Raw genomic sequence first — 57,246 nt, forward strand, 5'->3', positions numbered from 1 at the left:
GCTGTCGTCCGGCGACGGCAACGCCCACGTCGTGCGCCTGAACCGCCCGGCCTACGACTGCCCCAACCTGAAGCGGCTGCTGGCCGATCCGAAGGTGCTCAAGCTGTTCCACTTCGGCCGCTTCGACATCGCCATGTTCCAGCTGCACCTCGGGGTCGAGGTCGCGCCGGTCTATTGCACCAAGATCGCCTCCAAGCTGGCGCGCACCTACACCGACCGTCACGGGCTGAAGGACGTGGCCAAGGAGTTGGCCGGGGTCGACATGTCCAAGGCGCAGCAGAGCTCGGACTGGGGCTCGGCCGAGCTGAGCCAGGCCCAGCTGGACTACGCCGCTTCGGACGTCCTCTATCTGCACGCCATCAAGGAGCGGCTGAACGAAATGCTGGTCCGCGAGGGCCGCATGGAGTTGGCTCAGGCCTGCTTCGACTTCCTGCCCGTGCGTTCGCGTCTCGACCTGGCCGGTTGGGACGAGATCGACATCTTCGCCCACGCCTGAGGAGGACCATGGCCGACCGCGACGCCCAGGACGCGCAAAAACGCGCCGACGAGGCCCGGGTCGCCCAGGCCGGGGCGCGCTGGCGCGCGCGGTCCCAGCGGGTCCGGCTGTATCGGCGCGTCCTGCCCATCGTCATCCTGATGCTGGCGGGCGGGGCCCTGACCTGGACCGTGTTCCGCACCGTCATGTCGGGGGTCGAACGCAAGGCCAGCGAGAGCCGCGAGATCCGCCTCGACAACCCCATGTTCCACGGCCAGGACGCCCAAGGCCGCTCCTTCGTCATCGGGGCGAAGGGGGCGGTGCGCGATCCGCAGACCGGCTATTTCCGCCTGGTGGGGCCCTTGCTGCGGCTGAACCTGGGCGGGCGCAAGACGACCGAACTGAGCGCCGACGGCGGCACCTATGTCGAGACCGAGCGCAAGGTGGTCATCGGTCCGAACGTGAAGATCTCCGACGGCGGCTCGGGCTGGCAGCTGACCACGCCCGAGGCCGTGGTCGACACCGAGACGGGCGTCGTGACCGGCGACAAGGGGGTCCAGGGCCACGGCCCCCTTGGAAGCATCGATGCTTCGTCTTATGCGATCTATGATCAGGGCCAGAGGGTCGTCTTCCACGGCCAGGGCGAAAACAAGGTGCGCGGGACCATCAATCCCGCCGGATCCGGCAGGTGAACATGTCCAAGTCCAAGCTGATGATCGCGGGGGCCGCCCTGCTGGCGGCCCTGGCCCTCCCGGTCGCCTCGGGGGCCCAGAATCGTCTCGACGCCAGCCGCCAGCCGGTCCAGTACGGCGCCGACGCCGGGGAATACACGCCCGACGGCTTCTCGCTGCGCGGCCGGGCGGAAGTGACGCAAGGCTCCAACCGGCTGCGGGCCGGCGCCATTCGCGGCTTCACCACGAACGGCGACCTGACCCGGATCGAGGCGACCGGCGACGTCTATTTCGTGACCCCGGACCAGAGCATGCGCGGCGACCGCGCCGTCTATACGCTGAACGACGGCAACGTCGTGGTGACCGGGGACGTCATCCTGACCCAGGGCAAGAGCGTCCTGACCGGCAGCCGCCTGGTCTATAACGTCCGCACCGAGACGGCCCGCATCGAGGGCGGCGGCGCCAATGGCCGCGTCCAGGGCGTCTTCTATCCGCAAGGGAACTGAGCCCGCGTGGCGCGCAAGGAACTCTCCGCCCTGAACCGGGACGCCCCGGCCCCCGAGGCCGCGTCGGCGACCGAGGACGCGCATCCCACGGGCCTGCGCGTCGACCACATCGCCCGCAGCTTCGGCCAGCGCCAGGTGGTGCGCGACGTCTCCCTGAACGTCCAGCGCGGCGAGGTCTGCGGCCTTTTGGGCCCCAACGGGGCGGGCAAGACCACCTGCTTCTACATGATCACCGGCCTGATCCCCGCCGACCGGGGCTCGATCTGGCTGGACAACGAGGACATCACCCAGCAGCCCATGTACCAGCGCGCGCGCATGGGCCTGGGCTATCTGGCGCAGGAAGCCTCCATCTTCCGCGGCATGACGGTCGAGCAGAACATCAAGGCCGTGGTCGAACTGCACGAGAAGACCGCCGCCGGGGTGCGCGACGAGACCAGCCGCCTGCTGGAGGAGCTGCGCATCGACCACCTGCGCCATGCCCCGGCCACCGGCCTGTCGGGCGGCGAGCGGCGCCGCGTCGAGATCGCCCGCGCCCTGGCCGCGCGCCCCAGTTTCATGCTGCTGGACGAACCCTTCGCCGGCATCGACCCCCTGGCCATCGCCGACATCCGCCAACTGATCCGCTATCTGTCGGGCCAGGGCATCGGCGTGCTGATCACCGACCACAACGTGCGCGAGACGCTGGACATCATCGACCGCGTCTCGATCATCTCGGCCGGTTCGGTCCTGTTCGAGGGCACGGCCGACGAAGCCGTCGCCGACGCCGAGGTGCGCCGCGTCTATCTGGGCGAGATGTACGGCTGAGGCCCAGTGGCGGGTAAGGGACGCCCCCTTCCCCCTCAATGGGGGAAGGGTCGGGGATGGGGGTGAAGGCGCGTCGTCGGCCGCTAGAGCACGGGAGACGAGCGTCTCAGGCGCTCCATCTTCTCGGTCCTGCCCACACCCCCTCCCAACCCTCCCCCATCGAGGGGGAGGGCCTTGAAGAGCGATGCTCGTCACTGCGGAACGCCCGTTCGCCTCGCGTTAACGGCTGGCGGTCCAAGGTCTCAGCAAGAAGCGGGCCAAACGTCCGCCGTGGGGCTGAAGGACGTGATCGGGCAAAGGCTGGAGGTCAGACAGGGGCAGGGGCTGGTCATCACGCCCCAGCTGCAGCAGGCGATCAAGCTGCTGCAACTGTCGAACCTCGAGCTCGAGGCCTTCGTCGAAGGGGAGCTGGAGCGCAATCCCCTGCTGCAGCGCGACGAGGGCGAGCCGGGGCCTGAGGCCGCCCCCGAGGCCGCCAACGACACCTTCCCCGCTGCCGACATGAGCAACGCCGACGACGGCGAGCTGCGCTTCGTCGAGGGTTCGGACGCCCACGCCCAGAGCCTGGACGCGCGCGCCGACGACCTCTACGGCGACGCCGCCCCCGGCGAGCGCGTCAGCGACCGCCAGGACGAACAGGCGACCGACCAGCCCGGCCTCTCGGACTGGTCCCGCGCGGGATCGGGCGGCCTGGCCGACGGCGAGGAGCGCGAGCGCCCCGATCACCGCGAAGAGACCCTGTGGGAGCATCTTCAGGCCCAGGCCTCCTCGGCCGGGTTCGGGCCCGCCGACCACGCCATCGCCCTGACCCTGATCGACGCCACGGACGAGGGCGGCTATCTGCGCGCCGACCTGGGCGAGATCGCCGAGCGGCTGGGCGTCGACGAGGCGCGCATCGAAGCGGTCCTGGCCGTCTGCCACGGCTTCGAGCCGACCGGCGTCATGGCCCGCTCGGCGCCCGAATGCCTCAAGCTGCAGCTGATCGAGCGCAACCGCTTCGACCCGGCGATGGACGCCCTGCTGGACAATCTGGAGCTGCTGGCGCGGCGCGACCTGGCGGCCCTGCGCAAGGTCTGCGGCGTCGACGCCGAAGACCTGGCCGAGATGATCGCCGAGCTGAAGGCCCTGACGCCCCGACCCGGCGCCGGCTTCGGCGGCGAACCGGCCCAGACGGTCGTGCCCGACGTCCATGTGCGCCCCGACCCGGCCGGCGGCTGGCGGGTCGAGCTGAACGCCGACACCCTGCCCCGCCTGCTGGTCGACAAGCGCTATCACGCCGTGGTGGCCGCCGGCGCCCGCTCGGAGACGGAGAAGACCTTCGTCGCCGACTGCGCCGCCCAGGCCAGCTGGCTGGTCAAGTCGCTGGACCAGCGCGCCCGCACCATCATGAAGGTGGCCTCGGAGATCGTGCGCCAGCAGGACGCCTTCCTGGCCTTCGGGGTCGAGTTCCTGCGGCCCCTGACGCTGAAGACGGTGGCCGAGGCGATCGAGATGCACGAATCGACGGTCAGCCGCGTGACCTCGAACAAATACATCGCCACCCCGCGCGGGGTGTTCGAGCTGAAATTCTTCTTCACCGCCGCCATCCAGTCCAGCGACGGCGGCGCCGCCCACTCGGCCGAGGCCGTGCGCCAGAGGATCAAGACGCTGATCGACGCCGAGGGTGGCGACGGCGACGTGCTGAGCGACGACCGCATCGTCGAGATCCTCAATGAGGCGGGAATCGACATCGCCCGGCGCACCGTGGCGAAATATCGCGAGGCCCTGCGAATTCCCTCGTCTATCCAGCGCCGTCGCCTGCTGCGGGCCGGCTGACGCCGCGGCCAAGCGTCACCACAAATCGGTGATCGCCATTGACACCAAAGCCGGTCGGTCGCGTTCTAGGGGAATGCAGATCCAAGTCAGCGGCAAGCAAGTGGATGTCGGCGAAGCGCTAGGCTCGCGCATCTCCCAGGAACTCGAAGAGGGGGTCGGCAAGTATTTCGCCCGCGGCGCCCAGGACGCCGAAGTCGTGGTGTCCAAGGATCGCCATGGCTTTCGCGTGGATTGCTGGGTGCGCCTGGCCTCGGGACAATCCCTGGTGACGACCGGTTTCGGCGGCGACGCCCACGGGGCCTTCACCGACAGCCTGGCCAAGCTGGAGAAGCGGGTGCGCCGCTACAAACGCCGGCTCAAGGACCATCATATCGGGCCCAAGGGCCTCTCGCCCGAGAAGACCGAGGACGCGGCCCGCGAAGTCGCCGCCCTGACCATCTTCCGCAACCCCGACACGGTCGAGGACGAGGAATTCGGCGAAGCCGGCCTGCCCGGCGAACCGCCGCCGGTCGGCATGGTCATCGCCGAGACCCAGGCCGAAATCCGCACCCTGACCGTGGGTCGGGCCGTGGCCGAACTGGACATGACCGGCTATCCGCTGGTGATGTTCCGCAACGCCGCCCACGGCGGCCTGGCCGTGGTCTATCGCCGCCCGGACGGCAATGTCGGCTGGATCGATCCGCAGCGTACGACCAAGGGCGCGGCGCAAGGCGTCGGCTGAGGCCTTCCTCAGGAAGGGCGAAGGCGCTAAACAGGCCCCGCCCTTCCGCCAATGTCGGGTTCGATCTTCGGGGTAAGCATGGACATCGCTGATTTGCTGTCGTCGGACGGGATCGTCCTGCGGGGCGGGGCGTCATCCAAACGTCAGGCCCTGCACGCCGTGGCCGAGGCCTTCGGGGCCGCCTTCGACATGGACGCCGACAAGGCGTTCGAGGCTCTGCAGGAACGCGAAGCCCTGGGCTCGACCGGCCTGGGCTCGGGCGTCGCCGTGCCGCACGCCCGCATCAAGGGCCTGGACCGGGTGTGCGCCGTCTTCGTGCGCCTGGACACGCCGGTGGCCTATGAGTCGCTGGACGATCGGCCGGTGGACCTGCTGTTCGCCCTCTTCGCGCCCCTGGACGCCGGGGCCGAGCACCTGCGCGCCCTGGCGGCGGTCTCGCGCGCCCTGCGCTCGCCGGAACTGCGCGAACAGCTGCGTCAGGCGCGGACGGTCGACGCCATCCGCGCCCTGTTCGTCAAGGACGTGTCGAAGACGGCCGCCTGAGCGGCTGAAGGCGCGGCCGGGCGCCCGCGGCCTAGTGGACCGACATCGGCTCCAGATCGTGCGCCACGGCGGCGGCGAAGGCGGTTTCCCGATCCAGCATGACGGCCAGGCGCTCGCCGTCGGCGCCGTGCACGGCGTAGAGAATCTGATCCGGGTCGATCTCGACATCGGAGGCCGCCTCGACCCTGGCGTCGGCCAGGACGTCGGAGGCGCGGATGGCGCGGACATAAACCAGGTCCGGGGCGCCGAAATCGGCGAAGTCCTTCGTATTCATAATGGGCGTCATAAGACCGCCTCCTTACGCTTGACTAAACGCCTGGAAACCCAGGCGGTTCGACAGGCCCTCAGCCCGTCGTGATGGGGATGCGTCGCACGCTGCGCTCCTGTTCGGGACGGATCAGATCGACATGCAGCAGGCCGTGCTCCAGCCGCGCGCCCGCGATCTCGAGCCCGTCGGCCAGGACGAAGCTGCGGACGAAGCCGCGCGCCGCGATGCCACGGTGCAGGAAGGCCTGTTCCCCGCGCCCGGCGTCCTCGCGCTTGCCGGTGATGGTCAGCTGCCGCCCTTCGACGGTGACCGCCAGCTCCTCGGGCGTGAAGCCCGCGACGGCCAGGGTGATGCGCACGGCCGCATCGCCGAGCTGTTCGACGTTATAGGGCGGATAGGACTCGGCCGCCGCCTTGGCGGCCCGGTCGATCAGGGCCCGCGTATGGTCGAAGCCGAGCAGGAAGGGGCTGTCGAACGGCATGGGGCGTGCGGTCATGGGTCCTCACTTGCGAAGCGACCTCGGCCGTCTGGCCTCTCCCGGAATCGGCGAAAGGTCCGGCCGCACCATGAAATGGGAAGACGCGGCCCCCCGGTCAACGGCTGACGTCGTTCACGCGTCATACAGGTTGGAACCGCCACCGTAGAGGTCGCGTTTTCGCCAGATCATCAACCCTCGAAAGAATTCTCCATGCGCGCCAAGCTCGCCGTCGTCGGCCTAAGCATCGCCGCCCTGCTGGGGGCCGCAGCCTGCACCACCACCGATCCCTACAGCTCGACGCCCCGCCGCAACAACACCGGCACCGGGGCCATCGCCGGCGCCGTGGGCGGCGCCCTGCTGGGCTATCTGACCAACACCTCCAGCGGCGAGCAGGGCCGCAAGAACGCCCTGATCGGCGCGGGCGTCGGCGCCCTGGCCGGCGCGGGCGTGGGCCAGTACATGGATCGTCAGCAGCGCGCCCTTGAGGCCGAGCTGTCGGGTACCGGCGTCGGCGTGGCGCGTCAGGGCGAGAACCTGATCCTGCGCATGCCCTCCGACGTGACCTTCGCCACCAACCAGTCGTCGATCGACACCCGCTTCCTGCCGGTCCTGGACGACGTGGCCAAGGTCCTGAACGAGTATGACCGCTCGCTGGTCGACGTGATGGGCCACACCGATTCCTCGGGCGGCGACGCCATCAACCAGCCGCTGTCGGAACGCCGCGCCTCCTCGGTCGCCTCCTATCTGATCCAGCGGGGCGTGATGCGCGAGCGCCTCTATGTCGCCGGCATGAGCGCGCGCAACCCGATCGCCTCCAACGACACGGCCGAGGGCAAGGCCCAGAACCGCCGCGTCGAGATCCTGATCCGCCCCTTCAAGGGCTGATCGCGGGTCATGCGAGACGAAGAAGGGGCGGCCCGCTCGGCGCCGCCCCTTTTTTGTGGGCCGGGCCGGGGGCGCTCCCCGCCCCGCCCTTGCTTAAAGGCCCGACAGTCGCCTTCCTGTCCCCAGGGGAGATTCGGATGGACGACGACGGCCTGGGCAGGGCGATGAAACTGGTCGGGATCGCCACGGCGTCGGCGGTGGCGGTCGCCGCTGCGGTGATCACGGCGGGCCGCGCCCTCTTCTTCCAGCTCTAGGCCGCGTTTCCTAGGCGGCGTCCAGGGGGCGGCCGATGGAGAAGTAGCGGAAACCGCGCGCCCGCATGTCCTCCGGACGATAGACGTTGCGCAGGTCGACCATGACCGGCTGCTTCAGCAGCAGCTTGATCCGGTCCAGGTCCAGGGCGCGGAACTGGTTCCACTCGGTCAGGATCACAGCGACGTCGGCGCCGGCCAGGGCCTCGTAGGGCCCCTCCTTGAAGACCACGCCGTCCAGAAGCTTGGCCGCCTCCTCCATCCCCTCGGGATCGAAGGCCTGGACCGTCGCGCCGCGCGCCATCAGGGCCGGGGCCACGTCCAGCGAGGGGGCGTCGCGCATGTCGTCGGTGTTGGGCTTGAACGTCAGGCCCAGCAGGGCGACCGTCTTGCCCTTCAGGTCGCCGCCCAGGGCCTCGGCGACGCGGTCGGCCATGGCCTTCTTGCGCGCGTGGTTGATCGCCACCGTGGTCTCGATCAGCTTCAGCGGGGAGCCGGCGTCGGTCGCCGTGCGCACCAGGGCCAGGGTGTCCTTGGGGAAGCAGGAGCCGCCGTAACCCGGCCCGGCGTGGAGGAATTTCGAGCCGATGCGGTTGTCCAGGCCGATGCCGCGGGCGACCTGCTGCACGTCGGCGCCGACCGCCTCGCACAGATCGGCGACCTCGTTGATGAAGGTGATCTTCATGGCCAGGAAGGCGTTCGCCGCATATTTGATCAGCTCGGACGTGCGCCGTCCGGTGAACATGATCGGCGTCTCATTGAGGTTCAGCGGCCGATAAAGCTCGGCCATGACGGCGCGGGCGCGCTCATTGTCCGTGCCGACGACGACGCGGTCGGGGCGCTTGAAGTCGCCGATGGCGGCGCCTTCGCGCAGGAACTCTGGGTTGGAGACGACGGCGAAATCGGCGTCGGGCCGACGGGCGCGGATGATGCGCTCGATCTCGTCGCCCGTGCCGACGGGGACGGTGGACTTGGTCACCACGACGGTGAAGCCGTCCATCAGGTCGGCGATCTCCTCGGCCGCGGCATAGACGTAGGACAGGTCCGCATGGCCGTCGCCGCGCCGCGACGGCGTGCCCACGGCGATGAAGACGGCGTCGGCCGCGCGGATCGCCTCGGCCCCGTCGACGGCGAAGGCCAGCCGCCCGTCGCGGACGTTGCTGGCCACCAGGTCGTCGAGCCCGGGCTCATAGATGGGCATGACGTTCTGGTGCAGGCGCTCGATCTTGGAGGCGTCCTTGTCGACGCAGGTCACCGTATGGCCGAAGTCGGCGAAACAGGCTCCGGACACCAGGCCGACATAGCCCGTTCCGATCATGGCGACGCGCATGGACTACTCCTCTTTACAACGGTCCCTGCCGCAATAGCCCCGGCGGCGACGGTCCGCCAGCGCGCCGTCCGCCGCAGGCCAGAGAAAACTCAGGGAAAAAGCCAAAGAAAAAGGACGGCCGATCCGCACAGGATCGACCGCCCTTATTGTCTTTCAACCTTTCAGGTCTCGGGGGCCGATCACGACCGGCCCCCTTGATCCTAGAAGTTGATGTCGACGGTGGCGCGACGGTTCAGCGGCTCGCGCACGCCGTCGGCCGTCGGCTTGGCCAGGGCGGTTTCACCCTTGCCGTCCAGCGAGATCACGCCGCCGTTGACGCCTTGGGCGACCAGGGCGTCAGCCACGGTGCGCGCACGGCGGTTCGACAGGCCCAGGTTGTAGGCGGCCGAACCCGAGGTGTCGGTGTAGCCGACGACCAGGACGCGGGTCGGAGCGCCCGACTTGGCGTAGTTGGCGGCCTGCGTCACCACCGAGCGGGCTTCCGCCGTCAGGTCCGAGCGGTCCCAGTCGAAATAGACCACGAACTGACGCGCGGCCGGCTTGGCCGGAGGCGGCGGAGGCGGCGGCGGCGGGGGCGGGGGGGGCGGCGGGGGCGGCGGGGGCGGCGGCGGGGGCGGCGGCGGCGGGGCCACCGGCTCGGCGCCGAACGCATAGCGCAGGCCCAGGGTCACGGTGTGCGACTGGTCATAGTCGCCCGACATGATGCCGAAGGGCACATTGCCCGTGCCCGCGACGCGCGTATCGAACTCCATGTCGCCGGTCAGGTAGCGATAGGTCAGGTCGATGTTGGCGCGGTCCGAGACGGCCCAGGCCAGACCGGCGATCGCCTGGGCGGCGAACTTGGTCGAGGTGTCGTCAGCGGCGAAGCTGACGGCCGGGGTCTGGCGCAGGCGGCCGACGACGTCGGTGTTGACGCGGTTCGCGCCCACGCCCAGGCCCACGAACGGACGGATGGTCCAGTCCGGCGAGCCGAAGTCATAGATGACGTTGGCCATCAGCGTCGTGGACGTGATGTCGCCATCGGGCGAGTGACAAGGGCCGGTGGCCGGCGTCAGGTTGCACAGGCCTTGCGCGCCCGACACGGCGCGCACCGTGCCGATGTCGCCCGAGCGGTAGCCGCCTTCGAGTTCGACGCGCCAGTTCGGATTGAAACGGTAGCCGAGGCGAGCGAAGGCCGCCCAGCCGTCGTTCACTTCCCAGTTCCAGTTGGCGCCGTTGGTGGACGCTTCCGTGTTGATGTCGTCAATGACGTGGTAGCCGGCGTCGATCGCGCCGTACCAGCCATCGGGCTCCGCCGAGGCGGCGCCGGCCGACAGGGCCAGGGCGACCGCCGCGCTCGACGCCAGGATCAAACTCTTGACACGCATGGGATGCGGCCCTCCGAGATCTGTTTCAGATGGACGACGCGGAGCATCGTCTGCCATCTGCATAACAGCGCTGCCGTATCCGGTCGAGCCGGAAACTAAGCCGTTACGGTGCGTTGCAACACCACCGTGTCCTGGCAGCTACAAGGTGTGAATAAAATTTGTATGCCGCCTTCAGTGCAACGCGCCCGATTCCGCGCCCTTTCCAAGAACGCCGCTGCCGACGACCTGACGGAACGCTGACACGATATGGTAAAGCGAACTCGCCGGGGCGGGCTCGTCAATAAACCGGCCCGTCTCCAGTCGCTTGTCCCGCCACAAGCCTTCGGGCGTGAGATAGAACCAGAGCGCGCGCTGAGCCTTCGCGGCGTCGCCCAGAAGCGCCTCCCGCTGCCCTCGGTCCGCCGTCTCGGCCAGCAGCAACGCCGCCTTAAGCCATTCGGTCTGCGGCCACAGCCGAGCGCGACGCGTCCGGAAGCCGCCGTCGTCGTTGAGCGCGTCCACGGCGACGTTGTGGCGGAGGTCGAGGCCTTCGCGCCCGCGCTCATACAGGCGTCGGGCGTCCTTCAGCGCATCGGCGTCGTTCCTTGACGCCCCCTGGCGCGCCAGCAGCCAAGCCCATTCAAACTGATGCCCCGGCTCGATCAGCCGCCCCGCATCGCCCGCCGCAGGACGCCAGGCCGAATCGAAATACTCCCGCAGCCGCCCGCTGTCGGGGTCGATGAACACCTGCCGCGCCAGACACGACAACCGCTGCGCCCAGTCCGCCCAGGCCGGATCATCGCTGACCTCGGCCCAGGCCAGCGCCGCTTCCAGCAGGTGCATATGGGCGTTGGACTGATAGGGATGGTCCCCAGCCTCGATGATCGCGCCGTTGGGCAGCGCCTCGGCCAGCAGCAGGTCGCGCACTCTCGCCGCCGGTGCTTCCAGGTCGGCGTCGGCGACGCCCGCCCGCACCGCCGTGGCCCAGGCCAACAGCAAGAACGCCTGATCGTAAACCGTGGCATCGTCATCCACCGCCTCGCCGTCGTCGGCCAGCAAGGTCCGCATTCGCCCGTCAGGGCGCAGGAAGCGCGCGTCGAGATAGCGGAGGCCATGTTCGACGATGGGCCGCCACGGCCCCTCCCATCCCATCAGGCCGGCCTGGGCGAAGACGTAGATCTGGCGGGCCTGAACCCGCGCCCTGCGCTCGGCCGGAACCCGCCGCCCCTCCAGGCTGAGCAATTCGGCGAACCCCCCGGCGGCGTCCTGGCCGAGCGACGACCAGATCGGCAAGGCCCGAAGCCGCAACCAGTCGCGCAACCGGCCCGCTCCGTCGGCCAGGCTTTCCTCGTCCCGCAGCGGGAAGTCGGCGTGCTGGGGCGAGGACAGTCTGATGCGCTCGACCACCTTCTTCACGTCCTGCGCGCGTTTCAGGTCACAGACGAGGACGGCGTCGCGTTCCGCCACGATCGCCAGATTGCGCACGCCCAGGGCGGCCACGATCATGCCGTCCGGCGCCCGCGCCATGCAGCCTTCGGCGTCTTCGAAGATGTGCCCGCCGATTTCGCCTTCGCCCGTCGCGGCGATCGCGTCCCAGGCGCCGAGATCGGACCACCGAAAGTCGACCGGCAGCACCGAGGCGACCCGCGTCTTTTCCATCAGGGCGTAATCGATGGAAATCTTCGGTGCCTGTCGAAACGCCGCGCCCAGAACGGCGACCGGCGCGGCCTCCGCCTCCGTGATCGCCGCCCGCGCCGCGCCGGCGACGCCGGGCGCATGATGGCTGAGTTCAGAGAGAAAAACCCTGGCCGACGCGATGAAATTGCCGCTGTTCCAGAGATATCCGTTCTGGATGTAGTTTTCGGCGGTCCGGCGACTGGGCTTTTCGACGAACACCGACACCGGCGCCAGCCCCGCGCCGCCGGGGCGAATATAGCCATAGGCTTCGGAAGGCTCGGTCGGCTTGACGCCGAGCGTGACGATCCGGCCGCGGACGGCGCCCTCCGCCCCCGCCATGACCGCGCGCCGAAACTCCTCGCCGTCAGGGATATGGTGGTCGGACGCCACGAAGATGTTCACGCCGCCGGCGTCATGGGCCTCGGTCCAGGCGGCCGCCACGGCCATGGCGGCGGCCGAATCCCGCGCCTCGGGCTCCAGGAGCACCTGGGCCTCCACACCCAGATCATCCAGTTGGTCCAGGATCGCCCTCCGGTGGGAAACGCCCCCGACCACCAGAATCCGCCCGCCGTCCACCGCCAGCGGCGCCACGCGCAGCACCGTTTCCTGAAAGACAGACCGATTTCCCGCGAGAGGAATAAACTGCTTAGGTCGAGATGGACGCGATGCGGGCCAAAGTCGGGTTCCTGCGCCCCCGCACATAATCACCGGATAAAGCCTCATCCCGACTGCTTAGCTCAGTTCACGGGAAAGGGAAGACGCATTACCCCTCGCTTGATTTCAGCCCGGAGACGATGACCCGTGACTCCCGCGCCCTTCGCCGCTATCGAGCGCGCACCATGATAGAGACTGATCGGCAATCCGAGGAACGCGGCTGGGAGACGGCGAAGACGCTCGCCGAGGCCCTGCCCTATATCCAGGTGTATGACCGCGAGACCGTGGTCATCAAATACGGCGGCCACGCCATGGGCGAGAGCGCCGTGGCCCGGCAGTTCGCCGCCGATGTGGTGCTGCTGAAGCTGATGGGGGTGAACCCCGTGGTCGTCCATGGCGGCGGGCCGCAGATCAGCGCCATGCTGGACAAGGCCGGGGTGAAATCGGCCTTCGTCGACGGCCTGCGCGTGACGGACAAGGACACCATGTCGGTGGCCGAAATGGTCCTGTCCGGCGCCGTGAACAAGGAGATCGCCCACTGGATCACTGTCGCCGGCAAGGAAGCCGATGTGCGCGGCGTCGGCCTGTCGGGCAAGGACGCCGGCCTGCTGACGGTCGAGAAGACCAAGCGCACCAAGCGCGACCCTGACAGCATGATCGAACACGAGGTCGATCTGGGCTTCGTCGGCGAACCGACCAAGGTCGATCCCAAGCTGATCAAGGGGCTGATCGCCTCGGAGACCGAGGACTGGGTGCCGGTCATCGCCCCCATCGGGGTGGCGGAAGACGGCCTGACCTACAACGTCAACGCCGACACCGTGGCCGGGGCGGTCGCCGGGGCGCTGCACGCCAAGCGGATGCTGCTGCTGACGGACGTGCCGGGGGTCAAGGGCGCCGACGGCGAGATCATCCGCCAGATGACGCTGGAAGAGGCGCAAGGGCTGATCGACGACGGCGTCGCCACCGGCGGCATGATCCCCAAGCTGGAGACGGCCATGGCCGCCGTCCGCGCCGGGGTCGAGGCCGTGGTCATCCTGGACGGGCGTCGTCCGCACGCCATGCTGGTCGAACTGTTCACCGAGCACGGCGCCGGCACCCTGGTGAAGGCGAAGTGACGGCAGACGCTTCGGGCGGGCCGCTCGCGGCGACCACCGAGATCGGCGCCGACCTGCGCCACGTGCGGTCCTGGGTGTTCGATCTCGACAACACCCTCTACCCGCCGGAAAGCCAGTTCCTTAAGCAGGTCGAGCAGCGCATCAACCAGTATGTGGTGCGCACCTCGGGCCTGCCGTCGGCCGAGGCCTTGAGCGTGCAGAAGGGTTATCTGCACGACTACGGCACCTCCCTGGCCGGGCTGATGCTGCACTATCAGATCGACCCGCACGACTTCCTGGCCGAGGTGCATGACGTGCCGTTGGACGTGCTGACGCCCGATCCCGGCCTGCACGCGGCGCTAGAACGGCTGCAAGGCCCGCGTCTGATCTTCACCAACGGCTCGATCGGCCACGCCCGACGGGTGATGGAGCGGCTGGAGCTGACGCGCTTCTTCGACGGCGTCTTCGCCCTGGAGGACGCCGACCTGATCCCCAAGCCGGACCCGCGCACCTTCGACAAGATGCTGGCGCGCTTCGACGTCGATCCGGCGACCGCCTGCTTCTTCGAGGACACGCCCAAGAACCTCGAACCGGCGCACGCCATCGGCATGACCACCGTGCTGGTCGGGCCCAAGGCCTTCACCGCCGAGGGCGACCACATCCAACACCGGGCCGCCTCCCTGGGCCCCTTCCTGGCTGCCGCCATGCTTGACGGAGATCCGCAATGACCGACCTGACCCATCTGGAATCCGTGATCGAGACCGCCTGGGAAGATCGCGCCGAGGTATCCTCGGCCACGCGCGGCGAGGTGCGCGACGCCGTCGAGACCGCCCTGGCCCTGCTGGATTCCGGCCAGGCGCGCGTGGCCTCGCGCGGCGAAGACGGCGTGTGGACCACGCATCAATGGCTGAAGAAGGCGGTGCTGTTGTCCTTCCGCCTGAACGACAACGTCATCATGCGCGCCGGCCACGCGCCGACCCTGCCGCTGTCGGCCGATCACGCGGCCGCCGTCGGCCCCTTCTGGGACAAGGTGCCCAACAAGTTCGGCGACTGGAGCGCCGCCGACTATCAGGCGGCCGGCTTCCGCTCGGTGCCCGGCGCCATCGTCCGTCGCGGGGCTTATGTCGGGAAGAACGTGGTGCTGATGCCGTCCTTTGTGAACATCGGCGCCTATGTCGATGAAGGCTCGATGGTCGACGCCTGGGCCACGGTCGGGTCGTGCGCCCAGATCGGCAAGAACGTCCACCTGTCGGGCGGCGCCGGCATCGGCGGCGTGCTGGAGCCGCTGCAGGCCAACCCGACCATCATCGAGGACGGCTGCTTCATCGGCGCCCGCGCCGAGGTCGCCGAGGGCGTCATCGTCCGCGAAGGCGCGGTCCTGGCCATGGGCGTCTATCTGTCGGCCTCGACCAAGATCGTCGACCGGGCGACCGGCGAGATCTTCCGCGGCGAGGTGCCGGCCTACTCGGTCGTGGTGCCGGGCGCCCTGCCCGATCCGAACGGCGGCCCCAGCCTGTACTGCGCTGTCATCGTCAAGCGCGTCGACGCCCAGACCCGCGCCAAGACCGGCGTGAACGAACTGCTGCGCGACTGATTTTCCGAAGCGTGACCGCAAAAAGCGGCTGATCCACCCGTAATTGCGGCTCGCCAACCGCGTGCTCCATGGCCTTTAATGGGGGCTGTGAGTTCGGGGAGACGGCGGTGAAGATTTCGCGTCTGCGCAGGGCGGCGGTTTCGATCGGGGCGCTGGGCCTTCTGGCCCTGCCGCTGACGGCTTGTGGAGGCGGCGGAGGCGGGGGCGGAGGCGGGGGCATGGTCACGCCTCTGCCACCGCCGCCGCCGCCTCCTCCGCCCCCGCCCCCGCCTCCGCCTCCGCCTCCGCCGCCGGCGATCCCTTTGGACAGCGCGCGCGAGTATCAACGCAACTGGGGCGTCGGCGACACCCAGGCCATAGCCGCCTGGCGCACCGGCGCCACCGGCCGCGGGATCACCGTCGGCGTGGTCGATTCCGGCGTCCGGATGAACCACCAGGACCTGGCGACGAACATCTCGCCCCTGTCCACCGATATCGTCTCGGGCCGCAACCAGCGCGAGGATCAGGACGGCCACGGCACCCGGGTGGCCAGCGTCATCGCCGCCCCCTTCAACGACTACGGCACCGTCGGCGTGGCCTTCAACTCGACCATCCTGTCGATCCGGGCCGACGTCAGCGACTGCTCCAAGCCGGAAGACAAAATCTGCTTCAAGAGCAGCGACCTGGCCCGCGCCCTGGACTACGCCGTCCAGAACGGCGCCCGCGTCATCAACCTGTCGATCGGCGGCGAAAGCCCGTTGGGCGGCGCGTTTGAAGCCGCCCTGCAGCGCGCGGTCAACGCGGGCGTCGTCTTCGCGATCGCCTCGGGCAATGAGGCTGGGGCCAACCCCGAATGGCCCGGCCGCTACGCCAGCGACTCGCGCTTCGCTGGGGCCATCATCGTCGCCGGAGCGCACAATACGGCCAATGTGATCGCCGACTTCTCCAACCGAGCCGGGGTGTCCCAGAGCGTCTTCCTGTCCGCGCCGGGCGTCGATGTCATCGTCGACTGCGAGGGCGACGGCTGCTGGCGGGTCAACGGCACCTCCTTCGCCTCGCCCGCCGTGGCGGGGGCGCTGGCTCTTTTGCTGGAGGCCTTTCCCAATCTGACGGGACGCGGGGCGGTCGACATCCTGCTGCGCACCGGCCGCGAGGCGGGCGATCCGGGGACCGACGTCGTCTATGGCCGGGGCCTGCTGGACATCAGCCGCGCCTTCCAGCCCGTCGGAACCACCACCGCGCCCATGGCCGTCGGCCAGGCGGTCAACATCGCCCTCGAGCCGGGCGCCCATGTCGGCGGGCCGTTCGGCGACGCCCTGGGCCGGACCAGCGCCCTGTCGACCATCGCCCATGATGAATACGAACGGCTTTTCCGGGTCGACCTGGGCGCCGCCTACCGCCCCGCCCCGCCCCGCAGCCGGCAGCCCGATGCGCCGACGCCGATGCGCCAGTCACAGGTGACGGTGGACGGGCCCGGCGGCGCGCGCCTGGCCATGGCCGCCGCCACCCCGGTCGAACTGCCCGAGCCGGTCGTCGCCCGCTACAGCCCCTATGACGCGCCCTGGCTGGGGGACGAACCGCGCGCCGAGGCCCTGTTCGACATCCAGGCCGGACGGCTGTCCTTGACCGCCTGGCAAGGCCAGGGCGGCGCGCGCTCGCCGTTCCGCAGCCGCGCCGGCGACGGCTTCACGGCCCTGAGCCAAGCGGACCACGCCGTGCGCGGCGCCCTGAACTTCGGCGCCCTGACCGTCAGCGCCGAGCGCGGCGCGGGCGATCGCCGCGCCCCGCTGCGCCCGGTCGAGCGCGACGCCTCGACCTACGCCCGCGCCGGGCTGGACTGGCGGCTGGAAAACGGGGGCCAAGAATGGGGCGGTCTGTCGTTCAGCCTGGGCGCCCTGGACGAGCGGATGGGACCGCTGGGCGCCTATCTGCCGACGCGTTCGGACTTCGCCCTGCCGTCGCGCACCCGCTTCGCGGCGGTCGGCGCGGACGTGGACCTGGGGCGCGGCCTGACCCTGTCGGGCGAGGCGGGCGTCGGCCGCACCGAACTGGCTGGCCGCTTCCTGCACCTGTCGGCCCCGGCGCTCAGCTCGACCTGGCGCGCCTCGTTGCAGTCGGCCTGCCCGTCCTGGTCCGTCGCCAAGGCCCTGGGCTGCCGCAGCCTGACCTGGGAGATTTCCCAGCCGCTTCGGATCGAGAGCGGGACCTTCAGCGCCTGGCTGGCCGATGTCCCGCTGGAGTATTTCGACCCGGTGACCTTCTCGGAGCGGCGCTTTTCGGCCGCGCCGTCGGGACGGCAGGTCGACTTCAGCGTCCGCAGCCTGCACGCCCTGCCCGGCGGCTCCTGGCTGCAGCTGGAGGCCGTGGCCAGCCGCGAGGAGCAGCACCGCGAAGGCGCCCCTACCGGCTACGCCCTGCTGGGCAGCTGGCGGCGAGGGTTCTGAAGCCCGCTCTTCTTGCTCCCCACAGCGTGGGGAGGGGGACCGCGCAAGCGGTGGAGGGGCTGTCCGCGCGCTGACCTGAACAGATGGCGAGACGGCGATCTGATTCTGACATGCTGGCGCCCGTAGCTGGCCCCTCCACCACTTCGTGGTCCCCCTCCCCATTGCATGGGGAGGAAAGCAAAAAGGCCGGCGATCGCTCGCCGGCCTTTTCCTGTTTCAGTCTGCGGGGCTTAACGCTCCACGCACATCGCCACGCCCATGCCGCCGCCGATGCACAGGGTAGCCAGGCCCTTCTTGGCGCCCGAACGCTTCATCTCGTGCAGCAGGGTGGTCAAGACCCGCGCGCCCGAGGCGCCGATCGGGTGGCCGATGGCGATGGCGCCGCCGTTGACGTTGACCTTGGCCGGGTCGAGGCCCAGTTCCTTGACCACGCACAGAGACTGGGCGGCGAAGGCTTCGTTGGATTCGATCAGGTCCAGGTCGGCGACGCTCCAGCCCGCCTTTTCCAGCGCCTTCTTCGAGGCCGGGATCGGGCCCGTGCCCATGATGGCCGGGTCCACGCCCGCCGTGGCCCATGAGGCGATGCGGGCCAGGGGTTCGAGGCCGCGCGCCTTGGCCTCGTCGGCCGGCATCAGCACTAGGGCGGCGGCGCCGTCGTTCAGGCCCGAAGCGTTGGCCGCCGTCACCGTGCCGTCCTTGACGAAGGCCGGACGCAGCTTCTCCATGGCCTCAAGGGTGGCGCCGTAGCGGATGTATTCGTCCTGATCCACGACCACGTCGCCCTTGCGGGTCGAGATGGTGACGGGGGCGATCTCGTCGACGAACTTGCCGGCCTTCTGGGCGGCCTCGGCCTTGTTCTGCGAGGCGACGGCGAAGGCGTCCTGAGCGGCGCGGTCGATCGACCACTTGTTCGCGATGTTCTCGGCCGTCTGGCCCATGTGGTAGCCGTGGAAGGCGTCGGTCAGGCCGTCCTGCAGCATGGTGTCCTTGAAGGCCAGATCGCCCATCTTCTGGCCGTTGCGAAGCTGGGCCGTGTGCGGCGACTGGCTCATGCTTTCCTGCCCGCCGGCGACGACAATCGTCGCGTCGCCTTCGCGGATCTGCTGATAGGCCAGGGCCACGGCCCGCAGGCCCGAGCCGCACAGCTGGTTCAGGCTCCAGGCCGGGGTCTCGTTGGGCAGGCCGGCGCCGATGGCGGCCTGACGCGCCGGGCCCTGCCCTGCGCCCGCCTGCAACACTTGGCCCAGGATGACTTCGTCCACCTCGGCCGGGGCCACGCCCGCCCGCTCCAGCGCCGCCTTGATGGCGACCTCGCCCAGCTTCGACGCCGACAGGGTCGACAGGGCGCCGAGGAAGGAGCCGACCGGCGTGCGGGCGGCGGAGACGATGACGACGTCGGTCATATTTTATTCACTCCCGGGAGAAATTCTTGCGCGAGGTTGTGCCGCATTCGCGGGCGCGCGTCACCTGTTGCGATGCAGCAATCGCCAAATCGTCATCAGGGCGCCGCAGCATGGACGGAACGATGAGCGCGGCCGCGCCTTGAACAGGGAGATGCTGATGTTGCTTAAATCCCTCGCCCGACGAGTCTGCACCCCCGACGACCTGGACCTGATCGAACACTATCAGACCCGGGCCGAGCGGCTGGCCGACCTGTGGGTCCATGCGGTCGGCCTGGCCTTGGCGGCGGTCGGCGGCGTGGTCCTGGCGGTGCTGGCCAGCCTCTATGTGGGCGTCGGCGCGGCGGTGTCGACGGCTATCTACGCCCTGTGCCTGGTGGCCATGCTGACGGCGTCCACCGTCTATAACCTGACCCACCCCTGCGCGGCGCGGCCGGTGCTGCGACGGCTGGACGAGGCAGCCATCTTCCTGATGATCGCGGGCAGCTACACCCCCTTCACGACCCAGAGGTTCGAGGGCGGCTGGGCCATCGGCTTCACCCTGGCCGTGTGGCTGATGGCCTTCGCGGGCGCCGGGGTGAAGATCCTGGCGCCGCGCCTGTCGGACGCTTTCTGGAGCCTGGTCTACGTCCTGTTCGGCTGGGTGGCCGTGGTCGCGCTGAAGCCGATGATCGAGACGGTGCATCCGCTGGCCCTGGGCCTGCTGGTGGCCGGGGGGCTGATCTACACCTCGGGCGTCTTCGTCTTCATCAGCCGCAAGATCCGCTTCCGCCGCGCCATCTGGCACGGCTTCGTCGTCACCGGGGCGGGAGTGCACTGGACGGCGGTGCTGGTCGGGGTGGTGCTGGTCGGGGGCGCCTGAACGCCCGCTTGACGCCAAGCCTCACTGGGGACTCGCCTTCGCGCGCGCAATGCGGGATGGTTGGGCGTTGCAACAACGCGAGAACAAGCGTGGCCGACAAGAAATCCGAGGGCGGAAAAACCCGTGACGGCATGGTCGTCATCAAGAAGTATGCGAACCGGCGGCTCTATAACACCGCCACCAGCGCCTATGTGACGCTGGATGATCTGGCCCGCATGGTGCGCGAAGGCGTGGAGTTCGTGGTCTATGACGCCAAGACCAACGACGACCTGACCCGCCAGATCCTGACCCAGATCATCTTCGAGGAAGAAAGCCGCGGCGAGGCCCTGCTGCCGGTGCAGTTCCTGCGACAGCTGATCGGCTTCTACGGCAATTCGATGCAGGCGGTCCTGCCCTCCTATCTGGAGATGTCGCTGGACAGCTTCACCCGCCAGCAGGAGCAGCTGCGCGGCCAGTTCACCCGCGCCTTCGCCGCCGCGCCAGGCGGCGGGCTGATGGAGGAGGCGGTGCGCCAGAACATGGCCATGTTCGAGCGCGCCATGAAGATGTTCCCCGGCTTCGCCTATGGCCGCCCCGAAGGCGAGCCGGCCGAGCCCCCCCCCCCGAATCCAGGAGCGACGCGAAGTCGGAGCAGGCCTCCGAGGGCGCGGCCCTGGACGAGATGCGCCGCCAGATGGACGAGATGCGGGCCCAGATCGACCGCCTCGCCCAGGCCAAGGGCTGAGGCCCCTCCCGTGACGGACGAGATCCGTCCCATCGGCGCGCCGGACCCGCTGAACGATCCCGTCGTCGAAGACCGCCGCGAGAGCGACCGCCGCCGTCGCGAGCGGCGGCGCGCCCGCGCCCTGATCGCGGCCGAGGCGGAAACGTCGGAGGAGGCGGCCGATCCTGCCGCCGGCCCGGCAAAGCCTGCCGTCATGCCGCCTCCGCCGCCTGCGGCTTTCGCCGCCCAGGTGCTGGGCCAGTCGGGGCAGAAGCGCGGGCTGAAAGGCGGCGCGCCTGTGCTGGACGCGGCGCGCGCCACCTATCTGGGCCGGGAATATTCGGGGCGGCACGATCGCCGCCCCTCGCCGGGACGGGCGCGCAAGACCGAGATCTGAGGCGGCCAAGGCGGGTTGGCGCCCGGCTTGCGTGGGCGCAGGCGTCAATCGTCTTCGGATCGCGCCATGCCCGACGCTCTCGCCCTCGCCGCCCGCCTGTTCGACGCCACGGTCGTGGCCGTGATCTTCCTGGCCTTCAGCTAGGCGTTCAGCCCTCCCCCAAACGGCCGTCATCCTTGGGGAATGAAGCCGCGTAGCATGAGACGGCGTAGCATCGGGCGGCGGAGCATGAGGCTGCGTGGCAGGCCCCGATCAGAACTCGGTGATCGCCCCCGGGCGGCGGGAGCGCGACTTCAGCCACATCACGCCCAGCAGGTCCGAGAAGGACGCCCGCAGCCGGCCCCAGTTGGTGTATTTCGAGCGGCCCGTCTCGCGGTGGCGGTGATCGACCTCGAGGTAGCGGTTCTCATACCCCTCGCGGATCATCAGCGCCGGCAGATAGCGGTGGATGTGATCGAAGTAGGGCAGGCGCAGGAAGACGTCGCGGCGGAAGGCCTTCAGCCCGCAGCCGGTGTCGTCGGCGTCGTCGCCCAGCAGCTTCTTGCGGATGCGATTGGCCCACAGGGAGGCCTGGCGCTTGGCGGTGCTGTCCTGGCGCTTGGCCCGGACGCCGCCGACCAAGGCGACACTGGGCGGGGCGGCGATCAAGGCGTCGGCCAGGCGCGGGGCGTCGGCGGGCGGGTTCTGGCCGTCGCCGTCCAGGGTGACGACGATCGGCGCCCGCGCGGCCAGGACGCCGGTGCGCACCGCCCGGCTCTGGCCCGCATTGGTCCCGTGCGACAGCACCCGCAGGGCGGGCAGTTCGGCCATCGCCGCCTGCAGCTCGGCCAGGGTCGAATCCCGGCTGGCGTCGTTGACGAAGATCATCTCATAAGACCGCCCGGCGAAGGCCTCGGCGATTTCGCGCGCCAGGGGCACGGCGGCGCCGGATTCATCATGCACGGGCACGACGATGGAGATGTCAGGCTGGGCAGCGGAACGGTCGATCATCGTGGCTCTGTAGCGCAGGCGGCGGCCGAACGAAACGCCGCGTCCACAGGCGGCGCTCAAGCTGAAGCTTCCGGGCGATGCGTCCGGCGTGATACGACAGCGCCATGAACCGCCCGAACCTGGATCGCTACATCGCCGGCTGGCGCGGCCCTGTCCTCGCGGCCCTGCTGGCCCTGATCGCGGGCCTGCCCAGCCTGCTGCTGCTGCCGCCGCTGGACCGCGACGAGAGTCGCTTCGCCCAGGCCACGGCCCAGATGCTGGAAAGCGGCGACTTCGTCGACATCCGCTTCCAGGACGAGCCCCGCTGGAAGAAGCCCATCGGCATCTACTGGATGCAGGCCGCCGCCGTGGCCGCGACCTCGGACGTCGAGGACCGCGACATCCAGCCCTATCGCCTGCCGTCCCTGCTGGGGGCCATGCTGGCGGCCTGGGCCATCGCCTGGGCGGGCGTCGCCCTGTTCGGCCAGAGGGCGGGCTTCCTGGCCGGGGCCATGATGGGCGCCACCTTCCTGCTGTCGAGCGAGGCGGGCATCGCCAAGACCGACGCCATGCTGTGCGGCCTGACCACCCTGTCCATGGCGGCCCTGGCGCGCATCTATATGGCCACGCGGGCGGGCGAACGGCCCGAGCGGCTGCACAAGCTGCTGTTCTGGGCGGGCATCGGCCTGTCGATCCTGATCAAGGGGCCGATCGGCCTGCTGGTCGTGGCCCTGTCGATCCTCGCCCTGTCGATCTGGGACCGGAACATCAAATGGCTGGGCCGCCTCGGCTGGGGCTGGGGCCTGCCGCTGGTCGCCCTGCTGGTCGGGCCGTGGGCCATCGCCATCACCATCGCCACCGACGGCGGCTTCTGGCGCGAGGCCATCGGCGGCGATCTGGCCCCCAAGATCGCGGGCGCCCATGAAAGCCACGGCGGCTTCCCCGGCATGTATCTGCTGCTGTCGCCCCTGCTGCTGTTCCCCGCCACCCTGATGCTGCCCGCCGCCCTGTCGACCGGCTGGCGCCGCCGCGCCGAGCCCGCGGTGCGCTTCGCCGTCTGCTGGCTGGTTCCGGCCTGGCTGATGTTCGAGCTGGCCCCGACCAAGCTGTGGCACTACACCCTGCCCACCTTCGGCGCGATCGCCCTCCTGGCCGCCGCCGCCCTGACCCAGCCGATCGGCAAGGTCTCGCGCGTCACGGGCGCTCTGCTGGGCCTGTTCGCCGCCGTCGTTATCTGCCTGATCACCGTCTACGGCCTGACCGAATATGGCCGCTCGACCGCCCAGACCTGGGCGACCGTGACCATCGTCTTCGCCGTCATGGCCGCCGCCGTCGGGGGCTTCCTGCTGCTCAACCGCGCGGCGATCACCGGGGTGCTGATGGCCCTGGCCTTCGGCGTCATCGCCCACGCAGGCCTGGCCGGGACCATCCGCCAGCTGCGCCCCCTGTCGATCGCGCCGCGCCTGGTCCAGACGCTGGACTCGGCCGAGCTGAGCCCGCGCCAGGGGCGCTATCCGGGTCCCGTGGCCATCACCGGCTTCCATGAGCCCAGCTTCGTCTTCCTGACCAGCAAGGACACCGAGCTGACCGACGGCCCCGGCGCCGCCCGCGCCCTGGGCGAGGGCCGTCCCGCCATCGTCGAGGCGCGCGACGACGAGGCCTTCCGCCACGCCCTGGCCGACCTGGGCGCCGCCGGGCGGGCCGTCGGCGTGGTCACCGGCCACAACTATTCCTCGGGCGACGACGTGCGCCTAACCGTCTATGCGCCTGCCGGGGCAGGCGAGAGGAGCGCGCGCTGATGGGACGCTTCATCCAGATCGTCGAGGTCGGGCCGCGCGACGGCCTGCAGAACGAGAAGACGGTGCTGGAGCCCGCCGTCCGCGTCGACTTCATCCAGCGGCTGGAGGCGGCGGGAGCCAGACGGATCGAGACCGTCAGCTTCGTCCATCCCAAATACGTGCCCCAGATGGCGGGCGCCGAAGAGGTCATGGCCGCCCTGCCCCGCGCCGAGGGCCGCAGCCGCATCGGCCTGGTGCTGAACGGCAAGGGCTATGACCGCGCCCTCGGCACCGCGGTGGACGAGGTCAACGTCGCCATGTCCGCGACCGACGGCTTCGGCCTGAAGAACCAGGGCCTGACCGTCGACCAGCAGGTGCAGATGCTGTCCGACATCATGGCGGGCCGCGCGAACGCGGACGGCGCGCCCGGCGCCACGCCGAAGCTGTCGGCCACCCTGTCCTGCGTCTGGGGCTGCCCGTTCGAGGGCGAGGTCTCGGTCCAGCAGGTCGGCGACCTGGTCGCCCGCATCGCCGCCCTGGGCGTCGAGGAGATCGCCCTGGCCGACACCATCGGCGTCGGCGACCCGTGGAGCGTGACCAGGAAGGTCGAGGCCGCCCGCCAGGCCGCGCCGGACGCGACCTTGCGCCTGCATTTCCACGACACCCGCAACACCGGCCTGGCCAACGCCTATGCCGGCGTCGAGGCCGGGGTGGACGTGCTGGACGCCTCGGTCGGCGGTATCGGCGGCTGCCCCTTCGCCCCCGGCGCGACCGGCAATCTGGCCACCGAAGATCTGGTTTACGCCCTGCACCGCGGCGGCTTCGAAACCGGCTATGATCTTGATGCCCTTATCGACACGGCCCGCTGGATCGGCGACAGGCTCGGCAAACCCAACCCCAGCGCGCTGAGCCGGGCGGGTCGCTTTCCAGCGTCCCGCAGCTGACCTCAGCCGCGACCCTCTTCGTTGAAGCCACCGGCGCCAACCCCTCCTCTTTCTCGGAACGCCATGCCCTCCATCTGCATCGACGGCTACAACCTCACCCTGTCCCAGGGAACCGGCATCGCCACCTACGGCCGCAACCTTCTGACCAACGCCCGGGCGATCGAGCTTCGCACCGAGGTCCTGTACGGCCCGGAGGTGAAGCGCAGCCGCAACGAGGTGCTGAACGAGGTGGCGCTGGTGGACGCCGAACGTCCGGCCCGCCCCCTGAACGGCCGGCGCAAGGCCATCCGCATGATGGACACCTTCAAGGCCCGCTTCGGTTGTTCGGCCCACCCCGTCAAGCCGTCGGGCGAGGTCATCTGGCCGACCCGGGGCGGCGGCCGTCCCGACGCCGACCAGTTCTGGGCCGCACCGTCGCTGTTCAAGCTCGCCAACCGCTCCTTCCAGGCCTATCGCAAGATGACGCCCGTGACCTTCGACGCCGCCACCGAGGCGCCGCGGCCGGACGTCATGCATTGGACCTGCCCGCTGCCGCTGCACGCCAGCGACGCGCCCAACATCTACACCTTCCACGACCTGATCCCGCTGCGCCTCCCGCACACCACCCTCGACGACAAGCGGGCGTTCATGGCCCTGTGTCAGGCCGTCGTTCGCCGCGCGGACCACATCGCCGTCGTGTCGGAAACCACGCGACAGGACCTTGAGCGCATCCTGAAGGTGCCCGCGTCGAAGATCACCAACACCTATCAGGCCATCTCCCTTCCCGAACGGCTGAGGGCCCGCACCGACGAGGAAGTGCGCCAGGAACTCGAAGGCGTGTTCGACCTGCCATGGAAGGGCTACTTCCTCCATTTCGGCGCCATCGAACCGAAGAAGAATCTGGGCCGCATCGTCGAGGCCTATCTGTCGTCCGGCGTGAAGACGCCCCTGATCCTGATCGGCAAGCAGGGATGGCTGGTCGACGGCGAGACCGCGTTGCTGACGCAGATCAAGCGGGACCGCGGGGCGAACGCCCAGCGCATCCGCCAATACGACTATATGCCCTTCCCGTTGCTGCTGAGCCTGATCCGGGGGGCCAAGGCCACGCTCTTTCCCTCGCTCTATGAAGGCTTCGGTCTGCCGGTCCTGGAATCGATGGCCCTGTCCACGGCGACGCTCGCCTCGACCGGGGGCTCCCTGCCGGAAGTCGCCGGCGACGCCGCCCTCATCGTCGATCCTTATGATGTTCAGGCCATGGCGCGGGGCATCCGGGAGCTGGATCACGACCACGCCATGCGCGAGGAACTGGAGCGCCGAGGCCTGGTCCAGGCGGGGAAGTTCACGCCGCAGGCCTATCAGCAGCGGCTGAAGGCGCTTTACGGCCAGGTCGGCGTCTGAGCCGGAGGGGAAAGGGTCAGGCGTCTGCCCGCTCGAGGATCACCGCGCGCACCTCGCCGTCGCAGAGGCCCTGGCTCCATAGCCGCACCTCCAGCGGAGGGGCGGCCGGCGCGAGGTGCTGGGCCGGAAGGTCGAACTCCAGGGTCACGCGCCGCTCGCCGCGATGAAAGGCCAGGCCTTCGGTCGCGAACACCTGCTCCCCGGCGCAGACCTCAAGGACCAGCGCGCGCTCGTCCCGACGCCGCCCCATCAGGCGCGGGCCGTCGATCCTCAGATCGACATGAAGGCGATGAGCCCCAGGAAGGCGTTTCAGATAGGGGCCGTAAAAGACGTAGCCCTCCTCGCCCTTCACGATATCGAACGTCCCGTCCCGCCGACGCCCTGCGGGTCCGGGCGTCAGCGCCTCCAGCAAGGCCTCGGAAGCCAGCGCTCCTGGGGCCAGGCGCGCTGGACGCAGACGCGTCGTCGCGGGGGCCAGCGTCACCTCGAAATGCCGCCGCAGGAAGGTCTCGAAATCACAGTGGACGGCGTTGAGCCCCAGGACCGGCCGCGGCGCCAGCCCCTGGGCGAGGCGGGCGGCCTCGCCCTTGATCCATTCCCCCAGGCGCGTCCAGAAGGCCGCGTCCGCCCCAGCCTCGTCCCGCGACGACGGCGCGTCGATGATCAGCGCCTCGGCCGCTTCGGCCGCGCCCGTCAGGGGTTGGAACCCGGCTTCGACCAACAGCCGCGAGACGAACTCGCGATTGTCCGCATCGCCGCCGATCCAGCCCAGGCGAGCGCCGCGATCGGCGTTCAGGAGCCGGTCGATGAGGAACAGCGCGGCGTGCAGGCGATGGCGCGGAAGCTGGCCGTAGGTGGCTGGCCCATAGACGACGTCGCTCATCGCGCGGCTGTCGGCCTCGCCCGCCGCGTCGGCCAGCATCGAGGCCAAGCCGCGCGCCGGGCGCGCGTTCAGGTCGATGATCTCGAAGTCCTGTTCGGGCGCTCCCCAGTGCGGATCGGACCAGGGGTCGTCGGCGGCGCGCTCGACGAACCGCTCCCAGCTGTCTTCCTGACGCTGAGCTGCGTGCTTGGCCTGGGTGCCAGACGTATGTTCGCAGTGAAAGACCGCCGGGCCGCCCGCCAGGCGGCTGGGCGCGCCGAGACGCGCGGCCATCCTGACCGCCAGGTTGGAATCCACATGCCAGGCCCGCTGCATGCGCTCGTCGAACCCGCCGATCGCGAAGAAGTCCGCGCGCGGTGCCAGTTGGAAGTCCCCCGGGGCGTCGAAGCCGATATCGGGATCGTGATGCAGCACCGTCTCCCGAAGGGGCAGGCGATCGCACCACGCCCGCACCTGATCGGCCGCCTGCCTCGGCTGCGTCCGTCGCAGTTGCTCCCACATGAAGCGGGGCAGTTCGTGCCGGGGCGCGCCGTAATAGCCGTCGCGAACCTGGACGAGCGCATCGGCCAGCTCCGTCCCTGACGAGATCATAAGGACGTCCGGATTGGTGGACAGCACCCATCGGTTCGCCGGATTGGTGCGGCGCAGGCCGATGTTGCGGGCGATGGACTCGATGACCGCGGGCGCGTCCGCTGCCACCCTGCGCTCATGAAAGGCGGGGCGCACCCGCACCACCCGAAGCCGCCGCCTGGCCGCCTCGGTCAAGGTGTCGTCGATCGCCTCGGGGAAGGTGATGAACTCATCGGCGGTATTGTAGTCGACGAAGACGATCTCATCGTCGGGCTGGGTCAGGGCCTCGGCGATCGAGTTCAGGCTCAGGGCCGCCCGCCGCTGAAGCTTGGCGCCATAATCGTCGTTGCGACCATAGACGAGGACCGAAATCACCCTTGGAATCTCCGCCCTTCGGCGGCCAGGCCCTTTTCGACGGCCCAGAGGTCCCAGTTGGAGGCGGAGCTCAGCACGACCTCGTAGTCATCGTCTAGAAGACCTTTGATCTTCTCGATGCGATCCGCCACGCGGTTATGCTCGATCGTGAGCACCTTGGGACGGTAGCCCGCGTCCAGGATCGCCTCGAGAATTTCGACGTCCGGCCCCTCGACGTCAATGGATACGTAGTCGACGTCCTTCCGGACCCCGCTGTCCTGCAGCAGGTCGCCGATGGCGACGCTCTCCACCTGATGCTCCTCGAAGACCGAGCGGTCGTGATGGTCGCCCGAGGCGAACTCGGCCAGGCTCGAAATCTCGGGGAAACTCGGCACATGGCGGAAGGAAAGCAGGCCTGCGGCCTGCGGCAGGGCCGCCGCCTTGGCCAGTTGCGCCAGGGGGCGGGCTTCCTCGATCGCCGGCCAGAAGTGCGGGTTGGCTTCGACCAAAAGCCCGCGCCAGCCGAAATCGCGCTCGAGCGTCAGGGTGTTCGACAGATGGACGCCGTCGCCCACGCCGATCTCCACGAACTGTCCCTTCCGCCGCCCCCCCGTCGCCATGAGGACGAAGGCGTCCTGCAGGAGTTGGGCATGGAAACGCATCGACGCCGAGTGCACCGCTTCCAGGAACCGCAGGTTCCACGCCGTTTCCGCCGACGCGCGGCCGCCGGCGGCGTAGGCTTCGTACAGGCACTGGACCGCGCCGTTCAAGCGTTCGTCAAACCTGCTTGCCATGAGCACCAATTCTCAAATTCGCTGCGGAGCTTATTTCAACTGGCGCAACAGCTTCTTACTGACAAGCCACGGCTGACGGCCGTCGGTCCAGAGCCGCACCTCCAGGCCCTCGCGGACCTTGGCCGCCAGCTCCGGCCCGATCTCGAATTCCGGACGCCACCGGAAGCGCCCGGGACCGGCGCGCTTCAGCTCGAAGATTTCGGCCTCGATCACGTCATCGACGTTCCAGACGATCTCGGCGACCATCCGGCTGGCGCGGAGGGCGCGATCGAACCGGCTCCGCCAGGGCACGCTGAGCTCCAGGTCCAGCCTGTAGCGGCCCTGAACCAGGCGGATGTTCGGTCCGTAGAGACGGTGTCCCGCCTCATCCTGCACCTCCAGCCTCAGCCCGCCTTCGGAATCGATGACGGAGCCGGCGCGCTTGCTCAGCGGGATCAGGTCCAGAACGGCGGCGCCGGTCGTCGCGACCCGGGCGCTGTCATTCGCCGCGATCCAGGGGCCGGGAAGAGGGTTCGGAGCGGCGACCTTGGCGGCAGGCGCTGCGGATTGAACCACCGGCGGCTTGGCCGCCAGCTGCGCATGGGCGGCCTCCAGCCTCGCGGCGAGGTAGTGCGCCAGGGCGTTGGGCAGGGCGGCGTCCCTGATCGGCTTGACGGTGGCCACGCGCTGCCGCGCTTCCTCGAAGAAGCGCGCGTAGGCCGCGCCGATCCGCTCGGGCGCATGATGGCGCGCGGCATAGGCGTGGTTCTCGGCGCGCGGGCAGGTCTCGGCGTCGGCCAGGACGTCCCGCACCGCCAGCGCCAGGGCCGTCACGTCGCCGACCGGGGCGGAGCGGCCTCGGCCCCCCTGGGCGAATTCGCCGATGGCGCCCGTGCGGAAGCCCGCGATGGGGGTGCCGCAGGCGATCGATTCCAGCGCCGTATTGGAGAAGGTCTCCTCCAGCGAGGGAATGACGGTGACGTCGGCGGCGCTGAAGAAGGCCGCCAGCCGGGTCTTGTCGGCGATATGCCCCAGCTGGCGAATCTCGAACGGCGCGTCGATGGCGATCTGGCGACGGCCGGCGCAGATGACCACGAGGTCCTCGGCCGCTGTTTCGCGCGCCAGGCGCTTGAGCATCCGCTCGAACTCGGCCGCGCCCTTGATGGCGGAATTGAAGGACGGCACATAGGCCACGATCCGCTTGTCCGCCGGAAGGTCCAGCATCCGGCGCGCCTCGGCCTGATCGATCGGGCGGAAGACGGTCGTGTCGATCGGATTGGGAATCTTCTCGACGCGGCAACCGGCGAACAGCGGCGACTGCTCGACGATGGCGCGGGTATGGTCGCTCAGCACCACCACCGAGACGTTGTCCATGTTCCAGTTGTCGCGCTTGTAGGCGAACTGGGCGTGCGGCAGGCTGACCTCCGCGGGCTGGAACTGCGGGCAGGGCAGGCAGGCCTGACGCCAGTTGTCGCAGCCATGGAAGAAGTGGCAGCCCCCCGTCAGCGGGTGCATGTCGCGGATGGTGAAGACCACCGGCTTGCCGCAGTTGGTCAGCCAGGCGATGTTCTCGTTGGACAGGAAGCGCGCGTACCAGTGCAGGTTGATGACGTCGACGTCCGCGACCATCGCCTCCAGTTCCGCCTGGGGCACGCCGTCGGTGTCGATCGAGAAGATGGTGTGGTCCTGACGCAGGAACGCATCCCTGGGGTGCACATTGTCGCCCAGGCGGGACGCGGCGATGCGCAGCGGCGCGGCGCCCGGAACGGCCTTCCAGCCCTCGAACAGGTTGCGGAACCGAACGGTCGACGGCACGCCGGCCGCCAGCAGCGCCAGATGGACCCCGCGCGCGGCGCCGCCCGCGCCCTGGGTCAGGGCGGTGGACAGCAGCAGCGGCCGCACGGCGCTGCTCCGGGCCGTCGCCAGCGCCTCCTCCAGCAGGGCCATCTGGCGCGCGCCGGAGAAATGCTCCAGCCGGGCCCTGGCCACCTCGAGGTTGTCGCCGTTCAGGCCGCCGCCGTCGATGATCGCCTCGATCGCCTGGGCCAGGGACTCGGGGTCGGCGTGGCGGGCGATGCGGACATGGTCGTTCGGCTCGCCCGCGACCTCGGGCTGGCCGCCCGCGTCCGTGACCACCACCGGCAGGCCCGCGGCGATCCCTTCCAGGATGGACATGCCGAAGGTCTCCGACCGGGCGCCCTGGCCGCTGGTGTAGGTCGAGGCCGACACCAGCAGGTCGAAGGCGTTGAGGAAGTCGGGCTCCTCGTCGAAATTGACGAAGGGACGGAAGGTCACGCCGCCCGACACCCCCTCGCGCGCGGCGACCGCCCGCAGATGCTCAAGCTCGCGATCTTCCTGCCCATAGACGAAGGTCACATGGGCCTCGCGTCCCCGCCGCTTCAGCAGGGCCAGGGCGCACAGCAGGTGCTCCTGCCCCTTCCAGCCCACCAGACGGCCGATGCTGACGATCCGCACGGGCGCCCCGCCCCGTCGGGCCGCCGTCTTCTCGCGCCCCGGCTTGCGGTGCTGGAAGAAGCGGTCGTGGACGACGTTGTGGACCAGGGAGACCTTGTGGAAGGGCACGCCCGCGTCCACCAGGGCGTCGCGCAGATAGCGCGACACGGCCGTGAACCGGCTGGCAGGGGACCGGGCCGCCACGCCGAGCAGATAGCGGCTGTAGTCCGTGTCCTTGACCAAGTCGAACACGTCGATGCCATGGCACATATAGAGGGCGGGCGCCTTCTGATGGGCCTCGCCCAGCCGGCTCAGCAGACGCCAGCCGTTGATGGCGAAGTGGAAGACGAAGCCCTCGAACTCCACACCGCCGATCAGGTCCTCGACCAGGGCGCGGTAGAGCCGCGGCGGCGTCTGCGCCGGATTCAGGGTGACGACCAGGTCGAACGGCCGCTCGTTCGGCAGGACCCGCTTGTCGCACAACACCACGTGGACGCGATCGTCGTGGGCATTCCAGCGATTGATGAGATCGGGGATGAAGGTCTCGGACGGCCGCGAGAAGACTTCCAGATAGTGCAACAGCACCTTGCGCCCCGCGGCCGCGCGCTTGACCCCCTCGACCAGGGCGATGAGGGCCGCGACATCCACGCCCGCCGCCTCGATATTGGCCCGGCGGGGATCGAGGCCCAGCACGCGGCACAGGTCCCAGCGCGGCTGGAAGGCCGGGTCCTCGGCCTTCACGCGCCGCAGCCCCCAGACATGATGCAGCATCTCCTTCAGCGCCGAGAGGAACAGCGGCGCCGACGCATGGAAGTCCGGCGACTGGAGATCGGCCAGGACGGTGCGGACATAGCGCAGGATCGCGCCCGCCTGCTTCTCCTCGAAGCGATAGAGATACAGCGCCTCGGCCACGTCCTCCGGCAGGAAGGGGAAGAACAGGCGGTAAGAATTCACCCATTCTCGGATGACCAGGCGCCGATGCGCCTCTGACTGGGCCGACGACAGCCCCCCTTCAGCGAAATAGAGTCCCCGTCCTTCGATCAGGCGGAAGGCCACGCCCATCTCGCGGGCCCGACGCATCCAGATGGCGTCGGAAACGATCCGCAAGCCAGGATCATAAAGCCCCACCCGCTCATAGACGGCCTTGGGCACGAGGAAGGCCGAATGGTTGATGCCCAAATGGTGAAGGAAAACGCCGTCGGTCATGACTGATGACTTCACGCTGCGGGCGCCGTGCGTGTAGCTGGAATAGACGACTTCGTCCGCACGGGGCGCAGCCTGAACCAGTCGCTCGACGAAATCGGGCTCATAGGTGTCAGCGGCGTGAAGGATCAGGACATAGTCCCCGGTCGCGCGGCGGATGCCCTTGTTGATGGCGTCGTAGATGCCTTCGTCCGGCTCGGACGTCCACGACGCCAGGCCGTCGGCGTAGCGGCGGATGACGTCCAGGGTTTCGTCCGTGCTGCCGCCGTCGACGACAATGTGCTCGATCGCGCCATAGGTCTGGGCCCGGACGCTCTCGATCGTCTGCGCCAGGGGCGCCGCACGATTCCTCACGACCGTGACGACGGACACCAGCGGCATTTCGTTGCTCATGAAGGCACTCAATTCTTTCGACGGCGCGGCCTGACGCTTCAGCCCGCCGATCAGGGACGCTCCCCGCCGACGGGTCCGCGCGCCCGGTTACAGGTTAGAGATCGGCCTTCACGGCCCGGTAAACGCTCTCGATCCCGTCCCGCAACCCGACGGCGGGGCTCCAGCCCATGGCGCGCAGCTTGTCGCCGCTCATCAGCTTGCGCGGCGTACCGTCCGGCTTGGACGAATCCAGGCGAATCTCGCCCTCGAAGCCGACCACGTCGCAGATCATCCGCGCCAGATCGATGATGGGGATATCCTCGCCCGACCCCACATTGACGTGCTCCTCGCCCGAGTAGCGCTGCATCAGGAAGACGCAGGCGTCGGCGCAGTCGTCGGCGTGCAGGAATTCCCGCCGCGGCGTCCCCGTGCCCCACAGCAGGACATGGTCCGCGCCCGCGACCTTGGCCTGGTGCGCCTTGCGGATCAGGGCCGGCAGGACGTGGCTGGTGTTCAGGTCGAAGTTGTCGCCGGGCCCATAGAGGTTCGTCGGCATGGCGCTGATGAAGTCGCAGCCGTGCTGGCGGCGATAGGCCTGGGCCAGTTTGATGCCGGCGATCTTGGCGATCGCATACCATTCGTTGGTCGGCTCCAGCGGGCCGGTCAGCAGGGCGCTCTCCGGGATCGGCTGGGGGGCCAGCTTCGGATAGATGCAGCTGGAGCCCAGGAACAGCATCTTGCCGACCCGATGCCTGTGCGCCGCCTCGGTCACGTTCGCGGCGATCATCAGGTTGTCGTAGAGGAAGTCCGCCGGATAGGTGTCGTTGGCCAGGATGCCGCCGACCTTGGCCGCCGCCATGAACACCGCGTCGGGGCGCGCGTCCCCGACGAAGGCGTCGACCTGGGCCGGGTCCTTCAGATCGACCTCGGCGTGCGTCGCGGTCAGGATTTCGCAGCCTTCGTCCTGAAGGCGCCGCACGATGGCGGAACCCACCATCCCGCGATGCCCCGCCACCCAGACGCGCTTGCCCCCCAGGGGGAAGACGACCTCACTCGGCATTGCGGCGCTGCTCCTTGGCCACGGCCACAAGGTCGGCGGCGACCATCTCGGCGCAGAGCTGCTGCCATTTGGTCTCGTGCGCCCAGCCCAGCTTTTCCCTGGCCTTGGTCGGATCGCCGATCAGCAGGTCGACCTCGGTCGGGCGGAAGTAGCGCGGGTCGATCTCGACGTAGATCCGGCCGGTCTCGGCGCAGATTCCCTTTTCATCGACGCCCTGGCCCTCCCAGCGCAGCCTCACCCCGGTCTGGCCGAAGGCCTCGGTGACGAAGTCGCGGATCACGGTCGTCTCGCCCGTGGCCAGGACGTAGTCGTCCGGCTCGTCCTGCTGCAGCATCAGCCACATGCCGCGCACATATTCGCGCGCATGGCCCCAGTCGCGCCGGGCGTCGATGTTGCCGAGGAAAAGCCGGTCCTGATAGCCCAGCTTGATGGCCGCGGCCGCCCGCGTGATCTTGCGGGTGACGAAGGTCTCGCCGCGCAGCGGGCTCTCATGATTGAACAGGATGCCGTTGGAGGCGTGCAGGCCGTAGGCCTCGCGGTAGTTCACCACGGTCCAGTAGGCGTACAGCTTGGCCGCCGCATAGGGGCTGCGCGGATAGAAGGGGGTCGTCTCCGACTGCGGGACCTCCTGAACCTTGCCGTACAGTTCGGAGGTCGAGGCCTGGTAGAACCGCGTCTTCTTCTCCAGCCCCAGGATGCGGATCGCCTCGAGCAGACGCAGCGTGCCGACGGCGTCGGCGTTGGCGGTGTATTCCGGCGTCTCGAACGACACCTGGACGTGGCTCTGCGCCGCCAGATTATAGATTTCGTCAGGTTGAACCTGCTGGACAATGCGGATCAGATTGGTCGAATCCGTCATGTCTCCATAGTGCAGGATGAAACGGGGATCCTGGTCGTGAGGATCCTGGTAGATGTGATCGATCCGACCGGTGTTGAAGGACGAGGAACGCCGCTTGATGCCGTGAACCGTATATCCCTTGGACAACAGAAGCTCGGCCAGATAGGCGCCGTCCTGCCCCGTCACCCCGGTGATCAAGGCAACCTTGTTACCCGCCGTCATTCTCAACACTACCCTTCAACTCAGAATCTTTCTTACCGTAACCGCCGTTCGCCCCAAGCGCGAGCATAAACGTCCCCGTCTCCCTCATCCGGCGAAAGCGAGCCCGAAGAGCAACACACGGAGTCTTACGGAGCGAAGCCTAGGTCGCGGCGGGCGGCTGATCGACCCGGCAGACCCGGACGTCGAAGAACTCGAACACGCCGCCGAGCGAGCTTTCCGCCAGGATGAGCCGCAGCTCCGCCCCGGTTTCGGCCCGCCACTCATACTCCGCGGACACCTCGAACACGCCCTCGCGCCCAGGCACGAACGCATGAGAGGCGTAGGTAGCGTTCTCGCCCCACTCCAGCCGGTAGGTGTGGCGGCAGGCCCACCGATCGACCAGGAAGGTCGCCGTCGCCCGCCAGACGCCGGCGGGCATCAAATCGTAGGGCCCCCAGACCAGGGCGCGCGCGCGCCCCGCGACATCCATGCGCTGGACGCGCTCCCGTCGCTCCGCCTCGCGCATGTCCAGGTGGAACCGCTCCGGCCCCCAAATCCGCGTCTGCGTCGAGGGTGCCCCGCCGGTCCCCGTCACGCCGCCCCCAGCCATGCATAGATGTCGACCGCCTCCTCGATGTCCTCGAAGATGCGCGCCTGGCCGCTTTCGACCAGCAGGGCCCGGTCGCAGTAGGTCCTGATCAGATGGGTGTCGTGCGACGCGATCATGAAGGCCCGATCGGCGCGCTTGGCGAACAATTCCTCGTTGCACTTCTTCTGGAAGCGCGCGTCGCCGACCGCCACCAGTTCATCGATGAGGTAGCAGTCGAAGTCGATGGCCAGCGACAGGCCGAAGGCCAGTCGCGCGCGCATCCCCGAGGAGTAATGACGGCATGGCTCCTTGAGCGCGCGGCCCAGCTCGGCGAAGTCGTCCACCCGCACCAGGAGCTCGTCGTAATCCTTGCCATAGAGGCGGGACAGAAAGCGGATGTTGTCCAATCCGGTCAAACTGCCCTGAAAGCCGCCGGCGAACCCGATCGGCCAGGACGGCCTCATGCGCCAGTCGATGCTGCCGCCGCTGACCGGCAGCACGCCGCCCAGCATCTTGATGAGCGTGGACTTGCCCTGGCCGTTGCGGCCGAGGATCGCCAGGCGTCCGCTGCGCTCCAGATCAAAGCTCAGGTTCGTGAACAGGGAACGGTTCGCGTGGCGGTAGGACTTGGACAGTCCGACGACCCTCAGCCCCACGTCGTACGGCGCTTCAGGCTCGACCGTCACTCTTGACGATGCTCCCGCAGGCCCGCCCAGAGCAGACGCCCCAGCAGATACAGCGCCAGGCTGCTCAGAAACACAATCAGGAACGCCCGCAGGCGTCGGGGCTCCATCGGCTGGTCGGCCAGATTGGGCTCGACGATCCGGTCCAGGTACAGCTTCTGACGCCGCGCGTCCTGCTCGGCCGTGAGCAATGCGGCCGAGGCCTGGAGCAGGGCCTTCTCGGCCACCTCGCGCTGCAAGGCGAGGCTTTCATAGGCGGCGATCTTGGGCGCCAGCGACCCCGCTCGCCCCGTCAACTTGGCCCGCTCCTGCTCGACCTGCGTCTCATAGGAGGCGATGCGGCCGCGAAGGATGGGAATTTGCGGGCTCTGGGGCGCGGACTGCTGAATCTGGGCGAGCTCCGCCTTCAGTTCGGCCAGAGCGCGCAGCAGCCCTGAAATCACCTGGGTGGACTCGCCGGCGACGAGTTGGGGATCCAGAAAGCCTTCGCGGTCGCGGAAGGCCGCCATCTGCTGCTGGACCTGGGCGCGCCGGGCGGTCGCCTGGACCACGGCGGCCTCGGCGTCCTTGACCGCGTCCCGCGCCGCCCGTTCGTTCAAGCGGTTCACCAGCTCTTCGCCGCTATCCAGCAGGGTCCGGTTCATCGCCTGCGCCTCGCGGGCCGAAAAGGCCTGGACCCGCAAGGTGGTGATCCCGGTGGTCGCATTATAGCCGACGACGACGAACCGCTTCAGCGCCTCGAAGCGCCCCTCGCTCGAGGCCGGCTGGAAGGGCCGCGGATAGCGGGAGAACAGGTCCGCGCCATGCGCCGACAGGACCTTGTCGAGATCGAATTTCCGATCCAGGGTCTCGGCCGCATCGCGCGAAACCAGGTATTCCTGCACCGTGAACGCGTCGGACGTGCCCGTGCTTACGCCGACGCCCTGCAGGACCATGCCCAGGTTGCTGGGACGCGCCTCGTTGACCTTGCGCACGACGAAGTGCGACTCCGAGACATAACGCGGCGTCGCGATCACCCCCCAATAGAGGGCGCCCACCACCGTCGGCAGCGCCACGATCAGCAGGAACGGCAGATGCTTGCGCACCCTGGATCGCCAATCCTTGCGGGTCTCGACGCTTCCCGGGACGGGGCCGATATATCTCAGGTCACCGGACATGGAAGCCGCTCTCCAACAAACAATCAGTCGACTTCAATGTAACCCTCGGCGCTTTTAATCAGCAAAAGGCCCAGAAGAATCATCACGATAGACGATCCGAGCGCATAAAAGACATTGTAGTGGGTGATGACGAATTCGCCGAAAACGCCAGACCTGATCATCTCCACAGCATTCGGAAAAGGAACGAACAGGTAGCGCTCACGAACCGACGCGGGAATCCAGTCCACCATGAAGAACACGCCGGAAAGGGGGATCATCGCATAGGTCAGGACAGGAACGATGCGCTCCATGATCTCGAAACGCATCGCAAGACCCGACAGAATGAACCCCGTCCCCATGGCCATCAGCCACATCAGCATCCATCCCGTATACAGCAGCAGCCAGTCATGCGGGAGGCCGACCTGGCGGAAGGCGAACAGGACGACATAGACGACGATGAAGGCCGCCGTCGCGCCGGCGAATTCAAGGATGCAGCGCGCGATGTGCAAATGCAGCGGCCCCAGCGCCCGATGATAGAGAAGGCCGAGGTTCGACCCGACGGCGCTGATGCTGAAGCTGATGCAGTGCCGCAGCAGCAGCAGGCACATGTAGCCCGTCATGACGAAGGGAGCGACTCCCACCCCATGCTGGTTATGCTGACGGATCAGCAACCACATGATGATCACGCCGAAGCAGAAGATCAGAGGCTCGCCGACGACCCAGAGGAAGCCCAGCCCCCGGCGGCCATAGCGGGTGGCCATCTCGCGCATCATCAGGGCGGCGAGAATCTGGGACTGCCGGACGACGAAGAAGCGGCTCATGCTTGGTGCATTTTCATCAGCGACGCCAAGTAAGTGGCCACCCCGGCGCGACGCTCATGGATTGCGCCGCGCCTGAAAATACCCGCCCCATGGCATGAAGCAAGGCCCGCCTTTCATCGAGTTGAATCAGAGATTCAGCAGCGCCGGGTCGCCGCCCTGGGCGGCGATGTTGATGCTGATGGCTTTCTCCGCCGCGTAGCGGATCAGGCTGTTGGGGCCGCCGGCCTTGGGGCCGGTGCCGCTGAGGCCCTCGCCGCCGAAGGGCTGGACGCCGACCACCGCGCCGATGATCGAGCGGTTGACGTAGACGTTGCCCGCCGGGACCAGTTCCATCACCTCACGGGCGAAGGCGTCGATGCGGCTGTGGACGCCCAACGTCAGGCCGAAGCCGCGCGCGGCCAGCTTGCCTGCGACCGTCTCCAGATCCTTCGGGTCGTAGCGGTAAACGTGCAGGATCGGGCCGAAGACCTCGCGTTCCAGGAAATCCGGCGTCGGGATCTCGGCGATGGTCGGGGCGAACAGGTCGCCCTTCTCGGAGCCGGCCGGCAGTTCGGCGCGGGCGATGATCTTGGCTTCCCTGGACAGGCGCTCGACGTGGGCGTCCAGGTTAGCGCGGCTCTCGGCGTCGATCACCGGGCCGATGTCGGTCTTGGGATCGGTCGGGTCGCCCAGCACCTGGGCCGCCAGGGCGCCCTTCAGGCCCTCGATCAGGGCGTCGGCCGAATCCTTGGGCGCATAGAGGACGCGAAGCGCCGAGCAGCGCTGCCCCGCCGAGCCGAAGGCCGACATGATCACGTCGTCGATGACCTGTTCCTTCAGCGCCGTGGTATCGACGAACATGCCGTTCAGGCCGCCCGTCTCGGCGATGAAGGGGATGATGGCGCCCGGACGCGCGGCCAGGCCGCGGTTGATGGCGTTGGCGGTGTCGGTGCCGCCGGTGAAGGCCACGCCGTCGATGCCCGGATGATTGGTCAGGGCCACGCCGACCGTCTCGCCGCGGCCGGGGACCAGGGCCAGCAGGTCGGGATTCAGACCGGCCTTGTGATAGAGGCGCACGGCTTCGGCGGCGATCAACGGCGTCTGCTCGGCGGGCTTGGCCACCACGGCGTTGCCGGCGGCCAGGGCGGCGGCGATCTGGCCGGTGAAGATGGCCAGCGGGAAGTTCCACGGGCTGATGGCGGCAAAGACGCCGCGGCCGTGCAAGACCAGTTCGTTCGTCTCGCCGGTCGGGCCCTTCAGGATCTGGCGGCCGCCGAAGTCGCGCTCGGCCAGCAGGGCGTAGTAGCGGCAGAAGTCGGCGGCTTCGCGCACCTCGGCCACGCCGTCGTTCAGCGTCTTGCCCGCTTCGCGCGACAGCAGGGCGACCAGACGGTCCAGCTCGGCTTCCAGAGCGTCGGCCATGGCGCGCAGCACCGGGGCGCGGCCCGCGCCGCCCAGACGGTCCCAGGCGACCTGGGCTTCGGCGGCGGCGTTGACGGCGGCATCGACATCCTCAGCAGAGGCTTCAGAGACATGGCCCAGCACGCGGCTGCGGTCATAGGGGTTGGTGACGTCCTGCGGATTCACGCCGGCGCGCAGCTTGCCGCCGATGATCGGGCCGGCGGTCAGCTTCTCGCTGTCGACGCGCTCCAGGGCCTGGGCGTGGCGGTCACGGTCAGCGGCCTGCGAATAGTCGCGGCCGAGGGAGTTCTGGCGGTCACCGTAGATGTTCATGGGCACAGGAATCTTCGGATGGCGGTCGGGCTGGGCCTCGACGGCGGTGATGGGATCGGCGGCCACGTCGGCCGCAGGCACGCGCTCGTCCAGCAGGGCGTGGACGAAGGAGGAGTTGGCGCCGTTTTCCAGCAGGCGGCGCACCAGATAGGGCAGCAGTTCCTCATGGCCGCCGACGGGGGCGTAGGCGCGAACGACGACGTCGCCCCACTCGGCCCGGGCACCGTCATACAGGGCCTCGCCCATGCCGTGCAGGCGCTGGAACTCGATGGTCACGCCGCGATCGGCGGCCATGCGGTGCACGGCGGCCAGGGTGTGGGCGTTGTGGGTGGCGAACTGGGCGAAGATGTAGGGCGAGGCCTCGATCAGCGCCTTGGCGCAGACCAGGTAGTTCAGGTCGGTCGCCGGCTTAGTCGTGAAGACCGGATAGTCGGGACGGCCGTTGACCTGGGCCAGCTTGATCTCGGTGTCCCAATAGGCGCCCTTGACCAGGCGCACCATCAGGCGGCGGCCCGAGGACTTGGCCAGTTCGGCCAGCTTGGCGACGGTCTCGGTCGTGCGCTTCTGATAGGCCTGAACGGCCAGGCCCAGCCCCTGCCACTCGCCCAGCGCCGGCTCGCGCGCCAGCCGCTCCAGCAGCTTCAGCGAAAGAGCCAGACGGTCGGCCTCTTCGGCGTCGATGGTGTAGTTGATGTCGTATTTGGCGGCGATCAGGGCCAGGCGCAGGATGCGGGGATACAGCTCCTCCCACACCCGGTCCTCCTGCACCGACTGATAGCGCGGCGACAGGGCCGACAGCTTGACCGAGACGCCGTGGCCGCGCTCGGGGCCCTCGCCCTTGGCCGTCTGGCCCACAGCCTCGATGGCGTCGGCGTAGATCTTCTCATAGCGTTCGGCATCGGCGGCGGTGCGGGCGCCCTCGCCCAGCATGTCGAAGCTGCACAGCCAGTTTTCGCGCTCCGAGCGCTTGAGGGCCGCCTCGATGGTGCGGCCGACGACGAACTGCTCGCCCATGATCTTGACCGCCGTGGCGACGGCCTGGCGGATGACCGGTTCGCCCAGGCGCCCGGCGATGCGCTTGAGGAAGCCCGGCAGGTCGGCGCGCGCCTCCTCATCGACGTCGACCAGCTTGCCGGTCAGCATCAGCCCCCAGGTCGAGGCGTTGACGAACAGGCTGTCCGACTGGCCCAGGTGCGAGGCCCAGTCGGCCGAGCCGATCTTCTCGGCGATCAGCCGGTCGCGCGTGCCCGCGTCCGGCGTGCGCAGCAGGGCCTCGGCCAGGCACATCAGGGCCAGGCCCTCGCGGGTGCCCAGGCTGAACTCCTGCAGGAAGCTCTCGACCACGCCCTGACGCTTCTGGCTCTTGCGCGCGCTCTCGACCAGGCCGACGGCGTCGGCCAGCACGGCCGCGCGGCCGGCCGCATCCAGAGGCTGGGCGGCCAACAGTTCGGCCACCACCGCCCGCTCGTCCCGGAACTTGTTCCGGTCCAGCTCGTCCCAATGCTTGAGGTCGGTCGGCGTCATGAAACTCACCCGAGATCACATCCTGCGATTTTCTGCGTATATGCAGAAACTAACCGAATGTGCAGTGCATGACAGCCCGTATTCGCAAGGATCCTTCGGCCCACGCCGCCAAAACCCCTGCAAATTCGCCAGCCAAGCTCGCCCGACGCCCGCCGCCTCGTGAACGCTGCCGATCAGGCGAAAGGATGGCTCCGGGCGACCACGAGATCACAGGGCGTCAGCGTCGGCAGACGCGCCAGCTCGACCGCTTCCAGTTCACCCGTCGTCATGATGCGCCAGAACGAGAAGCCCAGCCCCTGCAGCCAGCGCGCGAACTCCGCCGGATCGGCGCGAGAACGCATCTGCACGACGTCCCATTCGATGCAGAGCACGACATCGGGTTTTCGCAGCAGCGCTTCGGCCCCGCGCAGGATGAGCGGCTCCGACCCCTCGGCGTCGATGCGGATCAGCTTGATGGCGGGCAGGTCCAGATCATCGATCCGCACCGCCTCGACCTGAATGACCTCGGCGTCCGGCCCCAGCGCGCCTTCGCCCACATAAATGTGGCCGCCGCCCGCGAACTGGCGCGACACGGTGAAGCGCAACTGGCCGGCCTGATCGCTGACCGCCTGCTGACGCACGTCGACCCGGGCGCCGAAGCCGTTGAAGCGGACCGACCGAGCCGCCAGCGCCGCCAACCGGGGGTTGGCCTCGAACGTGGTCACAGAGCCGCGCGGCCCCACCGCGTCGGCCAGGCCCAGGGTGTAATAACCGACGTGCCCGCCGATCTCGAGGACGTGGTCGCCAGGCTGGACCAGCCCCATTACGACCCGCCTCGCCCAGGGCTCCCATTCGCCGCGGGCGATCAGGTGCGAACAGACGCTTTCCTCAAGCGGGTCCACAAAGATGAAGTGGCCACTCTTCAACCGGGCGAGACCCATCCCGTCGCCGAGATAGAAATACTCCCGGGGCGCGGGCGCGGGCGCGCAAGCGGGCATGGGCGCGAGCGTGACGACCGGATCCGGATAGGGGCGACGACGGCGGCCGAAAATCCGAGGCAACAGCTTCATGACGGTCTTTCATGGCTACGTTCGGCCACTAACGGCAGACTTAGCCTTACCGCCATGTTCGGCAAGCCGAAAGGCCTGATTAGTTGTTCATCCACTGACGATTAGGCTAGGCGGTCGCCAGGCGCGACGTTTCCGGCCGACATGATGGCGTCTCGCCTTCGTCACGCGGAGCGTCTAGAACTTCATACTCGACGAAACGGCTCAAAGGCCCAATCGACTTCATGCGCATTGTTCTGGTCACCGACGCCTGGGAGCCTCAGGTCAACGGCGTCGTCCGCACCCTGACCCGCACCGTGGCCGAGTGCCGCGCCATGGGCCATGAGGTGGAGGTCATCGAACCCAGCCAGTTCAAGACCATCCCCTGCCCGACCTACCCGGAAATCCGCCTGGCCCTGGGCGCCGAGGAGGAGATTCGCGAACGCCTGCGCGCCTTCGAGCCCGAGGCCGTCCACATCGCCACCGAGGGCCCGCTGGGCATCGCCACGCGGCGCATCTGCGTGGAGTGGAAACTGCCCTTCACGACCAGCTACCACACCAAATTCCCCGAGTACGTCTCGGCCCGTTTCCCGATCCCGGTGCAGGTCGGCTACGCCTACATGAAGTGGTTCCACAAGCCGTCGGGCCGATTGATGGTGGCGACGCCGACCCTCCGCGACGAACTGGTCGAGCATGGCTTCAAGAATGTCTCGCCCTGGTCGCGCGGCGTGGACACTGAACTGTTCCACCCCGACCTTCCGCCCATCTATGACGAGTTGGGCGGAAAAGACTGGCCCCGCCCCTTCTTCCTCAACGTCGGCCGCGTCGCCGTCGAGAAGAACATCGAATCCTTCCTCAAGCTGGACCTGCCGGGGACCAAGATCATCGTCGGCGACGGTCCGGCCCGCGCCGAGCTGGAAGAGAAATATCCCGAGACGAAGTTCCTGGGCGCCCGGTTCGGCGAGGACCTGGCCCGCTGCTTCGCCGACGCCGACGTCTTCGTCTTCCCCAGCTGGACCGACACCTTCGGCCTGGTGATCCTGGAGGCCATGGGCACGGGCACGCCGGTCGCCGCCTATCCGGCCCACGGCCCGATCGACCTGATCCCCGGCTCGGGCGCGGGCTTCATCGACGACGACCTGAAGACCGCCTGCCTGAAATGCCTCGAGCTCGACCGCAAGGACGTCCGCGCCTATGCGGAGAAGTTCAGCTGGCGCGCCTCGGCCGAGCAGTTCGTCGAGAACCTGCAGCCCTATCCCGAACCCGCGCGCGGCCGTTTCTGGCGCCGCCTGCGCCGGGTAGCGCGGCTGCGGCGACGCGCGGCGGCGTAAGCGCCGAACCTCTCCCTCGCCGGCGCCCCACACCCCTTGCCGTCATCCTCGGGTCAAGCCCGAGGATGACGGTGGCATGAGGGAATAGAGCGCCAACTCAAAGCAAAGCGCCGCGATCCTTCGATCGCGGCGCTTGCCGTCAAACGTCTGGGGCCTCGGCCTCAGTTCGGGCGGGACATCGAGGTCATGGCCGCCGCCTTGGCGCGTTCAACCGCCAGCTGCTCGGCCTGCAGCGGCACCAGGCCGCGGTCCTGCAGATAGCCGCCGCGGCCGGCGGCGCCGTCCGACATGAACTCCTGGACGAACTGCTCCAGGCCCGGCGTCACGCCGATGTGGGCCTTCTTGACGTAGATGTAGAGGCTGCGCGCCAGCGGATAGGAGCCGTCGGCGATGGTGGCGACCGAGGGGGCCACGCCGTCGATGGTCTCGGCCTTCACCGTGTCCATGTTCTGCTCCAGGAAGGAGAAGCCGAACACGCCCAGCGAGCCCGGGGTGCGGGTCAGGGTCTGGACGATGGCGTTGTCATTCTCGCCCGAGTCGATCCAGGCGCCGTCTTCGCGCAGGGTGTGGGCGATGGTCTCGAAGCGGGTCTTGTCCTGCTTCTCGACGGCGGCGACGGCCGGGATCAGCTTGGCGCCCGGCGCCATGCCCAGCTCCAGGAAGGCGTCGCGCGTGCCCGAGGTCGGCGGCGGGCCGTAGACCTGAATGCGGGTAGCCGGCAGGGCCTTGTTGACCTCGTTCCAGGTCTTGGCCGGATTGGCCACGAACTGGCCGTCGGCGCCCGGCACGTCCTTGGCCAGGGCCTCGTAGAGGTCGTTCAGCTCGAGGTTGAAGCTGGCGCCGGTGCGGGCGGTGGCGATGACGATGCCGTCATAGCCGATCTTGAGCTCGACGATGTCGGTGACGCCGTTCTCGACGCAGCGGTCGAACTCGCTCTGCTTCATCGGCCGCGAGGCGTTGGCGATGTCGGGGGTCGAGGGGCCGACGCCGGCGCAGAAGGCCTGGATGCCGCCGCCCGTGCCCAGGGACTCGATACGGGGGCTGGAGCCGGCGCCGCCGTTGCGGGCGAAGGTCTCGGCCACGCGCGTGGCGAAGGGGAAGACGGTCGAGGAGCCCGCGGCCCAGATGCCCGTGCGGGCCTTCTGCGAACCGGGGGCGGCGCCCTCGTTATTATTGCCGCAGGCCGCGAGGGCCAGGAGGGCGGCCGCGCAGGCGGTGAACTTCAGTGTGCGGATCATGGCCGGACCTTCTCCAGTCGTCAGTGCACGACGCTTAAAGCAGGAGAGTGTGACGGTCCGGCCAGACCTTTGTGACAGTCAGAGCAAACGTCGACGCATCGCCTGCGAAAGGAAGTCGATCAGCGTCACCGCGACGATGACCACGATGACCACGGCCGAAACGTCGCGGAAGGCGAAACCGTTCATTCGGTCGAACAGGACCTGGCCGATGCCGCCCGCTCCGATCAGGCCCAGCACGGTGGCCGAGCGGCTGTTCGATTCGAAGCGGTAGAGGGCGAAGGAGGTCCACAAGGGCGCCACCTGGGGAATCACGCCCCAGACGATCTCGTGCAGCTTGGACGCGCCGGTGGCGCGCACGCCCTCGACCGGACCCTTGTCGATCGACTCGACCGCCTCGGAGAACAGCTTGGCCAGGACGCCCGCCGTGTTCAGGGCGATGGCCAGGACGCCGGCCAGCGGGCCCAGGCCGACGGCGACGACGAACAACAGGCCCATCACGAGGTCGGGAATGGAGCGCAGCATGTTCATGATCCAGCGCACCGGCTGGACCACCCAGACCGGGGCGATGTTGCGCGCGGCGGCCAGACCCATGGGCACGCCCAGGAAGACGGCCAGGAAGGTGCCCCACAGGGCGATCTGGATCGTCTCCCACATCTTGCCGACGAACAGGCGCCAGTCGGCGAAGTTCGGGCGCAACAGGTCGGCGGAGAAGTTCTGGATGTTGGCCGAGTTGGTGATCAGGCGCGACAGATTGCCCAGATCGACCGCGTCGATGCTGATCAGCAGCAGGATCGCCAGGCCGCCCCAGATCAGGATGTCGAGGGCCCAGGCGCCGGCCGACTTGGCGGGCGCCTGGGGGATGGCGACGGCGGCCGGAGCGGCGCCGGTAAGCGAAACGTCGGTCAAGGCTGGACCTCACGCAGGCGGCGAAGGCGTTGCAGTTCGGCCTCGGCGCGGGCCGCGCCGGCCGTGTCGCCCTTGTCCTTGGCCTCGGCCAGGGCCTGGTCGGCGATCATCTCGCGCACCGGGTTCAGGTAGGACTCATCGGCCGGGTTGAAGCCGGAATAGTTCAGGTCCTGGAGGATCTTGCGCTGGCGCTCGGCCTCGGCGCCTTCGCCCCGCCCGTAGGACAGGAAGAAGCCGCGGATCTTTTCCTTGATCGCCGGGTCCAGGTCCTGGCGGATCACGATGCCGGCCTCGGGGATCGGCGGCGAGCGCCAGATTTCCTCGAGCTGGGCGGCGATCTGCGGGTTCGAACGGCCGATGAACACGGTGTTGATGGTGTTCGAGGTGGCCACCTGCACCAGGCCGTTGGCCACGGCGAAGGAGTTGGCCTGATGGTTGGCCGTCCGCACCGTCTTGAAGCACTCGTTCGGCACGACGTGGTTCGGATTGAACAGGAAGGTCATGGGCGCCAGCGTGCCCGAGGTCGACAGGGCGTCGCCGATGCCGAAGTCATACTTCTTGCCGCAGGCCAGAACGTCCTGAAGCGTGATGCCCGAGCCCTTCTTGACGATCAGGGTCGACTGGTAGCTGTCCAGGCCGTTGGGATCGACGATGCGGGCGACGACTTCGCCGTTGGCGCGGTCGATGGCCTCGATCGCCGTCTTGGCCGGGAACCAGGCCGCCTGGATCTGGTTGCCGCGCATGGCCTCGACCAGCACGGTGTAGTTGGAAGCGAAGTAGGGCTTCACCGGCACGCCGACGGCCTTGGTCATGTCGTCCAGCAGCGGCTGCCACAGCGGGCCCGAGGACGCCTGGCCCTCGGCCGGCAGGATGGCGAAATTGATCTGCGTCGGCGCCCCGCCGCCGGCGGGCGTCGTCTTGTCGCCCGAACCGCAGGCGGCCAGGCCCAGGGCGAGAACGGCGGCGGCGGCCAGACCCAGGGCCCGGCGCGACAGTTTGGAATGGGTCATGCCTTGGCTTCCCAGAACGCGTCCTCGTATTCGGGACCGTAGATTTCGATCAGGCGCTTGGTGTCCAGGCCCGTCGACGGACCATCATAGACCACCTTGCCCTTCTGCAGGGCGATCACGCGGTCGCAGTAGCGGATGGCGTAGTCCACCTGGTGCAGGGTGACGATCACGCCCAGTCCGTCGCGCTTGTTCAGCTCGACCAGCAGTTCCATCACCTTGCGGGCCGAGACGGGGTCGAGCGAAGCGACCGGCTCGTCGGCCAGGATCGCCTTGGCCCCCTGAAGCAGGACGCGGGCGATGGCGCCGCGCTGCTGCTGGCCGCCCGACAGGGTGTTGGCGCGCTGGGCGGCGTATTCGGACACGCCGACGCGGTGCAGGGCCGCCATGGCCTTGTCCTTGTCCGCCCTGGGCCACAGGCCGATCAGGCCGCGCCAGGCCGGCAGGCGCCCGAGGCTCCCCAGCATGACGTTGGAGAAGAGGCTGAGGCGGCCGACCAGGTTGAACTGCTGGAAGATCATGCCCAGGCGGCCGCGAGCGCGGCGCACCGCGCCGGTGATGCGGCCGTTCTGCTGGACCGTTTCGCCGAAGACCTGGATCACCCCCTTGCCGGGGTCGATCGGATGCAGGCCGGTGATCGAGCGCAGCAAGGTGGACTTGCCCGAGCCGGACGGGCCGATCAGGGCGACCATTTCACCGGCGCCGACTTCGACGGACACGCCGTCGAGCGCCTTTCTGGCCCCGTAGGTCTTCGACACGTCGCGAACGGACGCGACGGCGGCGATGGAAGGACTCATGAACCCGTGGATGCGGTTGCGACAAAGGGGGCGCCGCATGACGCGAGATGAGCGCAAGGGCAAGTCTTAATGACATGTCTGCGGCGATTTCGTCCAGTGCACGACCGACTTCTGTCACGCAGGCCCACGGCCAGGCTGAGATTTTTCCACTTTACATGCAGGGCCAATGCCCTCATATCGCGCGTTTCCGGCGGACCCCGTAGGTCCTACTTGCGCCGCTAACGCCGGGTCTGGGTTAACAATCATCAGGGGGTTACGTGAGTTGCGCACGTACCAGCTTCCCCTGGACCTGGTCCGTGAGCGGTCCCCGGAGCGTCCGGTCGCACTTGTGCGTCCGCGCTCGGTTTCCGTAGCGGCGCGCTGGTTCCAGGATAATCTGAAAGCCGACGTCTTCTATGCGGTGAAGGCGAACCCGTCGCGCTGGGTCATCGAGACCCTGGTGGACGCGGGCGTCAACGCCTTTGACGTCGCCTCTCTGGCCGAGATCGAACTGGTCCGTTCGGTCAGCCCCGACGCGCGCCTGGCCTTCATGCACCCGGTCAAGAGCCGCGGCGCGATCAAGGCCGCCTACGCCTATCACGGCGTGCGCACCTTCGTGCTCGACAGCCATGACGAGCTGAACAAGATCCTCGAGGCCACCGGCTACGCCGACGACCTGAACCTGGTCGTTCGCATGGGCGTGTCGGCGGACGGCGCGGCCTATTCCCTGTCGGGCAAGTTCGGAGTCACCCCGGACCAGGCCCCCGCCCTGCTGCTGGCCGCGCGCCAGGCGGTCAGGGACGGCCTGATGGGCGTGTCGTTCCACGTCGGCTCGCAGTGCATGCGTCCCTCGGCCTATGAGGCGGCGATGAGCCAGGTCGGCCGCGCCATCAAGAAGGCCGGCGTCTTCGTCGACATCGTCGACGTGGGCGGCGGCTTCCCCTCGGTCTATCCGGGCATGGTCCCGCCGGACCTGCAGGAATACGCCGACGCCATCCACCGCGGCTTCGCCGAAATGCCGGTCACCCACACCACCGAACTGTGGTGCGAGCCGGGCCGCGCCCTGGTGGCCGAAAGCTCGTCGGTGCTGTGCCGGGTCGACCTGCGCAAGGGCGACGCCCTGTATCTGAACGACGGGTCTTACGGCTCGCTGTTCGACGCCACCCATTCGCGCTGGCCCTTCCCGACCAAGCTGGTCCGGGACGGCGAGTCCTCGTCGGAGCTGAAGCCCTTCCGCTTCTACGGCCCGACCTGCGACTCCATCGACCATATGCCCGGCCCGTTCTGGCTGCCGGCCGACGTCCAGGAAGGCGATTTCATCGAGATCGGCATGTTGGGCGCCTACGGCGTGGCCATGACCACCGGCTTCAACGGCTACGGCGAGCACGACATCGCCGTGGTCGAGAACGCCCCCATGGGTTCGATGTACGGCCTGGCGCCGCGCTCCATCCCGACCGTGCGCACCACGGCCGAGGAGACGGCGCGCAAGGTCGTCCGCCTGTCGCGGCCCAAGGGCAAGGCCGGCCAGCGTCGACGCAAGCGTTGACCGGCTGACCCAAAATCGTCTTCGGACGTTGGTACAAGCAGCGGCCCGTCGCTCCGTCCGGGCCGCTGTTTCATTTGACGACGGGCGCTCAAATCCGAGGGAAACCACTGAAATGAACGCTCCCGTTCAGTCGAACAAGAAGGCCGAACTGCTGGCCACCACCGTCGAGCACGTCGACATCACCGCCTACGACGCGCGCCCGGTCATCGATTCCATGCGCAAGATGTCGTTCAGCTCGCGCGACACCGCTCGCGCCGCCGACATCTTCAACATGGCGCTGGAAGACGAGACCTGCTCGCCGTGGCTGATCCTGGCCGGTTCGACCTCGGCCGGCGGCTGCATGCACGTCTATCGCGACATGGTGCAGTTCAACATGATCGACGCCGTGGTCGCCACCGGCGCCTCCATCGTCGACATGGATTTCTTCGAAGCCCTCGGCTACAAGCACTATCAGGCTGCGGGCCCGGTCGACGACAACATCCTGCGCGACAACTACATCGACCGCATCTACGACACCTACATCGACGAAGAAGAACTGCAGGACTGCGACAACGCGATCTATGAGATCGCCAATCGCCTGGAGCCGCGCGGCTATTCCTCGCGCGAGTTCATCTGGGAAATGGGCAAGTGGCTGTCGGAAGGCAACGCCAAGAAGCCCGGCTCGCTGATCCAGACCGCCTATGAGAAGGGCGTGCCGATCTTCTGCCCGGCCTTCGTCGACTCCTCGGCCGGCTTCGGCCTGGTCAAGCACCAGAAGGAACGCGCCAAGGAAGGCAAGCCGTACATGATGATCGACGCGGTCGCGGACTTCCGCGAACTGACCGACATCAAGATCGCGGCCGGCACCACGGCCCTGTTCATGGTCGGCGGCGGCGTGCCCAAGAACTTCGCCCAGGACACCGTCGTCTGCGCCGAGATCCTCGGCGAGGACGCCGAGATGCACAAATACGCCGTGCAGATCACGGTCGCCGACGTGCGCGACGGCGCCTGCTCGTCCTCGACGCTGCAGGAGGCCGCTTCGTGGGGCAAGGTTTCGACCACTTACGAGCAGATGGTCTATGCCGAAGCCACCACGGTCGTGCCGCTGATCGGCTCGGACGCCTATCACCGCGGCACGTGGAAGGCCCGCGAGCCGCGCCAGTGGGCCAAGCTGTTCGGCAAGTAAGACAGAGCCTCGACAGAGGGCGGTCAGGGCCGGCGGAGCGATCCGCCGGCCCTTTCTGTTGCGCGGGCGCCAAGGGCGCGCATCCGAGCTTTCGGAACCTCCGGGCGGCGGAGCCGCTTGTCTTCAGCGAGCAAGGAGACGCCCATGTCCGACCCCAAAGCCGAGAACGAAGAAGCCCGCGAGGCCGCCGCCATGGGCGAGAAGCCCGACCGGGGCCATGTCGAGGACGCCCTAAAGAAGGCCCTGCACGGCAGCGATTCCGGCTCGGACACGCGGGCGGGCTCCCTGCGCGGCGGCTCGGCCTCGGGCTCGGACATCGATCCCGACCAGGACGCGATCAACGCCGAGATCGCCCGCCAGGGCAAGGCCATGGCCGCCGCCAAGACCCGACCGGCGGGTGGCCCCGAACAGAGCGGACAGGCCGCCGCCCAGCCCGGCGACGACGTGGACGCTCCCACCGGCTGAACCGCCTTGCTGCGGCCGCACGGATAGGCCACGGTGCCCGAGAGTCGTATGTAGAGTAAGGACGTAGGCTGAATGAAGCGTAGCGTGGCAACCGTCGTCTTGGCGCTGAGCGTCGGCCTGGCGGCGTGCGATGATCGCAGCGAGGCCGCTCCCGAAAGCGAATCGCGCGCCCTTGTCGCGGCGGACGCGCCGATAGCCGCTGCGCCCGACCCGAGCCTCGACAGCGCCGCTGCGGCCATCGAGGGCGCCCCCGCCTTCGCCGCCCTCTATCCCGGGGCCCGGACCGACGGCGCCCCCGTCACGGCGTCCGGTCCCGACGGCCCCGGCGGGCTGGTCACCTTCACCACCGAGGCCTCGCCCGACGCGGTCATCGACTTCTATCGCCAGCGCGCCGAAGGCGCCGGCCTGGCCTCCGTCATGGCCATGAACCAGGGCGACGCCCGCGCCTATGGCGCCGCCGCCCGCGCCGACAAGGGCGCGACCCTGCAGGTCGTGGCCTCGCCCGGCCAAGGCGGCCTGACCTCCGTTCAACTGAGCTGGAGCGGCGGCGCGTGAAGCCCGGCCGGAGCCGCGTCGCCGCAGTCGCCCGGATCTCCGTTCTGGCGATGCTCGCAGCGGGGCCGCTCGCGGCCTGCGTCGGCACCCCGGCCGCCCTGCGCCCCGAGGCGACCCGGCTTGCCGAGGCGCCCGGCTATCTGGACGCCGCCGCCCTGCGCGGCCTGGGCGACGCCCTGCCCCCGCCGCCGGCGTCGGGCTCGGGCGTCGACCTCGACGACAAGGCGCGCTCGGCCCGCCTGACGGCGCTGGAGGACAGCGACCGCTGGCTTCTGGCCACCGCCCACGCCGAACTGCGCCCGCCCCTGGCCCTGCAGCATTTCAACTGCGCCCTCGGCGTGCGGCTGGAGCCCCAGGCGACGCCCCAGCTGACCCGGCTGATGCAGCGCCTGTTCCAGGACGCCGACGCGGCCGCCGAGGGGGTCAAGGGGCGCGCCTTCCGCGCCCGGCCGGTCGGCGACGACCCGGCCCGCCGCTCGTGCCAGCGCGTCACCGAGGCGGGCCGACGCAGCGCCTCCTATCCCTCCGGCAGTTCGACGGTGGCCGTGGTCTATGGCGAGGCCTTCGCCGCCCTTGATCCCGAGCGCGCGCCCGAGATCCGGCGCATGGCCCACGAGATCGGTCAGAGCCGGCTGGTCTGCGGCATGCACTATCCCAGCGACGTGGCCGCGGGCGAGGTCCTGGGCCGCGCCGTCTTCGCCGCAGCCGCCGACCGGCCCGAGTTCGCCGCCGATCTGACGGCGGCGCGCGCCGAACTAGCCGCCATCCGCGCTCCGGACGGCGGCGCCGCCCCCGGCTGCGCCTCCGAAGCCCTGGCCCTGTCCGCCGCCGTGCCCTGATGAGCGTCCTACTGGCGGTCCTGGCCTTGACGGGCGCCGCCGAGGCGGGATCCCTGACCGCCGCCCGCCCTTGCGCCCCCGCCGAACTGGCTCAACTGACGGCCGAGGCGTCCACGCCCTATCGCCTGACCTGCCGCGCCGTGTTGAGGCCGGGCCAGGCCGTGCGCCGTCCCGTGTTGATCGAAGGTGCCGAGGCGTCCGGCGCGGCGCTGGATTGCGCCGGGGGCGCGGTCGGCCGGCCGGGCACCCCTGTCAGCACCCGCGCGCCGACCGTCGCCGTCTGGTCGCGCCGCATCGCCGCCGACCGCTGGAGCCGCCCGACCGACGTGCGCATCGAGAACTGCCTGATCCACGGCTCGGTGCGGGTCTGGGGCATGGGGGCGGACGGGAGCTATGACGACCTGCGCGCCTCGTCGCGCACCGCCGGCCATGTCGCCGCCGCCCAAGCCGCCGCGCCCAGCCATGTGAGTCTCGACCGGGTCGTCATCCGGGGCGCGGGCTCCATCCCCCTCTATGTCGGGCCGGGCGTGACGCGCCTGAGCCTGACCCGCTCGACGCTGGAGGGGCGCAGCGTCTCGACCGCCCTCTATCTGGACGCTGAAAGCGCCGACAATCGCATCGAGGACAATCTGTTCCGCACCCGGACGCAGCGCGAGATGATCGCCGTCGACGGCTCTGCGCGGAACCGCATCGTCGGCAACCGCTTCGAGCTGGGCGGGCGGCCGGGCGTCTTCCTCTATCGCAACTGCGGCGAGCGCGGCGTGATCCGCCACCAGACGCCGTCGCACAACCTCATCGCCGACAACGTCTTCACCGGCGCCGCCCGCCTGCGCCCGCCCCTGGTGGTCGAGAACGCGCGCCAGGGCCGCCGCACTTACTGCGGCGACGACGCGGGCTACCCCTGGGGCAGCAGCGCCGACGACCGCGACAACGCCGAAGGCAACGTCATCGCGGCCAACGCTAAATCGGGCCGGTCCTAGGTCAGGCCGGGCGGCCCGTCGCCAGGGCGCCGTACAGGTCGGTGCGGCGGTCGCGGAAAAAGCCCCAGGCGGCGCGGTGGCGATCCAGGAAGTCCAGGTCGAAGGTGTGGACCAGAACGCCCTCCTCCCGGTCCAGGCTCTCGACCAGGTCGCCGCGATGGTCGGCGATGAAGGAATGGCCGTAATAGGTCTGGCCCGCCTCGGTCACCTGCTCATGGCCGATGCGGTTGGCGCCGACGACCGGCACGACGTTGGACACCGCGTGGCCCTGCATGGCGCGCCGCCACGGGGCGGCGGTGTCCAGGGTGTCGTCATGCGGCTCGGTGCCGATGGCGGTCGGGTAGAGCAGGATCTCCGCCCCTTGCAGCATCATGGCGCGGGCGGTCTCCGGGTACCACTGGTCCCAGCAGATGCCGACGCCGATGCGGCCGAAGCGCGTGTCCCAGACCTTGAAGCCGGTATCGCCGGGGCGGAAGTAGTACTTCTCCTGATAGCCGGGACCGTCAGGAATATGGCTCTTGCGATAGACGCCCATCAGTTCGCCGTCGGCGTCGATCATCACTAGGCTGTTGAAATAGTGCGGCCCTTCGCGCTCGAAGATCGAGACCGGCAAGACGACGCCCAGTTCCTTGGCCACGGGCTGAAGCTGGGTCACGGCCGGGTGCTCGCGCCACGGATAGGCGGCGCCGAACCACTTCTCTTCCTGCGAGACGCAGAAGTACGGCCCCTGGAACAGCTCCGGCGCCAGGATGACCTGGGCGCCCTTGGCCGCGGCGTCGCGGATGAAGCCGATGGTTTTGTCGATGTTCGCCTGCATGTCCTCGCCGTACGAGGTCTGGATGGCGGCGACGGTGATCTGACGGGTCATCACGCGGGCTCCTGCTGGCTGATGCAGTGGAAGGAACCGCCGCCCGACAGGGTGGCGATCGACGGCAGAGGGATGATCTCGCGGTCGGTGAAGACGGTCGCCAGGGCCTCGCAGGCCAGGCGGGCGGCGGTCTCATTGCCGTAGGTCGGCACCACCACGGCGCCGTCGGCGATCAGGAAGTTCATGTGGCTGGCCGGGATCGGGCGTTCGTCCTCGTCCAGGATCAGGCCCGGCGAGGGGATGCGCAGCACCCGGATCGGGCGCCCAGCGGCGTCGGTCATGGCGGCCAGGGCCTCGGCCGCTTCGTCATAGACCTCGGCGTTGGGATCCTTGGGGCCGAAGGCGATCGGACAGGCGACCACGCCCGGCGCGACGAAGCGGGCCAGGTTGTCGACATGGCCGTCGGTGTGATCGTTCAGCAGGCCGTCGCCGAGCCACAGCACCTTCCGAGCGCCCAGGGCCTGGGCGAAGGCGGCTTCGGCCGTTTCCTCGGTCCAGCCGGTGTTGCGGTTGGGGTTCATCACGCACTGGCGCGTGGTCAGCACCGTGCCCTCGCCGTCGTGGTCCACGGCGCCGCCTTCCAGGATGAAATCGTGGCGGGTCAGGGCGACGCCCGTCTGCTCGCCGATCTGGTCGGCGACCTCGTCGTCGTGCGGCAGGTCATACTTGCCGCCCCAGCCGTTGAAGACAAAGGCCTGGGCCGAGGCCGAGCCGACGCCGAAGATCGGCCCGGTGTCGCGCAGCCAGATGTCGCCGAAGCGCCCGGCCACGACGGTGACGCCCGCCGCGTCGGCGAAGCGCGCCTGGGCGTCGGCCAGGGCCTGGTCATTGCCGACCATCAGCTTAACCCGCTCGCGGCCCGGCCCGGCCAGGGCGCGGACCAGGGCCTCGACCTCGGCCTGGGCCGGTTCGAGGTTGTCCTCCCACAGATCGACATGGCTGGGCCAGCCGACCCACATCGCACGATGCGGCGTCCATTCGGCGGGAATAGGCAGGGTCATGGGCGAGAACGTCCACAAAAAGAAGGATGAAGCACGAAGGGGGCCAGATAGGCCCTGACGCCCCCGGGTTCAATGGCGGCGGGCGTTTCACGCCCAGTCCTCGAGCCGCGCGACGACGCGGTCAGGGCGCAATGGCCTCAAGTCGCGCGACGGCGCGTTAGGCCGTCTCAATAAAGAAAGGGCGGCCCGTCGCCGGACCGCCCTTCCCGTCTTCAAGTGACGCCTGGTTCTTAGAACGAAGCGCGCAGGGTGACCATGGCCGTGCGCGGGGCGCCCAGCTGGTATTGGGCGGCGCCCGTGGTCGAGGTCGAGATGTCGCCCAGGTACTCTTCGTCGAAGAGGTTGATGACGTTCAGCTGGATGTAGGAACCGCCGGCGCCGACCGAAGCCAGGTTGTAGCGGACGTCCAGGTCGAAGGTCAGGTAGTCAGGCGCGACTTCCGTGTTGATGTCGTTCGAGAAGCGCTCGCCGACGTACTTGCCTTGCAGGCCCAGATCGAACTTGCCGATCGTGTAGGCGGCGCGGGCGCCGAACTGCCAGTCCGGGGTCTCGACCAGCTGGTTGCCGGCGATCTCGATGAACTGCGGCACGCCGCCCACCACGCCGTTCGGCAGGTCGTTCTTCACTTCGCTGTCGGTGTAGGTGAACGAACCGGTCAGGCTCAGGTTCTCCATCGGCGACCAGCCGATCTGACCGTCCACGCCCTGCAGGGTCACGTCGCCGACGTTACGCGTCAGGAACAGGCCGGCGGCTTCGTCGAAGGTGCGCACGATGCGGTTCGAGTAGTCCGTCTTCCACACGGCGACCGAGGCGATCACCGAACCCGACTGGTAGCGGTAGCCCAGGTCGTAGGAGTTGGTGGTTTCCGGTTCCGGGTTCACGTCGACGACGTCGTACAGGTCGTCGGTGCGCGGCGCCGAGAAGCCTTCGGCGTACGAGGCGTAGATCGACTGGTTCTCGGCGAACTTCCAGGTCACGCCGGCGTTCGGCAGGAAGGCGTCGTACTGCTTGTCGAACGAACGCGGCGCGCCGTACTCGTTGCTGGCGCTGCCGTTCATCGACGACTGCGGGAAGGTGACCAGGCCGTCGCCGTCCGCATCAACGCCGACCTGCGTGGTGCAGTAGGCGTTGAAGGTGTCGCGCTGATAGCAGAAGTTGTTCAGCTCGCGATCGAAGAACGGAGCGCGGGCGCCCAGGGTCACGTCGACCGTGTTGTTGAAGAACGAGCCGCGATATTCAGCCGCGATCTGGTTCAGCATGGCGTACGACAGACGGTCGCGGCGGCGCAGGATGGTGCCGTCGGGCAGCTTGACCGCGCGACCGTTGCGACCCGCGAACGGATCTTCCGGGAAGCCGTTGGCGTCGATGAAGCCGAACTGGCCGGTCTGGCGGTGACGACCCCAGTCGAAGGTGTAGGCCAGGCGGAACTGGTGATCTTCGGCCGCATCCCAGATCAGCGAGCTGGTGACGCCGTAGCGATGCGTGTTGGTGATGTTCGGACGGAACAGGGTCACCGTGTCGTTGAAGTCGCCGTCGCCGTTCAGGTCGACGCCGGCGGCCGACGAGTTGCCGATCAGCTGCGGATCGTTTTCGCGCATGTTCTGCGTGCCGCCGCCGTGCGCCAGGGTGTACTGGAACGACGGGTCGATCGTCAGCTTCAGGGTGTCGCTCAGGGTGAAGCGCGACTGGCCGCGGATGTTGCCGGTGTTCGACGGGTTGATCGCCGTGGCTTGCGAGCGGACGGTGTTGTAGTCGTCCTTGTCGTAGGCGCCGCCCTTGACGAAGTCAGCCAGACGAACGCGCGGCATGAACTCGTTGCGGTTTTCGTTGTAGTGGCCGGTCACGGCAACGAAGTCGCCGTTGTCGCCCAGCGACTGATAGATGCGGCCGTTCAGCTGCATCTTGTCGACGCCGCCGGCGCCCACGAAGTGGTCATAGACGGTCTTCGAGGCCGAGAACCACGCCGTGGTGCCCCACGGGCCGATCTCGCCCGTGTCCACCAGGGCGAAGATGCGCTTGTAGCCGTACTCGCCCAGCGAGGGCTGCAGGATGACGCCGAACTCATTGGCCGGACGACGCGTGATGTAGTTGACGGTGCCGCCGGTGGCCGAGGCCGTCGGGCTGTCGACGTCGGTCGTGCCCAGGTTCACCGAAGCGCGCTGGATCAGTTCCGGGTCCAGCTGCTGGTTCGAATAGATGGCGTAGTTGCCGGTGTCGTTCAGCGGAATGCCGTCTTGCGTCAGCGAGACGCGGGCCGAATCGAAGCCGCGGATGGTCAGGTCGCCGCCGGCCGAGCCGTAGGCGTCGTTGTTGGTGAAGTTGACGCCCGGCAGCAGGTTGATCGAGTTCAGGATCGTCTGGCCGGCGGCCTGGGTGCCGATGAAGGCTTCCGTGATGGTCGCGCG

At 68.7% G+C, this 57,246-nt stretch carries 49 protein-coding genes and 1 pseudogene (2 of these 50 cut by a window edge); 25 read left to right on the forward strand and 25 right to left on the reverse strand.

Annotated features, from left to right (window positions below; translation table 11 throughout):
* The 7 genes from D8I30_RS02965 to D8I30_RS02995 all read left to right on the forward strand — a co-directional run.
* On the forward strand, window positions 1-496 hold the 3' portion of the coding sequence (locus tag D8I30_RS02965) for a ribonuclease D (RefSeq protein ID WP_121481419.1). 119 nt of this gene lie to the left of the window's left edge; 496 of the gene's 615 nt are visible here — the last part of the coding sequence; its start codon lies off the left edge, out of view; the stop codon is at window positions 494-496.
* A gap of 8 nt (window positions 497-504) precedes the next feature.
* A complete protein-coding gene (gene lptC / locus D8I30_RS02970; RefSeq protein ID WP_121481420.1) occupies window positions 505-1,167 on the forward strand; it encodes an LPS export ABC transporter periplasmic protein LptC in 663 nt (220 codons plus the stop codon).
* 2 nt (window positions 1,168-1,169) lie between these two features.
* A complete protein-coding gene (locus tag D8I30_RS02975; protein ID WP_240387300.1) occupies window positions 1,170-1,652 on the forward strand; it encodes an LptA/OstA family protein in 483 nt (160 codons plus the stop codon).
* Window positions 1,653-1,658: 6 nt separating this feature from the next.
* The gene (lptB, locus tag D8I30_RS02980; RefSeq protein WP_121481422.1) at window positions 1,659-2,456 is read left to right on the forward strand and encodes an LPS export ABC transporter ATP-binding protein; all 798 of its coding nucleotides are present in this window, start codon (window positions 1,659-1,661) and stop codon (window positions 2,454-2,456) included.
* Window positions 2,457-2,741: 285 nt separating this feature from the next.
* On the forward strand, window positions 2,742-4,271 hold the full coding sequence (rpoN, locus tag D8I30_RS02985) for an RNA polymerase factor sigma-54 (protein ID WP_121483360.1): 1,530 nt from the start codon (window positions 2,742-2,744) through the stop codon (window positions 4,269-4,271).
* Between the two features lie 73 nt (window positions 4,272-4,344).
* A complete protein-coding gene (gene hpf / locus D8I30_RS02990) occupies window positions 4,345-4,992 on the forward strand; it encodes a ribosome hibernation-promoting factor, HPF/YfiA family (RefSeq protein WP_121481423.1) in 648 nt (215 codons plus the stop codon).
* A 78-nt stretch (window positions 4,993-5,070) separates the two neighbouring features.
* Window positions 5,071-5,535, forward strand: a complete 465-nt coding sequence (locus D8I30_RS02995; RefSeq protein ID WP_121483361.1) for a PTS sugar transporter subunit IIA — start codon at window positions 5,071-5,073, stop codon at window positions 5,533-5,535.
* A gap of 31 nt (window positions 5,536-5,566) precedes the next feature.
* Here the strand turns inward: D8I30_RS02995 and D8I30_RS03000 are convergent, their stop codons facing one another.
* Entirely contained in the window at window positions 5,567-5,821 is a 255-nt protein-coding gene (locus D8I30_RS03000) for a DUF1150 family protein (protein WP_121481424.1), read from the reverse strand.
* Between the two features lie 58 nt (window positions 5,822-5,879).
* A complete protein-coding gene (locus D8I30_RS03005; protein ID WP_121481425.1) occupies window positions 5,880-6,299 on the reverse strand; it encodes an Hsp20 family protein in 420 nt (139 codons plus the stop codon).
* Window positions 6,300-6,491: 192 nt separating this feature from the next.
* Here D8I30_RS03005 and D8I30_RS03010 point away from each other — a divergent pair, with 192 nt between their 5' ends.
* A complete protein-coding gene (locus D8I30_RS03010; RefSeq protein WP_121481426.1) occupies window positions 6,492-7,166 on the forward strand; it encodes an OmpA family protein in 675 nt (224 codons plus the stop codon).
* A gap of 264 nt (window positions 7,167-7,430) precedes the next feature.
* Here the strand turns inward: D8I30_RS03010 and D8I30_RS03015 are convergent, their stop codons facing one another.
* From D8I30_RS03015 to D8I30_RS03025, 3 genes are all read right to left on the reverse strand, one after another.
* The gene (locus tag D8I30_RS03015) at window positions 7,431-8,747 is read right to left on the reverse strand and encodes a UDP-glucose dehydrogenase family protein (RefSeq protein WP_121481427.1); all 1,317 of its coding nucleotides are present in this window, start codon (window positions 8,745-8,747) and stop codon (window positions 7,431-7,433) included.
* Between the two features lie 200 nt (window positions 8,748-8,947).
* Window positions 8,948-10,114, reverse strand: a complete 1,167-nt coding sequence (locus D8I30_RS03020; protein ID WP_121481428.1) for an outer membrane beta-barrel protein — start codon at window positions 10,112-10,114, stop codon at window positions 8,948-8,950.
* A 171-nt stretch (window positions 10,115-10,285) separates the two neighbouring features.
* Window positions 10,286-12,493 carry an AGE family epimerase/isomerase gene (locus D8I30_RS03025; protein ID WP_121481429.1) on the reverse strand — a complete coding sequence of 736 codons (2,208 nt, stop codon included), beginning with the start codon at window positions 12,491-12,493 and terminating at the stop codon, window positions 10,286-10,288.
* Window positions 12,494-12,609: 116 nt separating this feature from the next.
* Here D8I30_RS03025 and argB point away from each other — a divergent pair, with 116 nt between their 5' ends.
* The 4 genes from argB to D8I30_RS03045 all read left to right on the forward strand — a co-directional run bounded on the left by argB (window position 12,610) and on the right by D8I30_RS03045 (window position 17,535).
* Entirely contained in the window at window positions 12,610-13,539 is a 930-nt protein-coding gene (gene argB, locus D8I30_RS03030; protein ID WP_025978669.1) for an acetylglutamate kinase, read from the forward strand.
* On the forward strand, window positions 13,536-14,246 hold the full coding sequence (locus D8I30_RS03035; RefSeq protein ID WP_121481430.1) for a pyrimidine 5'-nucleotidase: 711 nt from the start codon (window positions 13,536-13,538) through the stop codon (window positions 14,244-14,246). The genes argB and D8I30_RS03035 overlap by 4 nt, the downstream gene beginning before the upstream one ends.
* On the forward strand, window positions 14,243-15,112 hold the full coding sequence (dapD, locus tag D8I30_RS03040; protein ID WP_121481431.1) for a 2,3,4,5-tetrahydropyridine-2,6-dicarboxylate N-succinyltransferase: 870 nt from the start codon (window positions 14,243-14,245) through the stop codon (window positions 15,110-15,112). Before D8I30_RS03035 ends, dapD begins: the two co-directional genes overlap by 4 nt.
* Window positions 15,113-15,414: 302 nt before the next feature.
* Window positions 15,415-17,535: a S8 family peptidase gene (locus D8I30_RS03045; protein WP_240387301.1), complete on the forward strand. Its 2,121-nt coding sequence runs from the start codon at window positions 15,415-15,417 to the stop codon at window positions 17,533-17,535.
* Between the two features lie 230 nt (window positions 17,536-17,765).
* Here D8I30_RS03045 and D8I30_RS03050 read toward each other — a convergent pair whose 3' ends face one another.
* On the reverse strand, window positions 17,766-18,938 hold the full coding sequence (locus D8I30_RS03050; RefSeq protein WP_121481433.1) for an acetyl-CoA C-acetyltransferase: 1,173 nt from the start codon (window positions 18,936-18,938) through the stop codon (window positions 17,766-17,768).
* A 157-nt stretch (window positions 18,939-19,095) separates the two neighbouring features.
* On the opposite strand from D8I30_RS03050, the gene trhA reads away from it, so the two are divergent.
* The 3 genes and pseudogenes from trhA (at window position 19,096) to D8I30_RS03065 (ending at window position 20,897) form a co-directional block, all read left to right on the forward strand.
* A complete protein-coding gene (gene trhA / locus D8I30_RS03055) occupies window positions 19,096-19,797 on the forward strand; it encodes a PAQR family membrane homeostasis protein TrhA (protein WP_240387302.1) in 702 nt (233 codons plus the stop codon).
* 131 nt (window positions 19,798-19,928) lie between these two features.
* Window positions 19,929-20,521, forward strand: a pseudogene (phaR, locus tag D8I30_RS15085) (polyhydroxyalkanoate synthesis repressor PhaR).
* A gap of 10 nt (window positions 20,522-20,531) precedes the next feature.
* Window positions 20,532-20,897, forward strand: a complete 366-nt coding sequence (locus D8I30_RS03065; protein ID WP_121481435.1) for a hypothetical protein — start codon at window positions 20,532-20,534, stop codon at window positions 20,895-20,897.
* Between the two features lie 252 nt (window positions 20,898-21,149).
* Here D8I30_RS03065 and D8I30_RS03070 read toward each other — a convergent pair whose 3' ends face one another.
* On the reverse strand, window positions 21,150-21,887 hold the full coding sequence (locus D8I30_RS03070; protein WP_121481436.1) for a glycosyltransferase family 2 protein: 738 nt from the start codon (window positions 21,885-21,887) through the stop codon (window positions 21,150-21,152).
* Between the two features lie 104 nt (window positions 21,888-21,991).
* Here D8I30_RS03070 and D8I30_RS03075 point away from each other — a divergent pair, with 104 nt between their 5' ends.
* The 3 genes from D8I30_RS03075 to D8I30_RS03085 all read left to right on the forward strand — a co-directional run bounded on the left by D8I30_RS03075 (window position 21,992) and on the right by D8I30_RS03085 (window position 25,965).
* Window positions 21,992-23,665 carry an ArnT family glycosyltransferase gene (locus D8I30_RS03075; RefSeq protein ID WP_121481437.1) on the forward strand — a complete coding sequence of 558 codons (1,674 nt, stop codon included), beginning with the start codon at window positions 21,992-21,994 and terminating at the stop codon, window positions 23,663-23,665.
* Window positions 23,665-24,588, forward strand: a complete 924-nt coding sequence (locus D8I30_RS03080) for a hydroxymethylglutaryl-CoA lyase (RefSeq protein ID WP_121481438.1) — start codon at window positions 23,665-23,667, stop codon at window positions 24,586-24,588. Before D8I30_RS03075 ends, D8I30_RS03080 begins: the two co-directional genes overlap by 1 nt.
* A 63-nt stretch (window positions 24,589-24,651) precedes the next feature.
* Window positions 24,652-25,965 (forward strand): glycosyltransferase family 4 protein, encoded by a 1,314-nt coding sequence (locus D8I30_RS03085; RefSeq protein WP_121481439.1) that lies wholly within the window; start codon window positions 24,652-24,654, stop codon window positions 25,963-25,965.
* 16 nt (window positions 25,966-25,981) lie between these two features.
* On the opposite strand, the gene D8I30_RS03090 is transcribed toward D8I30_RS03085, so the two are convergent.
* From D8I30_RS03090 to D8I30_RS03140, 11 genes are all read right to left on the reverse strand, one after another.
* Window positions 25,982-27,793, reverse strand: coding sequence for a hypothetical protein (locus D8I30_RS03090; RefSeq protein ID WP_121481440.1), 1,812 nt, complete (start codon window positions 27,791-27,793; stop codon window positions 25,982-25,984).
* Window positions 27,790-28,542, reverse strand: coding sequence for an FkbM family methyltransferase (locus tag D8I30_RS03095; RefSeq protein ID WP_162938794.1), 753 nt, complete (start codon window positions 28,540-28,542; stop codon window positions 27,790-27,792). The genes D8I30_RS03090 and D8I30_RS03095 overlap by 4 nt, the downstream gene beginning before the upstream one ends.
* 54 nt (window positions 28,543-28,596) lie before the next feature.
* Window positions 28,597-32,595, reverse strand: coding sequence for a glycosyltransferase (locus D8I30_RS03100; protein ID WP_121481442.1), 3,999 nt, complete (start codon window positions 32,593-32,595; stop codon window positions 28,597-28,599).
* A gap of 94 nt (window positions 32,596-32,689) precedes the next feature.
* Entirely contained in the window at window positions 32,690-33,634 is a 945-nt protein-coding gene (gene fcl, locus D8I30_RS03105; RefSeq protein ID WP_121481443.1) for a GDP-L-fucose synthase, read from the reverse strand.
* On the reverse strand, window positions 33,624-34,694 hold the full coding sequence (gene gmd / locus D8I30_RS03110; protein ID WP_121481444.1) for a GDP-mannose 4,6-dehydratase: 1,071 nt from the start codon (window positions 34,692-34,694) through the stop codon (window positions 33,624-33,626). The genes fcl and gmd overlap by 11 nt, the downstream gene beginning before the upstream one ends.
* A gap of 139 nt (window positions 34,695-34,833) precedes the next feature.
* Entirely contained in the window at window positions 34,834-35,283 is a 450-nt protein-coding gene (locus D8I30_RS03115; protein WP_121481445.1) for a hypothetical protein, read from the reverse strand.
* Window positions 35,265-35,948 carry an ABC transporter ATP-binding protein gene (locus D8I30_RS03120; protein ID WP_240387303.1) on the reverse strand — a complete coding sequence of 228 codons (684 nt, stop codon included), beginning with the start codon at window positions 35,946-35,948 and terminating at the stop codon, window positions 35,265-35,267. Before D8I30_RS03120 ends, D8I30_RS03115 begins: the two co-directional genes overlap by 19 nt.
* A complete protein-coding gene (locus tag D8I30_RS03125; RefSeq protein WP_240387304.1) occupies window positions 35,945-37,030 on the reverse strand; it encodes a chain-length determining protein in 1,086 nt (361 codons plus the stop codon). Before D8I30_RS03125 ends, D8I30_RS03120 begins: the two co-directional genes overlap by 4 nt.
* 95 nt (window positions 37,031-37,125) lie before the next feature.
* The gene (locus D8I30_RS03130) at window positions 37,126-37,902 is read right to left on the reverse strand and encodes an ABC transporter permease (RefSeq protein ID WP_205570741.1); all 777 of its coding nucleotides are present in this window, start codon (window positions 37,900-37,902) and stop codon (window positions 37,126-37,128) included.
* A 126-nt stretch (window positions 37,903-38,028) separates the two neighbouring features.
* Window positions 38,029-41,139, reverse strand: coding sequence for a bifunctional proline dehydrogenase/L-glutamate gamma-semialdehyde dehydrogenase PutA (gene putA / locus D8I30_RS03135; RefSeq protein WP_121481447.1), 3,111 nt, complete (start codon window positions 41,137-41,139; stop codon window positions 38,029-38,031).
* A 173-nt stretch (window positions 41,140-41,312) separates the two neighbouring features.
* Entirely contained in the window at window positions 41,313-42,188 is an 876-nt protein-coding gene (locus tag D8I30_RS03140; protein WP_121481448.1) for an FkbM family methyltransferase, read from the reverse strand.
* Between the two features lie 221 nt (window positions 42,189-42,409).
* Here D8I30_RS03140 and D8I30_RS03145 point away from each other — a divergent pair, with 221 nt between their 5' ends.
* Window positions 42,410-43,495, forward strand: a complete 1,086-nt coding sequence (locus tag D8I30_RS03145; protein ID WP_121481449.1) for a glycosyltransferase family 4 protein — start codon at window positions 42,410-42,412, stop codon at window positions 43,493-43,495.
* 161 nt (window positions 43,496-43,656) lie between these two features.
* Here the strand turns inward: D8I30_RS03145 and D8I30_RS03150 are convergent, their stop codons facing one another.
* From D8I30_RS03150 to phnC, 4 genes are all read right to left on the reverse strand, one after another.
* The gene (locus D8I30_RS03150) at window positions 43,657-44,733 is read right to left on the reverse strand and encodes a substrate-binding domain-containing protein (RefSeq protein WP_121481450.1); all 1,077 of its coding nucleotides are present in this window, start codon (window positions 44,731-44,733) and stop codon (window positions 43,657-43,659) included.
* Between the two features lie 78 nt (window positions 44,734-44,811).
* Complete coding sequence (gene phnE, locus D8I30_RS03155) at window positions 44,812-45,639, reverse strand: phosphonate ABC transporter, permease protein PhnE (protein WP_121481451.1); 828 nt, start codon at window positions 45,637-45,639, stop codon at window positions 44,812-44,814.
* Window positions 45,636-46,649 carry a phosphate/phosphite/phosphonate ABC transporter substrate-binding protein gene (gene phnD / locus D8I30_RS03160; RefSeq protein ID WP_121481452.1) on the reverse strand — a complete coding sequence of 338 codons (1,014 nt, stop codon included), beginning with the start codon at window positions 46,647-46,649 and terminating at the stop codon, window positions 45,636-45,638. The genes phnE and phnD overlap by 4 nt, the downstream gene beginning before the upstream one ends.
* Window positions 46,646-47,443 (reverse strand): phosphonate ABC transporter ATP-binding protein, encoded by a 798-nt coding sequence (gene phnC / locus D8I30_RS03165; RefSeq protein WP_121483364.1) that lies wholly within the window; start codon window positions 47,441-47,443, stop codon window positions 46,646-46,648. Before phnC ends, phnD begins: the two co-directional genes overlap by 4 nt.
* Before the next feature lie 262 nt (window positions 47,444-47,705).
* On the opposite strand from phnC, the gene D8I30_RS03170 reads away from it, so the two are divergent.
* The 6 genes from D8I30_RS03170 (at window position 47,706) to D8I30_RS03195 (ending at window position 52,972) form a co-directional block, all read left to right on the forward strand.
* A complete protein-coding gene (locus D8I30_RS03170; RefSeq protein ID WP_121481453.1) occupies window positions 47,706-48,968 on the forward strand; it encodes a type III PLP-dependent enzyme in 1,263 nt (420 codons plus the stop codon).
* 112 nt (window positions 48,969-49,080) lie between these two features.
* Window positions 49,081-50,133 (forward strand): 1,9-bis(guanidino)-5-aza-nonane synthase, encoded by a 1,053-nt coding sequence (locus D8I30_RS03175; protein WP_121481454.1) that lies wholly within the window; start codon window positions 49,081-49,083, stop codon window positions 50,131-50,133.
* A gap of 144 nt (window positions 50,134-50,277) precedes the next feature.
* Window positions 50,278-50,598 (forward strand): ribonuclease, encoded by a 321-nt coding sequence (locus D8I30_RS03180; protein WP_121481455.1) that lies wholly within the window; start codon window positions 50,278-50,280, stop codon window positions 50,596-50,598.
* A 72-nt stretch (window positions 50,599-50,670) separates the two neighbouring features.
* Window positions 50,671-51,153, forward strand: a complete 483-nt coding sequence (locus D8I30_RS03185; RefSeq protein ID WP_121481456.1) for a hypothetical protein — start codon at window positions 50,671-50,673, stop codon at window positions 51,151-51,153.
* Window positions 51,150-51,992, forward strand: coding sequence for a phosphatase PAP2 family protein (locus D8I30_RS03190; RefSeq protein WP_240387305.1), 843 nt, complete (start codon window positions 51,150-51,152; stop codon window positions 51,990-51,992). The genes D8I30_RS03185 and D8I30_RS03190 overlap by 4 nt, the downstream gene beginning before the upstream one ends.
* The gene (locus D8I30_RS03195; RefSeq protein WP_121481457.1) at window positions 51,992-52,972 is read left to right on the forward strand and encodes a right-handed parallel beta-helix repeat-containing protein; all 981 of its coding nucleotides are present in this window, start codon (window positions 51,992-51,994) and stop codon (window positions 52,970-52,972) included. The genes D8I30_RS03190 and D8I30_RS03195 overlap by 1 nt, the downstream gene beginning before the upstream one ends.
* Before the next feature lies 1 nt (window position 52,973).
* Here the strand turns inward: D8I30_RS03195 and aguB are convergent, their stop codons facing one another.
* The 3 genes from aguB to D8I30_RS03210 all read right to left on the reverse strand — a co-directional run.
* On the reverse strand, window positions 52,974-53,840 hold the full coding sequence (gene aguB / locus D8I30_RS03200) for an N-carbamoylputrescine amidase (RefSeq protein WP_121481458.1): 867 nt from the start codon (window positions 53,838-53,840) through the stop codon (window positions 52,974-52,976).
* A complete protein-coding gene (locus D8I30_RS03205) occupies window positions 53,840-54,841 on the reverse strand; it encodes an agmatine deiminase family protein (protein WP_121481459.1) in 1,002 nt (333 codons plus the stop codon). Before D8I30_RS03205 ends, aguB begins: the two co-directional genes overlap by 1 nt.
* 230 nt (window positions 54,842-55,071) lie before the next feature.
* Window positions 55,072-57,246, reverse strand: the 3' portion of a protein-coding gene (locus tag D8I30_RS03210; protein ID WP_121481460.1) for a TonB-dependent receptor. The gene runs 198 nt beyond the window's last position; the window shows 2,175 of its 2,373 coding nt (coding positions 199-2,373); its start codon lies beyond the right edge, outside the window; the stop codon is at window positions 55,072-55,074.

This window comes from Brevundimonas naejangsanensis (genome assembly GCF_003627995.1).
GTDB lineage: Bacteria > Pseudomonadota > Alphaproteobacteria > Caulobacterales > Caulobacteraceae > Brevundimonas > Brevundimonas naejangsanensis_B.

What these genes read in the sequence shown, in the direction of transcription:
- lptC (WP_121481420.1), top strand. Translation starts at nt 505, where the DNA reads ATGGCCGACCGCGACGCCCAGGACGCGCAAAAACGCGCCGACGAGGCC.
- D8I30_RS02975 (WP_240387300.1), top strand. Translation starts at nt 1,170, where the DNA reads ATGTCCAAGTCCAAGCTGATGATCGCGGGGGCCGCCCTGCTGGCGGCC.
- hpf (WP_121481423.1), top strand. Translation starts at nt 4,345, where the DNA reads ATGCAGATCCAAGTCAGCGGCAAGCAAGTGGATGTCGGCGAAGCGCTA.
- D8I30_RS02995 (WP_121483361.1), top strand. Translation starts at nt 5,071, where the DNA reads ATGGACATCGCTGATTTGCTGTCGTCGGACGGGATCGTCCTGCGGGGC.
- D8I30_RS03000 (WP_121481424.1), bottom strand. Translation starts at nt 5,821, where the DNA reads ATGACGCCCATTATGAATACGAAGGACTTCGCCGATTTCGGCGCCCCG.
- D8I30_RS03005 (WP_121481425.1), bottom strand. Translation starts at nt 6,299, where the DNA reads ATGACCGCACGCCCCATGCCGTTCGACAGCCCCTTCCTGCTCGGCTTC.
- D8I30_RS03010 (WP_121481426.1), top strand. Translation starts at nt 6,492, where the DNA reads ATGCGCGCCAAGCTCGCCGTCGTCGGCCTAAGCATCGCCGCCCTGCTG.
- D8I30_RS03015 (WP_121481427.1), bottom strand. Translation starts at nt 8,747, where the DNA reads ATGCGCGTCGCCATGATCGGAACGGGCTATGTCGGCCTGGTGTCCGGA.
- D8I30_RS03020 (WP_121481428.1), bottom strand. Translation starts at nt 10,114, where the DNA reads ATGCGTGTCAAGAGTTTGATCCTGGCGTCGAGCGCGGCGGTCGCCCTG.
- D8I30_RS03025 (WP_121481429.1), bottom strand. Translation starts at nt 12,493, where the DNA reads ATGAGGCTTTATCCGGTGATTATGTGCGGGGGCGCAGGAACCCGACTT.
- argB (WP_025978669.1), top strand. Translation starts at nt 12,610, where the DNA reads ATGATAGAGACTGATCGGCAATCCGAGGAACGCGGCTGGGAGACGGCG.
- dapD (WP_121481431.1), top strand. Translation starts at nt 14,243, where the DNA reads ATGACCGACCTGACCCATCTGGAATCCGTGATCGAGACCGCCTGGGAA.
- D8I30_RS03050 (WP_121481433.1), bottom strand. Translation starts at nt 18,938, where the DNA reads ATGACCGACGTCGTCATCGTCTCCGCCGCCCGCACGCCGGTCGGCTCC.
- trhA (WP_240387302.1), top strand. Translation starts at nt 19,096, where the DNA reads ATGTTGCTTAAATCCCTCGCCCGACGAGTCTGCACCCCCGACGACCTG.
- D8I30_RS03070 (WP_121481436.1), bottom strand. Translation starts at nt 21,887, where the DNA reads ATGATCGACCGTTCCGCTGCCCAGCCTGACATCTCCATCGTCGTGCCC.
- D8I30_RS03075 (WP_121481437.1), top strand. Translation starts at nt 21,992, where the DNA reads ATGAACCGCCCGAACCTGGATCGCTACATCGCCGGCTGGCGCGGCCCT.
- D8I30_RS03080 (WP_121481438.1), top strand. Translation starts at nt 23,665, where the DNA reads ATGGGACGCTTCATCCAGATCGTCGAGGTCGGGCCGCGCGACGGCCTG.
- D8I30_RS03085 (WP_121481439.1), top strand. Translation starts at nt 24,652, where the DNA reads ATGCCCTCCATCTGCATCGACGGCTACAACCTCACCCTGTCCCAGGGA.
- D8I30_RS03100 (WP_121481442.1), bottom strand. Translation starts at nt 32,595, where the DNA reads ATGAGCAACGAAATGCCGCTGGTGTCCGTCGTCACGGTCGTGAGGAAT.
- fcl (WP_121481443.1), bottom strand. Translation starts at nt 33,634, where the DNA reads ATGCCGAGTGAGGTCGTCTTCCCCCTGGGGGGCAAGCGCGTCTGGGTG.
- gmd (WP_121481444.1), bottom strand. Translation starts at nt 34,694, where the DNA reads ATGACGGCGGGTAACAAGGTTGCCTTGATCACCGGGGTGACGGGGCAG.
- D8I30_RS03115 (WP_121481445.1), bottom strand. Translation starts at nt 35,283, where the DNA reads ATGGCTGGGGGCGGCGTGACGGGGACCGGCGGGGCACCCTCGACGCAG.
- D8I30_RS03130 (WP_205570741.1), bottom strand. Translation starts at nt 37,902, where the DNA reads ATGAGCCGCTTCTTCGTCGTCCGGCAGTCCCAGATTCTCGCCGCCCTG.
- putA (WP_121481447.1), bottom strand. Translation starts at nt 41,139, where the DNA reads ATGACGCCGACCGACCTCAAGCATTGGGACGAGCTGGACCGGAACAAG.
- D8I30_RS03140 (WP_121481448.1), bottom strand. Translation starts at nt 42,188, where the DNA reads ATGAAGCTGTTGCCTCGGATTTTCGGCCGCCGTCGTCGCCCCTATCCG.
- D8I30_RS03145 (WP_121481449.1), top strand. Translation starts at nt 42,410, where the DNA reads ATGCGCATTGTTCTGGTCACCGACGCCTGGGAGCCTCAGGTCAACGGC.
- D8I30_RS03150 (WP_121481450.1), bottom strand. Translation starts at nt 44,733, where the DNA reads ATGATCCGCACACTGAAGTTCACCGCCTGCGCGGCCGCCCTCCTGGCC.
- phnD (WP_121481452.1), bottom strand. Translation starts at nt 46,649, where the DNA reads ATGACCCATTCCAAACTGTCGCGCCGGGCCCTGGGTCTGGCCGCCGCC.
- phnC (WP_121483364.1), bottom strand. Translation starts at nt 47,443, where the DNA reads ATGAGTCCTTCCATCGCCGCCGTCGCGTCCGTTCGCGACGTGTCGAAG.
- D8I30_RS03175 (WP_121481454.1), top strand. Translation starts at nt 49,081, where the DNA reads ATGAACGCTCCCGTTCAGTCGAACAAGAAGGCCGAACTGCTGGCCACC.
- D8I30_RS03180 (WP_121481455.1), top strand. Translation starts at nt 50,278, where the DNA reads ATGTCCGACCCCAAAGCCGAGAACGAAGAAGCCCGCGAGGCCGCCGCC.
- D8I30_RS03185 (WP_121481456.1), top strand. Translation starts at nt 50,671, where the DNA reads ATGAAGCGTAGCGTGGCAACCGTCGTCTTGGCGCTGAGCGTCGGCCTG.
- D8I30_RS03195 (WP_121481457.1), top strand. Translation starts at nt 51,992, where the DNA reads ATGAGCGTCCTACTGGCGGTCCTGGCCTTGACGGGCGCCGCCGAGGCG.
- aguB (WP_121481458.1), bottom strand. Translation starts at nt 53,840, where the DNA reads ATGACCCGTCAGATCACCGTCGCCGCCATCCAGACCTCGTACGGCGAG.
- D8I30_RS03205 (WP_121481459.1), bottom strand. Translation starts at nt 54,841, where the DNA reads ATGACCCTGCCTATTCCCGCCGAATGGACGCCGCATCGTGCGATGTGG.